At 72.5% G+C, this 55,782-nt stretch carries 54 protein-coding genes and 2 pseudogenes; 39 read left to right on the top strand and 17 right to left on the bottom strand.

The genetic code is table 11. The annotated features are described in order from the left end of the window. The 3 genes and pseudogenes from ADK65_RS28090 to ADK65_RS28100 all read right to left on the bottom strand — a co-directional run. A pseudogene (locus ADK65_RS28090) lies at positions 1-381 on the bottom strand (crotonyl-CoA carboxylase/reductase); the annotation flags it as partial. Between the two features lie 380 nt (positions 382-761). Continuing rightward, entirely contained in the window at positions 762-1,571 is an 810-nt protein-coding gene (locus ADK65_RS28095; RefSeq protein ID WP_053673841.1) for a TetR family transcriptional regulator, read from the bottom strand. Positions 1,572-1,731: 160 nt separating this feature from the next. Further along, a complete protein-coding gene (locus ADK65_RS28100) occupies positions 1,732-3,537 on the bottom strand; it encodes a 3-hydroxyacyl-CoA dehydrogenase family protein (protein WP_053673786.1) in 1,806 nt (601 codons plus the stop codon). Positions 3,538-3,932: 395 nt separating this feature from the next. Here ADK65_RS28100 and ADK65_RS28105 point away from each other — a divergent pair, with 395 nt between their 5' ends. Beyond that, positions 3,933-4,508, top strand: a complete 576-nt coding sequence (locus ADK65_RS28105) for an adenylosuccinate lyase (protein ID WP_053673787.1) — start codon at positions 3,933-3,935, stop codon at positions 4,506-4,508. A 2-nt stretch (positions 4,509-4,510) separates the two neighbouring features. On the opposite strand, the gene ADK65_RS28110 is transcribed toward ADK65_RS28105, so the two are convergent. From ADK65_RS28110 to ADK65_RS28120, 3 genes are all read right to left on the bottom strand, one after another. Then, positions 4,511-5,035, bottom strand: a complete 525-nt coding sequence (locus ADK65_RS28110) for a GNAT family N-acetyltransferase (RefSeq protein ID WP_053673788.1) — start codon at positions 5,033-5,035, stop codon at positions 4,511-4,513. Positions 5,036-5,176: 141 nt separating this feature from the next. Beyond that, positions 5,177-6,766 carry an alpha/beta hydrolase gene (locus ADK65_RS28115; protein WP_053673789.1) on the bottom strand — a complete coding sequence of 530 codons (1,590 nt, stop codon included), beginning with the start codon at positions 6,764-6,766 and terminating at the stop codon, positions 5,177-5,179. A gap of 134 nt (positions 6,767-6,900) precedes the next feature. Then, the gene (locus ADK65_RS28120) at positions 6,901-7,938 is read right to left on the bottom strand and encodes an Rv2578c family radical SAM protein (protein ID WP_053673790.1); all 1,038 of its coding nucleotides are present in this window, start codon (positions 7,936-7,938) and stop codon (positions 6,901-6,903) included. A 169-nt stretch (positions 7,939-8,107) separates the two neighbouring features. On the opposite strand from ADK65_RS28120, the gene ADK65_RS28125 reads away from it, so the two are divergent. The 11 genes from ADK65_RS28125 to ADK65_RS28175 all read left to right on the top strand — a co-directional run bounded on the left by ADK65_RS28125 (position 8,108) and on the right by ADK65_RS28175 (position 23,397). Beyond that, positions 8,108-8,551 carry an SRPBCC family protein gene (locus ADK65_RS28125; protein WP_053673791.1) on the top strand — a complete coding sequence of 148 codons (444 nt, stop codon included), beginning with the start codon at positions 8,108-8,110 and terminating at the stop codon, positions 8,549-8,551. 157 nt (positions 8,552-8,708) lie between these two features. Then, positions 8,709-11,093, top strand: a complete 2,385-nt coding sequence (locus ADK65_RS28130; RefSeq protein ID WP_053673792.1) for an MFS transporter — start codon at positions 8,709-8,711, stop codon at positions 11,091-11,093. A 166-nt stretch (positions 11,094-11,259) separates the two neighbouring features. Beyond that, positions 11,260-13,680, top strand: a complete 2,421-nt coding sequence (locus ADK65_RS28135; protein WP_053673793.1) for a SpoIIE family protein phosphatase — start codon at positions 11,260-11,262, stop codon at positions 13,678-13,680. A gap of 122 nt (positions 13,681-13,802) precedes the next feature. After that, positions 13,803-14,528 (top strand): class I SAM-dependent methyltransferase, encoded by a 726-nt coding sequence (locus ADK65_RS28140; protein ID WP_053673794.1) that lies wholly within the window; start codon positions 13,803-13,805, stop codon positions 14,526-14,528. A gap of 122 nt (positions 14,529-14,650) precedes the next feature. Continuing rightward, positions 14,651-15,742 carry an SGNH/GDSL hydrolase family protein gene (locus ADK65_RS28145; protein ID WP_234352979.1) on the top strand — a complete coding sequence of 364 codons (1,092 nt, stop codon included), beginning with the start codon at positions 14,651-14,653 and terminating at the stop codon, positions 15,740-15,742. 74 nt (positions 15,743-15,816) lie between these two features. After that, complete coding sequence (locus ADK65_RS28150) at positions 15,817-16,650, top strand: M55 family metallopeptidase (protein WP_053673796.1); 834 nt, start codon at positions 15,817-15,819, stop codon at positions 16,648-16,650. Beyond that, complete coding sequence (locus ADK65_RS28155; protein ID WP_053673797.1) at positions 16,643-17,956, top strand: M20/M25/M40 family metallo-hydrolase; 1,314 nt, start codon at positions 16,643-16,645, stop codon at positions 17,954-17,956. Before ADK65_RS28150 ends, ADK65_RS28155 begins: the two co-directional genes overlap by 8 nt. 64 nt (positions 17,957-18,020) lie before the next feature. Then, a complete protein-coding gene (locus tag ADK65_RS28160) occupies positions 18,021-19,925 on the top strand; it encodes a S9 family peptidase (protein ID WP_078956180.1) in 1,905 nt (634 codons plus the stop codon). Next, on the top strand, positions 19,922-20,854 hold the full coding sequence (locus ADK65_RS28165; RefSeq protein WP_107092402.1) for a S66 peptidase family protein: 933 nt from the start codon (positions 19,922-19,924) through the stop codon (positions 20,852-20,854). The genes ADK65_RS28160 and ADK65_RS28165 overlap by 4 nt, the downstream gene beginning before the upstream one ends. Positions 20,855-20,926: 72 nt before the next feature. Next, a complete protein-coding gene (locus tag ADK65_RS28170; protein WP_078956176.1) occupies positions 20,927-22,768 on the top strand; it encodes a CocE/NonD family hydrolase in 1,842 nt (613 codons plus the stop codon). A gap of 44 nt (positions 22,769-22,812) precedes the next feature. Then, positions 22,813-23,397, top strand: coding sequence for a GNAT family N-acetyltransferase (locus ADK65_RS28175; protein WP_053673799.1), 585 nt, complete (start codon positions 22,813-22,815; stop codon positions 23,395-23,397). On the opposite strand, the gene ADK65_RS28180 is transcribed toward ADK65_RS28175, so the two are convergent. Beyond that, positions 23,388-23,735 (bottom strand): VOC family protein, encoded by a 348-nt coding sequence (locus tag ADK65_RS28180; protein ID WP_053673800.1) that lies wholly within the window; start codon positions 23,733-23,735, stop codon positions 23,388-23,390. The two genes, ADK65_RS28175 and ADK65_RS28180, sit on opposite strands and share 10 nt — an antisense overlap. Before the next feature lie 101 nt (positions 23,736-23,836). Here ADK65_RS28180 and ADK65_RS28185 point away from each other — a divergent pair, with 101 nt between their 5' ends. From ADK65_RS28185 to ADK65_RS28200, 4 genes are all read left to right on the top strand, one after another. Further along, a complete protein-coding gene (locus ADK65_RS28185) occupies positions 23,837-24,307 on the top strand; it encodes a phage holin family protein (protein WP_053673801.1) in 471 nt (156 codons plus the stop codon). A gap of 6 nt (positions 24,308-24,313) precedes the next feature. Further along, positions 24,314-25,351: an SDR family oxidoreductase gene (locus tag ADK65_RS28190; protein ID WP_053673802.1), complete on the top strand. Its 1,038-nt coding sequence runs from the start codon at positions 24,314-24,316 to the stop codon at positions 25,349-25,351. Between the two features lie 184 nt (positions 25,352-25,535). Next, a complete protein-coding gene (locus ADK65_RS28195) occupies positions 25,536-25,913 on the top strand; it encodes a WhiB family transcriptional regulator (protein ID WP_078956177.1) in 378 nt (125 codons plus the stop codon). Between the two features lie 87 nt (positions 25,914-26,000). Continuing rightward, on the top strand, positions 26,001-26,666 hold the full coding sequence (locus ADK65_RS28200; protein WP_053673803.1) for a hypothetical protein: 666 nt from the start codon (positions 26,001-26,003) through the stop codon (positions 26,664-26,666). Between the two features lie 58 nt (positions 26,667-26,724). Here the strand turns inward: ADK65_RS28200 and ADK65_RS28205 are convergent, their stop codons facing one another. After that, positions 26,725-27,687, bottom strand: coding sequence for a TIGR03557 family F420-dependent LLM class oxidoreductase (locus ADK65_RS28205; protein ID WP_053673804.1), 963 nt, complete (start codon positions 27,685-27,687; stop codon positions 26,725-26,727). A gap of 171 nt (positions 27,688-27,858) precedes the next feature. On the opposite strand from ADK65_RS28205, the gene ADK65_RS28210 reads away from it, so the two are divergent. The 13 genes from ADK65_RS28210 (at position 27,859) to ADK65_RS28270 (ending at position 37,885) form a co-directional block, all read left to right on the top strand. After that, positions 27,859-29,739 (top strand): NAD(P)/FAD-dependent oxidoreductase, encoded by a 1,881-nt coding sequence (locus tag ADK65_RS28210; RefSeq protein ID WP_053673805.1) that lies wholly within the window; start codon positions 27,859-27,861, stop codon positions 29,737-29,739. After that, complete coding sequence (locus ADK65_RS28215) at positions 29,736-31,583, top strand: transketolase (protein ID WP_053673806.1); 1,848 nt, start codon at positions 29,736-29,738, stop codon at positions 31,581-31,583. Before ADK65_RS28210 ends, ADK65_RS28215 begins: the two co-directional genes overlap by 4 nt. Then, entirely contained in the window at positions 31,580-32,509 is a 930-nt protein-coding gene (gene ligD, locus ADK65_RS28220) for a non-homologous end-joining DNA ligase (protein ID WP_053673807.1), read from the top strand. Before ADK65_RS28215 ends, ligD begins: the two co-directional genes overlap by 4 nt. Positions 32,510-32,611: 102 nt before the next feature. After that, positions 32,612-32,983 carry a gas vesicle protein gene (locus ADK65_RS28225; protein WP_078956178.1) on the top strand — a complete coding sequence of 124 codons (372 nt, stop codon included), beginning with the start codon at positions 32,612-32,614 and terminating at the stop codon, positions 32,981-32,983. Positions 32,984-33,029: 46 nt separating this feature from the next. Then, entirely contained in the window at positions 33,030-33,455 is a 426-nt protein-coding gene (locus ADK65_RS28230; RefSeq protein WP_053673808.1) for a gas vesicle structural protein GvpA, read from the top strand. Further along, a complete protein-coding gene (locus ADK65_RS28235) occupies positions 33,452-34,225 on the top strand; it encodes a GvpL/GvpF family gas vesicle protein (protein WP_053673809.1) in 774 nt (257 codons plus the stop codon). The genes ADK65_RS28230 and ADK65_RS28235 overlap by 4 nt, the downstream gene beginning before the upstream one ends. Before the next feature lie 4 nt (positions 34,226-34,229). Then, positions 34,230-34,493, top strand: a complete 264-nt coding sequence (locus ADK65_RS28240) for a gas vesicle protein GvpG (RefSeq protein WP_053673810.1) — start codon at positions 34,230-34,232, stop codon at positions 34,491-34,493. Further along, positions 34,490-35,164 (top strand): hypothetical protein, encoded by a 675-nt coding sequence (locus ADK65_RS28245; RefSeq protein WP_053673811.1) that lies wholly within the window; start codon positions 34,490-34,492, stop codon positions 35,162-35,164. The genes ADK65_RS28240 and ADK65_RS28245 overlap by 4 nt, the downstream gene beginning before the upstream one ends. Then, entirely contained in the window at positions 35,161-36,297 is a 1,137-nt protein-coding gene (locus tag ADK65_RS28250; protein ID WP_053673812.1) for an SRPBCC family protein, read from the top strand. Before ADK65_RS28245 ends, ADK65_RS28250 begins: the two co-directional genes overlap by 4 nt. Beyond that, positions 36,294-36,632 carry a gas vesicle protein gene (locus ADK65_RS28255; RefSeq protein ID WP_053673813.1) on the top strand — a complete coding sequence of 113 codons (339 nt, stop codon included), beginning with the start codon at positions 36,294-36,296 and terminating at the stop codon, positions 36,630-36,632. Before ADK65_RS28250 ends, ADK65_RS28255 begins: the two co-directional genes overlap by 4 nt. Beyond that, positions 36,629-37,384 carry a GvpL/GvpF family gas vesicle protein gene (locus ADK65_RS28260; RefSeq protein ID WP_053673814.1) on the top strand — a complete coding sequence of 252 codons (756 nt, stop codon included), beginning with the start codon at positions 36,629-36,631 and terminating at the stop codon, positions 37,382-37,384. The genes ADK65_RS28255 and ADK65_RS28260 overlap by 4 nt, the downstream gene beginning before the upstream one ends. Positions 37,385-37,397: 13 nt before the next feature. Next, positions 37,398-37,586 (top strand): gas vesicle protein, encoded by a 189-nt coding sequence (locus tag ADK65_RS28265; RefSeq protein WP_003994122.1) that lies wholly within the window; start codon positions 37,398-37,400, stop codon positions 37,584-37,586. Positions 37,587-37,621: 35 nt separating this feature from the next. Further along, positions 37,622-37,885: a gas vesicle protein K gene (locus tag ADK65_RS28270; protein ID WP_031108664.1), complete on the top strand. Its 264-nt coding sequence runs from the start codon at positions 37,622-37,624 to the stop codon at positions 37,883-37,885. A gap of 67 nt (positions 37,886-37,952) precedes the next feature. Here the strand turns inward: ADK65_RS28270 and ADK65_RS28275 are convergent, their stop codons facing one another. Together ADK65_RS28275 and ADK65_RS28280 are read right to left on the bottom strand one after the other, a co-directional pair. After that, entirely contained in the window at positions 37,953-38,123 is a 171-nt protein-coding gene (locus ADK65_RS28275; protein ID WP_053673815.1) for a hypothetical protein, read from the bottom strand. A gap of 42 nt (positions 38,124-38,165) precedes the next feature. After that, on the bottom strand, positions 38,166-38,987 hold the full coding sequence (locus ADK65_RS28280) for a class I SAM-dependent methyltransferase (protein ID WP_053673816.1): 822 nt from the start codon (positions 38,985-38,987) through the stop codon (positions 38,166-38,168). 184 nt (positions 38,988-39,171) lie between these two features. Here ADK65_RS28280 and ADK65_RS28285 point away from each other — a divergent pair, with 184 nt between their 5' ends. Beyond that, positions 39,172-39,714 (top strand): MOSC domain-containing protein, encoded by a 543-nt coding sequence (locus ADK65_RS28285; protein ID WP_053673817.1) that lies wholly within the window; start codon positions 39,172-39,174, stop codon positions 39,712-39,714. Between the two features lie 61 nt (positions 39,715-39,775). After that, positions 39,776-41,395 carry an ATP-binding cassette domain-containing protein gene (locus ADK65_RS28290; RefSeq protein ID WP_053673818.1) on the top strand — a complete coding sequence of 540 codons (1,620 nt, stop codon included), beginning with the start codon at positions 39,776-39,778 and terminating at the stop codon, positions 41,393-41,395. 110 nt (positions 41,396-41,505) lie between these two features. Here ADK65_RS28290 and ADK65_RS28295 read toward each other — a convergent pair whose 3' ends face one another. Beyond that, positions 41,506-42,606 (bottom strand): Vms1/Ankzf1 family peptidyl-tRNA hydrolase, encoded by a 1,101-nt coding sequence (locus ADK65_RS28295; RefSeq protein WP_053673819.1) that lies wholly within the window; start codon positions 42,604-42,606, stop codon positions 41,506-41,508. 94 nt (positions 42,607-42,700) lie between these two features. On the opposite strand from ADK65_RS28295, the gene ADK65_RS28300 reads away from it, so the two are divergent. Next, positions 42,701-42,958 (top strand): DUF6158 family protein, encoded by a 258-nt coding sequence (locus tag ADK65_RS28300; protein WP_053673845.1) that lies wholly within the window; start codon positions 42,701-42,703, stop codon positions 42,956-42,958. A gap of 81 nt (positions 42,959-43,039) precedes the next feature. Here the strand turns inward: ADK65_RS28300 and ADK65_RS28305 are convergent, their stop codons facing one another. From ADK65_RS28305 to ADK65_RS39405, 4 genes and pseudogenes are all read right to left on the bottom strand, one after another. After that, positions 43,040-45,142 carry a catalase gene (locus tag ADK65_RS28305; protein WP_053673820.1) on the bottom strand — a complete coding sequence of 701 codons (2,103 nt, stop codon included), beginning with the start codon at positions 45,140-45,142 and terminating at the stop codon, positions 43,040-43,042. After that, on the bottom strand, positions 45,142-45,684 hold the full coding sequence (locus tag ADK65_RS28310) for a type 1 glutamine amidotransferase domain-containing protein (protein ID WP_053673821.1): 543 nt from the start codon (positions 45,682-45,684) through the stop codon (positions 45,142-45,144). Before ADK65_RS28310 ends, ADK65_RS28305 begins: the two co-directional genes overlap by 1 nt. A gap of 141 nt (positions 45,685-45,825) precedes the next feature. Beyond that, complete coding sequence (locus ADK65_RS28315) at positions 45,826-46,257, bottom strand: CBS domain-containing protein (RefSeq protein WP_053673846.1); 432 nt, start codon at positions 46,255-46,257, stop codon at positions 45,826-45,828. A gap of 111 nt (positions 46,258-46,368) precedes the next feature. Further along, positions 46,369-46,659, bottom strand: a pseudogene (locus tag ADK65_RS39405) (hypothetical protein); the annotation flags it as partial. Between the two features lie 159 nt (positions 46,660-46,818). Here ADK65_RS39405 and ADK65_RS28320 point away from each other — a divergent pair. From ADK65_RS28320 to ADK65_RS28340, 5 genes are all read left to right on the top strand, one after another. Beyond that, complete coding sequence (locus ADK65_RS28320) at positions 46,819-47,004, top strand: hypothetical protein (RefSeq protein WP_053673822.1); 186 nt, start codon at positions 46,819-46,821, stop codon at positions 47,002-47,004. Positions 47,005-47,279: 275 nt separating this feature from the next. After that, positions 47,280-48,074 (top strand): RNA polymerase sigma factor SigF, encoded by a 795-nt coding sequence (locus ADK65_RS28325; RefSeq protein ID WP_053673823.1) that lies wholly within the window; start codon positions 47,280-47,282, stop codon positions 48,072-48,074. Between the two features lie 216 nt (positions 48,075-48,290). Next, positions 48,291-48,968: a hypothetical protein gene (locus tag ADK65_RS28330; RefSeq protein ID WP_053673824.1), complete on the top strand. Its 678-nt coding sequence runs from the start codon at positions 48,291-48,293 to the stop codon at positions 48,966-48,968. Positions 48,969-49,193: 225 nt separating this feature from the next. Then, on the top strand, positions 49,194-50,441 hold the full coding sequence (locus tag ADK65_RS28335; protein ID WP_053673825.1) for an aminotransferase class I/II-fold pyridoxal phosphate-dependent enzyme: 1,248 nt from the start codon (positions 49,194-49,196) through the stop codon (positions 50,439-50,441). Continuing rightward, the gene (locus ADK65_RS28340; RefSeq protein WP_053673826.1) at positions 50,438-51,490 is read left to right on the top strand and encodes an MBL fold metallo-hydrolase; all 1,053 of its coding nucleotides are present in this window, start codon (positions 50,438-50,440) and stop codon (positions 51,488-51,490) included. Before ADK65_RS28335 ends, ADK65_RS28340 begins: the two co-directional genes overlap by 4 nt. Before the next feature lie 79 nt (positions 51,491-51,569). On the opposite strand, the gene ADK65_RS28345 is transcribed toward ADK65_RS28340, so the two are convergent. Further along, the gene (locus ADK65_RS28345) at positions 51,570-52,184 is read right to left on the bottom strand and encodes a DedA family protein (RefSeq protein ID WP_053673847.1); all 615 of its coding nucleotides are present in this window, start codon (positions 52,182-52,184) and stop codon (positions 51,570-51,572) included. Positions 52,185-52,213: 29 nt separating this feature from the next. Further along, positions 52,214-52,987: an MBL fold metallo-hydrolase gene (locus ADK65_RS28350; protein ID WP_053673827.1), complete on the bottom strand. Its 774-nt coding sequence runs from the start codon at positions 52,985-52,987 to the stop codon at positions 52,214-52,216. An 84-nt stretch (positions 52,988-53,071) separates the two neighbouring features. Between ADK65_RS28350 and ADK65_RS28355 the strand changes: the two genes are divergently transcribed. Beyond that, positions 53,072-53,473, top strand: coding sequence for a hypothetical protein (locus ADK65_RS28355; RefSeq protein ID WP_030843767.1), 402 nt, complete (start codon positions 53,072-53,074; stop codon positions 53,471-53,473). Positions 53,474-53,586: 113 nt separating this feature from the next. Further along, a complete protein-coding gene (locus ADK65_RS28360; protein WP_078956179.1) occupies positions 53,587-55,662 on the top strand; it encodes a phage holin family protein in 2,076 nt (691 codons plus the stop codon). Positions 55,663-55,782: the final 120 nt, after the last annotated feature.

Here is a 55,782-nt window from a genome sequence, read left to right on the forward strand (position 1 = left end):
CACCACTCCCGCGAGGTCGGAGCCGATGATGTGGTACGGCAGGTCATGGCGCTTGGCCAGGTCGCTGGTGCGGCCGTAGCGCTCCAGGAAGCCGAAGGTGGACAGCGGCTCGAAGATCGAGGTCCACACCGAGTTGTAGTTCACCGACGAGGCCATGACGGCCACCAGGGCCTCGCCCGGGCCGAGCTCGGGCAGCGGCACCTCGTCCAGGTGGATCGACTTGCGGGGGTCCTTGTCGCGGGTCTCGAGGCCCGCGAACATCTCCGTCTCGTCCTTGTGCACGGTGATCGCGCGGTACGACTCGGGGAGCGGGAGGGCGGCGAAGTCCTCCGACGTGGAGTCGGGCGACTGGATCGCGGCCAGGATGTCCTTAACGGTCACGGTGTTGCCTCCGGCGGTGAGCGCCCTGAGGGAGGGGCGCCGATGGGTTCGTCGGTGCTGCTGAGGGTTGAGGGTGTGCCGTCGGTTCGGCGGTGGTGCTGATCGGCAGCGCTGGGTGGCGCGGGAGGTTGCCTGTGACGCAGGCGCCGGGCGGACGAGCGGGTGAGCTCGCTGGGACGTCGTCCGGACTCCTTCAACGTATGACACCGCGTGTCACCCCGCAAGGCACTGAGTGCCAGAACTTGGCCTCAGATGAAATCTTTACGTAACAAATGAGCGATGATCGATCGAACAGGCTCGGCAAGGGCCTGCAAAACGGCCTCTGACATGCCAAAACGGCCACCCCGAAGGGTGGCCGTCATCACATGGCTGAAGGGGGCTCAGCGCTCCTTGAGTGCCTGCTCGATGGTCCGCATGACCTCGTCCAGCGGGGCGTCGGTGCGGGCGACCGTCACCAGCACCTCACCCTGCGCCGAGGCGGTGGCCACGGCCGGCTGCGGTTCCGTGGAACGCCCGGCCCCGATGCCCGTGCCGAACGTCTTGCGCACGATCGCGAACGCGTGGTCCAGCTGCGCCTCCACGTCGCCCTGGCCGCCCGCGCGCAGCCAGCGGCGCAGCACGTGGTTGTGGGCCGTGACGACCGCGGACGCGGCGACCTCCGCCAGCAGCGGGTCGTCGTTGGCGTCGTCGGCGTGCGCCCGCTCGTCGAAGTGGCCGAGGAGGTAGCGGGTGAACAGGCGCTCGTAGCGGGCCACCGACGCGATCTCCGCCTCGCGCAGGGTGGGCACCTCGCGCGTCAGCTTGTAGCGGGCGACCGAGATCTCCGGCCGCGCCGCGTACATCCGCATGACCTCCTTGATGCCACGGCACACCGTGTCGAGCGGATGCTCGTGCGCGGGCGCCGCGTTGAGCACCGCCTCGGCCCGGATCAGGGTGTCGTCGTGATCGGGGAAGATCGCCTCTTCCTTGGAGCGGAAGTGGCGGAAGAAGGTGCGGCGGGCGACGCCGGCCTGGGCCGCGATTTCGTCGACGGTGGTCGCCTCGTACCCCTTGGTCGCGAACAGCTCCATCGCGGCGGCCGCCAGTTCCCGGCGCATCTTGAGCCGCTGGGCGGCGGCGCGGGAGCCGGCGGCACTCTCCGGCGCGTCGGCCGTGGCCGGGGTACGTGAGGACTTGGCGGGCTGGGGCATGCCCTGAACGTACTGCATGTGCGCAGCTCGCCGCGCGTGGCCCGGTTCTTCCCCGGTGTCCGGGGACGGGCCGGGGGCGGCCCGCCCGGCCGGGTGGAACCGGTCCGGGCCGAGCAGGCCACCCCACTCCGCGCCGGACCGGAACCAGTCGCCGGGACGCTCAGCGCTTGGCATATTCGCGGAAGCCACGGCCGGTCTTGCGGCCGAGGCAGCCCGCGGCCACCAGGTGCTCCAGCAGCGGCGCCGGAGCGAGCCCCGGGTCGCGGAACTCGCGGTGCAGGACCTTCTCGATGGCGAGCGAGACGTCCAGTCCGACGACGTCCAGCAGCTCGAACGGACCCATCGGGTAACCGCCGCCGAGCTTCATCGCCGCGTCGATGTCGTCGAGCGAGGCGTAGTGCTCCTCCACCATCTTGATCGCGTTGTTGAGGTACGGGAAGAGCAGCGCGTTCACGATGAAACCGGCGCGGTCACCGCAGTCCACCGGGTGCTTCCTGATCCGGCCGCAGACCTCGCGGACCGTGGCGTGGACGTCGTCGGCGGTCAGCACCGTGCGCACGACCTCGACCAGCTTCATGGCCGGCGCCGGGTTGAAGAAGTGCATGCCGATCACGTCCTGCGGGCGCGAGGTGGCCCGGGCGCAGGCGACGACCGGCAGCGAGGAGGTCGTGGTGGCCAGGATCGCGCCCGGCTTGCAGACCTTGTCCAGGGCCGCGAACAGCTGCCGCTTGACCTCCAGGTCCTCGGCGACCGCCTCCACGGCCAGGTCGACGCCGGCGAAGTCCTCGTAGGTGCCGGTGGCCGTGATGCGGTCCAGGGCCCCGGCGGCCGCCTCGGCGGTCATCCGGCCCTTGTCGACCGAGCGGGACAGGGACTTGCCGATCCGGGCCTTCGCGGTCTGCGCCTTCTCCGCGCTGCGGGCGGCGAGGACCACCTCGTACCCGGCCTTGGCGAAGACCTCGGCGATACCGGAGGCCATGGTGCCCGAGCCCGCGACACCCACCGAGCGGATCTCCCGCCCGGGGACCAGGTCGCCGCCCTCCAGCGGGGTCAGCGCGTCCCGCACGACGGTCGCGCTGCCCGGCGCCTCGTAGGTGTAGAAGCCACGCCCCGCCTTGCGGCCGGTCAGACCCGCCTCGCTGAGCTGCTTGAGGATCGGGGCCGGCGCGTGCAGACGGTCGCGGGAGGCGGCGTACATGGCCTCCAGGACCGTGCGCGCGGTGTCGACGCCGATCAGGTCGAGCAGCGCCAGCGGGCCCATCGGTAGTCCGCAGCCCAGCCGCATCGCGGCGTCGATGTCCTCGCGGGAGGCGTACTTCGCCTCGTACATCGCGGCCGCCTGGTTGAGGTAGCCGAACAGCAGGCCGTCCGCGACGAAACCGGGGCGGTCGCCGACCGCGACGGGCTCCTTGCCCAGGTCGAGCGCGAGGTCGGTGACCGCCGTGACGGCGGCCGGCGCGGTCAGGACCGAGGAGACGACCTCCACCAGCTTCATGGCCGGGGCGGGGTTGAAGAAGTGCAGACCCAGCACCCGCTCGGGGCGGGAGGAGTCGGCGGCCAGCCGGGTCACGGACAGGGCGTTGGTGCCGGTCGCCAGGATCGTCTCGGGGCGCACGATCCCGTCCAGCTCCCGGAAGATCTGCTGCTTGATCTCGTACGATTCCGGGGCCACCTCGATGACCAGGTCGGCGTCGGCCGCGGTGCGCAGGTCACCGGAGGTGCGGACACGGCCGAGGATCTCGGCGCGCTCCTGCTCGGTCAGCCGGCCGCGCTCGACGCCGCGCGCGGTGGAGGCCTCCAGCGCGGCCACGCACTTCGCGGCCTGGGCCTCGCTGATGTCGATGCCGACGACCGTGCGGCCGGCCTTGGCGAGGACCTCGGCGATGCCGGTGCCCATCGTGCCGAGGCCGACGACGGCGACGGTCTGCAGCGTGGACTGGGACGGGTCGGAAAGGGGAGAGGCCATCGCGGGACTCCAGGATGAGGGTGACGACGGGGAACGCGCTCCGGGTGCGCCGAAGGGGGCCCGGCGGGAGCCGGACCACGGGCGCACCGGGTGCGTGATGAGTGCGGGTGCTGGCCGGGCTGCGAAGCGCACACGCCCGGTGCCGCCTCCACGGGCGTGCACACGCCCGGGATGAACGGTGATTCCGACCGGCCCTGTCCCGGGGCCGAGCCGTACTGCGGTACCTGAGGCACCGAACCGACTGCTCCCGCGACAGCCGCGTCACCAGACCGCCGCGAGGAAATGCGAGTGGGTAACTCGCTCGTCTGAGCTTAACCGGCGGGTAACGAGCGCGCCAGCCCCCGGGTTTGTGATGTACGTCCCGCCCGGCTCGCGACGCCCCTAACCTCTGAGGCATGGACGAAGAGTTGCGATCACTCACGGAGCGCTTACGGAAGGAGTCGGGGGCACCGCCGGCGTTCGAGCGGCTCGTGGCGACCGACGACCTCGACGCCCTGGCGGCGACGCTCACCGAGCCCGGGCAGCACCTGTGGGCGAGGGAGCTGGCGGCGTTCCGGCTGGGGCTCGCGCGGGACCGGCGGGCCTTCGAGGCCCTGGTGCTGTTGCTCAACCACCGCGACCCCCCGCGCTGTGCCTCCGCCGCCCACGCCCTCGCCCGGCTCGGCGACCCGCGCACCGCCCGCGCCGCCGCAGCCCTCGCCACCAACGAACTGCGCGTCGCCTACGCCCTGCACCCGGTGCGGCTCCTGGTCGAGCTGCGCGCCCCCGAGGCGGTGCCCGCGCTGATCACGACGCTCGAACGGCGGCTGCGCCCGCACGACCCGTACCGGCGGGTGGCCCTCGCCTGTGTGGACGGGCTCGGTGCGCTGGGTGACGTCCGGGCCGCACCCGTGTTGAACGAGGCCCTCGCGCATCCGGCACTGGCCGAGGCGGCGGTGCGGGCGCTCGGGCGGATCCCGAGGCAGAGGTGACGTCAGCGGTCCAGGGGCCTGGCGTACCGCACCTCGGGAACGGTGACCCCGTCCACCTCGAAGGGCTCCTCGGCGCCGTCCGCGCTGAAACCCGCCCGCTCGTAGAACCGGCGGGCCCGGTCGTTGTCCCTGAGCACCCACAGCAGGAGACGGCCGTGGCCCGCGGCGGAGCAGCGCGCGACGGACTCGGCGAGCAGCGCCCGCCCGGCCCCCCGGCCCACCTGATCCGGGTGGACGTAGATGGCGTACAACTCGGCGTCCTCCGTGAGGGCCTCGCCCTCTCGGTACGGCCCGTGGCAGGCCCAGCCGACGAGTTCGCCGCCGGGGTCCTCGGCGACCAGGTTCAGCACGCTGCCGTCACTGTGCGAGAGGTGCGCACGACGGCGCTCGGCGTCCTCCTCGACGCTGAGCCCGTCCAGGTACGACTGGGGGATCAGGCCCCGGTAGGCGCTGCGCCAGCCGCCGATGCGGATCTCCGCGACGCGGTCGCAGTCGGCGAGCGTCATCTCCCGTATCCGCACGCTCATGACGCGACCGGGGACGTGAAGCGGAAGCGGGCGGCTGCAGCGCAGCGGCCCGGGGCGGAAATGCTCGTCAGCTCACTCATGCGCCCATGGTGGACCATGGCTCCGACGGCGACCGCCCGCCCCCGACGGTGCGGCAGCGGCTCAGTGGCGGAAGCCGAGCAGGGCGTGCAGCACCGCGCCGTCGGAGGAGGCCGACGCCGCCCTGTCCGACGTCGTCGTGGGGGGCTTCGGTTCGGGCAGCGCGTCGCACACCGCGTCCGCCTCGCCGAGACCACGCGGCACCGTGCCGTCGGTCAGGTAGGCCGCCAGGTGCTTGTCCAGGCAGGCGTTGCCGCTCAGCGTGATGCCGTGGTTGCCGCCGCCCTGCTCGACCACCAGGCTGGAACCGGCCAGCAGGCGGTGCATGGTGACACCGCCCTCGTACGGCGTGGCCGCGTCGGCGGTCGCCTGGAACAGCAGCACCGGTGGCAGCTTGCCGTTCGCCACGTTCACCGGGCGCAGCGACTCCGTCGGCCAGAACGCGCACGGCGCGTTGTACCAGGCGTTGTTCCAGGTCATGAACGGCGCCTTCTCGTACGCCCCCCAGTTGTCCTTGCGCCACTGGTGCCAGTCACGCGGCCAGAAGGCGTCCCGGCACTGCACCGCCGCGTAGACGCTGTAGCTGTTGTCGTCGGCGGCGTCGATCGCGCCGAAGTCCTTGTAGGCCTCGACCAGCGGTTCGGCGTTCTTGCGGTTCACGTACGCCGCGAACGCCTCGGCCAGAGGGGGCCAGTACCCGTTGAAGTAGGCTCCCGGGAGGTAGGTGTCCTCGAGCTCCGCGGCGCCCACCCGGCCGCCCGCGGGCTTCCGGGCCAGAGTCGCCCGCATGGCGTACCAGGTGGCTTCGACCCGTTCCGGGTCGGTGCCGAGCCGGTACCGCGCGTCGTGCCTGGCGACCCAGGCCAGGAAGGCGCGGTGACGGTCGTTGAAGGCGTGGTCCTGGTTGAGGTTGGCGGTGTACCACACGTCGGTGGGGTCGGCGACCGAGTCCAGGGCCAGGCGCCTCACCCGCTGCGGGTACAGACCGGCGTAGACCGCGCCCAGGTAGGTGCCGTACGAGTAGCCGAAGTAGTTGATCTTCTGTGCGCCCAGGGCCTGCCGGATCGCCTCGATGTCGTGTGCGGCGCTGATCGTGTCGATGTACGGCAGCAGGTGCCCGTGTTTCCGGGTGCAGGCGGCCGCGAACGATTTGGCGCGTGCGAGATTGGCCCGCTCGGCCTCGGGTGTGCTCGGCACGGAGTCCGGGCGCACGGGGCCGAAGTAGCCGGGCTCGCAGTTCAGCGCCGGTCTGCTGGCACCCACTCCACGCGGGTCGAAGCCGATGACGTCGTACTGGGCCGCGACCTCCTTGGGCAGCGTGGCCGCGACGAAACCGGCGAGGGCGAGGCCGTCGCCGCCGGGGCCGCCGGGGTTGACCAGAAGCGGGCCCTGGAACCTCTCGGCGGTGTGCGGGACGCGGGACAGCGCGAGGGTGACCTGCCGGCCGTCCGGGTGCGCGTGGTCGAGCGGCACCTTGAGGGACGCGCACTGGAGCGACGGATACGCTGTGGTGCCGCACTTCCTCCAGCTGGGTTTCGCCGGGCGGGAGGTGCTTGCGGAGGGCGGTGCGCTCGCCTCGGCGGGCACGGCCGTGAGGCTCCCGGCCAGCGCGACGGCGGCGGCGCCGCACAGCACGGCTGCGCGTGTTCTCATGGCGGCCTTCCAGGACAAGGGGGCGTCGGACCGCGGCTCACAGTCCTCGCCGATTCGTCCCGGCATACGACGCCGGCGGAACGTGTTCCGTCCAGACTTGACCCGAATGGGTCGCGGGATGCGCTCGAACGCTCCTAAAGGAGCGACAGTTGGGTCGGCTCGGACGAGGGGGGCTCGGCCGGTCCGGGCGGCCGGGTCCGGCGCGGTATCTCCGCGCGCGTGGGACCGATGCCGTACTCCTCGGCGAGTTCGTGCACCTGGCGCGTGATCCGCCGCTGGTACCACTTCGGGGCGTAGGAGCCCTCCGCGTACATCCGCTCGTAACGGGCCACCAGGTGCGGGTGATGCTGCTCCAGCCAGGTCATGAACCACTCGCGGGCGCCGGGCCGCAGATGCAGCACCAGCGGTGTCACGGAGGTGGCACCGGAGGCCGCGATCGCCCGTACCGTGGCGCGCAGTTGTGCGGGGCTGTCGCTCAGGAACGGGATCACCGGTGCCATCAGCACTCCGCAGCCGATGCCGTGTTCGCCGAAGGCGCGCACGACCTCCAGGCGCCGCTCGGGCGCCGGTGTGCCCGGCTCCACGGTGCGCCACAGCTCCTGGTCGGTGAAGCCGACGGAGACGGAGATGCCGACGTCGGTCACCTGTGCCGCCTGTTCGATCAGCTCCAGGTCGCGCAGGATGAGGGTGCCCTTGGTCAGGATGGAGAAGGGGTTCGCGTGGTCGCGCAGGGCCGCGATGATGCCCGGCATCAGGCGGTAGCGGCCCTCGGCGCGCTGGTAGCAGTCGACGTTGGTGCCCATCGCGATGTGCTCGCCCTGCCACCGGCGCGAACCGAGCTGCCGGCGCAGCAGCTGCGGAGCGTTGACCTTGACCACGATCTGGCTGTCGAAGCCGAGGCCCGTGTCGAGGTCGAGGTAGCTGTGCGTCTTGCGTGCGAAGCAGTACACGCACGCGTGTGAGCAGCCGCGATAGGGATTGACCGTCCACTGGAACGACATCCGTGAGACCGCCGGCACCCTGTTGATGATCGAGCGGGCCCGGATCTCGTGGAAGGTGATCCCGCGGAACTCCGGCGTGTCGAAGGTACGCGTGACCACCGCGTCCGCGCCGAACAGCCCGGCATCGGCCCGGCTGTGTTCGGAGTCCACGGTGAGGTTCTCCCAGCGCATGACGCCTCCTCGGTAGCACTGACCACAGAATAGAACACATGTTCCCTTGATCGTGCGAGGGTGTTTTCCGAACGCGTCCGACCGGTTCGGCGACCCCGATTTGGGGGGCCGGGCGGCGGGGTGATTGGCTTGCCCCGACCCTCGAGCAACCAGGTCCTGGAGGAAAGCGATGGCGCAGGTCGAGGCCACTACGGAGCGGATCGTCGCGGCGGACGCGGAGACGGTGTTCGACGCCCTCGCCGACTACAGCGGCACCCGCGCGAAGCTGCTGCCCGAGCAGTTCAGCGAGTACGAGGTGCGCGAGGGCGGTGACGGCGAGGGCACCCTCGTCCACTGGAAGCTCCAGGCCACCAGCAAGCGGGTGCGCGACTGCCTCCTGGAGGTCACCGAACCCACCGACGGCGAGCTGGTCGAGAAGGACCGCAACTCCTCCATGGTCACCACCTGGCGGGTCACCCCGGCCGGGGAGGGCAAGTCCCGGGCCGTCGTGACCACGACCTGGACCGGCGCCGGCGGCATCGGCGGCTTCTTCGAGAAGACCTTCGCGCCCAAGGGCCTCGGCCGGATCTACGACGCGATGCTCGCCAGGCTCGCCGCCGAGGTCGAGAAGTAGTCCTCCCAAAAGGCGGACATCCGAGGGGTGTTGCCCGCCCCTCACCGGTTCGGGTGATCTCCGTGCGGTCCGCTCCTGTGCCGTAACTCGTCGCGCTTGCTCGTAGTTGTCGCTTTTACGCGGGAATTGCGCGGCAGCGCGACGAGGGGAGCGGTGAGTGGGCGGGATCACTCTGGCGCAGGACGAACCGGCGGTGGCACCTCCCGACACCCCCGTACCGCCGCCGGATCAGGACGGCGGACCCAGCCCGCGGCGGGTGCGGCTGATCTTCTTCGCGCTGATGCTCGCCCTGCTCCTGGCCGCCCTGGAGCAGATGATCGTCGCCACCGCGCTCCCGGAGATCGTCGGCGAGCTGCACGGCATGGACCGGATGTCCTGGGCGATCACCGCCTACCTGCTCACCGCCACCGTCGGCCTGCCGGTCTACGGCAAGCTCGGTGATCTCCTGGGCCGCAAGGGCGTGTTCCAGTTCGCGATCGTCGTCTTCGTCGCCGGCTCCGCGCTCGCGGGCCGGGCGCAGACGATGGACCAGCTGATCGCCTTCCGCGCCCTGCAGGGCGTCGGCGCGGGCGGCCTCATGACCGGTGTGCAGGCGATCATCGCGGACATCGTGCCGCCCCGGCGGCGCGGCAGCTACCTGGGCCTGATCGGCGCCGTCTTCGGTCTCGCCTCCGTGGCCGGACCGCTGCTCGGCGGCTACTTCACGGACCACCTCTCCTGGCGCTGGTGCTTCTACGTCAACGTTCCCGCCGGCCTGGTCACCCTCGCCGTCGTCGCCGTCGCGCTGAAGCTCCCCAAGCCGGCCGCGAGGGCCCGTTTCGACGTCGTCGGCGCACTGCTGCTGACCGCCGCCTCCACCTGCCTGGTCCTGCTGACCGGCTGGGGCGGTACCGAGTACGCCTGGGGCTCGCGGATCATCCTCGGGCTCGCGGCGGGTGCGGCGGTGTCCGCCGTCCTCTTCCTCGTCACCGAGCACTTCGCCGTCGAACCTCTCATCCCGCTGCGGCTGTTCAGGGACTCCGTCTTCAATGTCACCGGTCTGGTCGGTCTGGTGACCGGGGTCGGCCTGTTCGGCGCCGCCGGCTACCTGCCGACGTACCTGCAGATGGTCGAGGGCGCCTCCGCCACCGAGTCGGGACTGCTCATGCTGCCGATGATGGCCGGCATCGTCGGCGCCTCCATCGTCGTCGGCCGGCTCATCAGCCACACCGGCCGCTACAAGGCCTATCCGATCCTCGGCGCGGCCCTCTCCGTCGCCGGCACGGTACTGATGTCGCGGCTGGAGACCGGCACGCCCCGGCTGCACTACAGCATCTGGATGGCCGTCCTCGGGGCCGGCTTCGGCATGGTGATGCCGGTACTGATCCTCGCCGTGCAGAACTCCGTGCGCCCCGCCGACCTCGGCACCGCCACGAGCGCCAACAACTACTTCCGGCAGATCGGCGGCAGCGTCGGGGCCGCCGTCTTCGGCACCCTCTTCGCCGGCCGGCTCGCCGACGCCCTCGCCGAGCGCCTCCCCGCGGGCGGGGGCACCGCACTGCCGGACCCCGAGTCGCTCACCCCGCAGCTCGTGCACGCACTGCCCCCGGCCCTGCGCGACGACTACATCCGGGCGTACGCCGACGCCATGCCGCGGATCTTCCTCTACCTGGTGCCGGTGCTCGTCCTCGGACTGGTCATCGCCCTCTTCCTCAAGGAGAAACCCCTGGTGTCCCACCACACCTCCGTCACCGATCCGGCGCCGGGGACCGTCCCGGTACCGCAGGCCCGCGCCGCGTACGCCGCCGGTGTGCCCGTGTGCGGCTCGGTACAGCACCACGACGGAACCGTCGTGCCCCGCGCGGCGCTCACGCTCATCGACGTCACCGGGCAGCAGACCGGGCGCGGCGCGAGCGGCGAGGACGGGCGCTACGCGCTGGCCACCCCGGGCCCGGGGTCGTACGTGCTCATCGCCGCGGCCGGCGGCCACCAGCCGCAGGCGGTCACCGTGAGCGTCGGCGAGCGTCCCGTCGAGCTCGACATCGTCCTCGGCGGCGCCGGCAGCCTGATCGGCACCGTGGTCACCGCCGACGGCGCGCCCGTGCGGGACGCCACCGTCACCCTCACCAACGCCCACGGCGAGGTCGTGGCCACCACCCGCAGCGGCCGGGAGGGCGGCTACGTCATCACCGAGCTCGTCGCAGGCGAGTACACCCTCGCCGCCGGCGCCCCCGCCTTCCGCCCGGCCGCGCTCCCCGTCACCGTCCAGGCCGCCCGCGAGACCCGCCGCGACATCGAACTGGCCGGCGGCGCCGTGCTGCGCGGAACCGTCCGGGCGAGCGGCGGCCGGCCCGTGGAGGACGCGCGGGTGACGCTGCTCGACGTGGCGGGCAACGTCGTCGACACCCTCACCACCGGCGCCGACGGCACGTTCCGCTTCGTCGACCTGTCCTCCGGCGAGTACACGGTCATCGCGGCCGGCTACCCGCCCGTCGCCACCGTGCTCCAGGTCGCCGGAGGAGACCGCAGCGAGCGTGACCTCCAGCTGAGCCACGAGGACTGACCGTGTGCCGGGTCCGGGGAAGGAACGGCACCGGCGCGCGGGGGTCGTACGCCGGTGCGAGCCCCGCGCGGGCAATTCCCGCATTGCCTCACATGGCCGGCGGCGGTCGCCGTACGGTGGTGACGCCGGCACAGATCTTGCGTCCGTGGGGAGAGAGGGCCTGGCCATGGACCGTGGCATCGACAGGGCTGAGCAGGACGCGGGGAGGGAACCCGCCGAGCCCGGCCGCGTGCCCCTGGCCGTCGTCGTGGTCGACCGCGACGGCCTCGTCTCCCACTGGAGCCGCGGCGCGCGGCGCCTGTTCGGCGTCCCCAGGGAAGAGGCGATCGGACGCACCGCGCTCGACCTGCTCCCCGTCTCCGGCGCCCTGCCCGAACAGCAGGACTCCCTCGGACACGCCGCCGACGACGGCCCCGGCCCCGGTCTCGCGTCGTCCCTCGACAGCGGGCTCTCCTACCCGGCGGCGGGCCGCGCCCGGCTCACCGCCGCCGGGGACGCCCGGGTCGACGTCCTGTGGTGGGCCTACCCACTGGTCGGGCCCGGGCCCGAGCGGCTGCTCGTCCTGGTCGCCGGCACGGACGGTCTGGGCGCGGACGACGGGAGGTGCCGGCGGATCGCACCCGGCTTCGCCCTGCACACCGACTTTCCCGGGGCCCAGGAGCTCGCCCGCCGGCTCCCCGAGATCCTGCCCAGTATGAGCGTCGGGGAGAGCGCCCGGATCGTCGCGCAGGTCCTAGAACTCGGTTACCCGATCCTGGAGTTCAGCCAGAACGAACGGGTGCCCGTCACGCCCGACTGGGGTGTGGCCCGGCGCGCCGAGCGCCGGGCGCGCCGGGAACGGGCCGCGCTGGCCCTGGCGGCCGGTGAACCGCTGCCGCCGGAGCTGCGGGACGAGGGCGAGGACCTCGAGTACGCCGCCGTCCGTGAACGCCTGGAATTCCTCAACGAGGTCAGCGGACGCATCGGCACCTCTCTCGACCTGTCCCGCACCATCGTCGAGGTCAGCCGGGCCGTGGTACCCCGCTTCACCGACGTCGCCGGGACGTATCTGCGCGAACAGGTCGTCGCCGGCGAGGGGTTCGAGGACGGTGTGCCCGACACGACCACGATGTGGCACCGGGTCGCCCTGGAGCACACCGACGAACCGGGCCGCTGGGACGATGTCGTCCCCGTCGGCGAGGCCATGCCGTTCCCGGAGCACACGCCGTTCTTCCAGTGCATGACCAGCGGTGAACCCGTTCTCGTGCCGCGCATCAGCGAGGAGATGGGGCACGCCATCGCCGCGCAGTTCGACAAGCGCGACATCCGGCCCCTCATCACCGGCCGCTCGATGCTGGTCGTGCCCCTCAAGGCGCGTAACGTCGTGCTCGGCTTCATGATCCTGCTGCGGCACCCCGAGCGGCCCGTCTTCAACGACATGGACCGCGTCACCGGAGCGGAACTCGCCGCCCGCGCGGGCCTGGTGCTGGACAACGCCCGCATGTACACCTTCCAGGAGAACGTCGCCGAGACGCTCCAGGACAGCATGCTGCCGCACATCCCGCCCCGCATGGCCGGCTGCGACATCGCCACCCGCTACCTGCCGGGCACGCTGCTCGGACGGGTCGGCGGCGACTGGTTCGACGCGGTCAAACTGCACGGCGGCCGCACGGCGCTCGTCGTCGGCGACGTCATGGGCCACGGCCTGAACTCGGCGGCGATGATGGGCCAGTTGCGGACGGCCGTGCAGACCATGGCCGCGCTCGACCTGCCGCCCGCGCAGTTGCTGCGCAACCTCGACGACCTCGCCCAGCGCCTCGGCGACAGCTACCTGGCGACCTGCCTCTACGCCGTCTACGACCCCATCGCGGGCGAACTGCACCTCGCCAACGCCGGGCACATCCCGCCCGTTCTGGTCCGGGCCGCGGACGGCCGCAGCGAACTGCTGGACCTGCCCACCGGCGCGCCCATCGGCGTCGGGGGAGTGCCCTTCGAGGCGGTACGCGTGCGCGTCGAGCCCGGCGACCGGCTGGTGATGTGCACCGACGGGCTGGTCGAGGTGCGAGGCGAGGACATCGGCGTGGGTCTCGCGACGCTCTGCGAGTCGGCGGCGCACCCGGCCGCGTCCATGGACGACGCCTGCGACACCATCATCCGGGCGCTCAACACGAGGGGTGGCCGCAAGGACGACGTCGCCCTGCTGATGGCCCGTCTGGCCGGTATCGCGCCGGACGACGTGGCGGAATGGCGGCTCGCGCTGGACCCGGCCGAGGTGGGCCGGGCCCGCGCGGCGGTGCGCGAGCAACTGCACGACTGGGGTCTGGCGCAGCTGGCCGCACCGGCCGAGCTGATGGCCGGCGAACTCGTGACCAACGCCGTACGGCACTCCCGTGCCCGCCCTGTCGCACTGCGGCTGGTGCGCGGAGACACCCTGTTGTGCGAGGTGGACGACGACGACCACGAGCTGCCGACGCTGCTGCACGCGGGCCCGCTCGACGAGGCAGGACGCGGCCTGCGCGTCGTCAGCACGCTGTCCCGTGAGTGGGGGACCAGCCGGACCGAGGCCGGCAAGACGGTCTGGTTCGAGCTGACGCTGCCGCGCCGCTGAACACCTCCGGCCGAACGCGAAGCGACGCCGGGCGCCCGTGTTCTTGTGGCCGCGGCCCGGGCGCGGTACACCGTACTCGCCCGTCGCGTGGCGGGATCCGTTCGCACCCCGGGGAGTGGGCCATGAGCGTGACGCGTAGGTACCGGGAAGCCTGGGAGGAGTTCTGGAGCGAGGCGTCCGCCGAGCCCGGGGCGGTGTTCTGGGACGCCGAACCGGTCCTGACGGTGGGCCCGCACCTCGCGCTGTTCGAACCGTACCTGGCCGATCCCGCGCTGCCGCTGGTGGACCTCGGCTGCGGCAACGGTACGCAGACCCGTTACCTCGCCGACCGCTTCCCGCACGTCCTGGGCGTCGACCTGTCCGCCGCGGCCCTCGACCACGCCCGGCGGGCCGACCCGGCGGGGCAGGCGGCCTACCGGCAGCTGGACGCCGCCGCGAAGGAGGAGACGCAGGCGCTGCACGCGGAGCTCGGCGACACCAACGTCTACCTGCGGGGCGTCCTGCACCAGTGCGAGCCCGACGACCGGCAGTCCCTGGCCGACGGGATCGCCACGCTGGTCGGCGAGCGCGGCCGCGCCTGTCTGGTGGAGCTGTCCGGCGCCGCCAAGCCGGTGCTGGCGGGCCTGGCGGGCGGTCCCGACGGTCCGCCGCCCAAGCTCGCGCCGGTGTTCCGGCACGGCATCGCGCCCGCAGAGGTGTCGGACGAGGCCGTGCCCGAGTATCTGCGCTCAGCCGGTCTGACCGTGCTGGCCAGTGGCCGACTGCCCTTGACGACCACGGAGTACCGCCCCGACGGCACGCGCATCGAGCTGCCGTCCACCTGGCTGGTGGCGGGGCGTACGGCCTGAGACAGGGGGTCGGGAGAGCCGGGCGCGGCGATGCGGTCTTACGGGTGACGGATTTGTCGGTGTACGGTCACCCTGCCCGGGTCCGTACACCTGCCTCGTCCCCACGGAGGACAGTCATGCCGATGCCCTGGTTACGGATGCTCGCCGCCTCAGCGGTGTCGACGGTATTGATCGGCGCGAGTGCCGTCACGACCGTCGCCGCACCGGACCATCGCGGAGTACGCGACAGCGTGCACACCGCCGGACGCGTCAAAGCCGCCGGGGACCTGCTCCAGTACAGCTGGCCCGGCGTCTACTTCGAGGGCCGGATCCGGGGCACCGGCGTGGGCGTCGTGCTCGACGACGCAGCCGCCGACTACGACGTCCAGGTCGACGGGGCCACCGTCGCGACCCTCGTCACGCCGGGGAGGACCACCCACTGGGTCAGGGGCCTGCGCGACGGCGTGCACACCGTCCGGCTCGTCAAGCGCAACGACACCCCGTGGAGCACCAGCTCCTTCGGCGGCTTCGTCGCCGCACCCGGCGGCGCCGTCCTGGCCCGGCCGGCCGCACGCAGCCGCCAGATCGAGTTCATCGGCGACTCCCTCACCGTCGGCTACGGCAACCTCTCCACCTCCCGCGACTGCGACGGCGAGCAGCTCAGGCGCACCACCGACACAGACGTGAGCTACGGCGCCCTCACCGCCCGGGGACTGGGTGCCGACTACCAGATCAACGCCTACTCGGGCCAGGGAATGGTGCGCAACTACAACGGCGGCTCCCCGGAGGTGAACTACCGCAGCTTCTACGACCGTGCGCTGCTGAACACGCCCGGCGACGTCTGGCAGAACCCCGGCACCTGGCGGCCACAGCTCGTCGTGGTCCACCTCGGCACGAACGACTTCTCCACTCCGGTCAACCCGGGCGAGCCGTGGACCGAGGCGAGCCTCGCCGCCGCCTACCGCAGTGCCTACAGCGGCTTCCTCGCGAAACTGCGGCAGCGCTACGGGGCCGCCACCACCATCCTGGCCGTGGGTACGGGTCCCTTCGCCGGCCATGTCGAACACGTCGTCCGGGAACGCAACGGCGCGGGCGACCGCCGGGTCCACTCCTGGCCGCTCGACACCACCGGCCTGGACTACGCCGGCTGCCACTGGCACTACTCGGCCCGCGACCACCGGCTCCTGGCCGATCGCCTCACCGCGTTCCTCGCCCACCTGCCGATCCGCTGGTGACCGGTTCGTAGCCCGCTCCGCCCGTAGCGCGTAACGTGACGAACCATGAACATCTCCGCCCCGGACGGCTCGTCATGAGAATCCTCATCAGCGCCGACATGGAAGGCGCCACCGGCGTCACCTGGCCCGACGACGTGGTGCCGGGTGCCTCCCAGTGGGAGCGCTGCCGCTCCCTGTTCACCTCCGACGTCAACGCCGCCGTTCTGGGATTCCACGACGGCGGCGCCGACGAGGTGATCATCAACGAGGCGCACTGGTCGATGCGCAACCTGCTGCTGGAGCAGCTCGACGACCGGGCGCAGCTGCTCACCGGCCGGCACAAGACCCTGTCCATGGTGGAGGGCGTGCAGCACGGCGACGTCGACGGCATCGCGTTCGTCGGCTACCACGCGGGCGCCGGCATGGAGGGCGTCCTCGCGCACACCTACCTCGCCAACTCCATCACGGGCGTGTGGCTGAACGACGCTCGGGCGAGCGAGGGGCTGCTCAACGCCCATGTCGTCGCGGAGTACGGCGTGCCGGTCGTGCTGGTCACGGGGGACGACGTCGCCTGCGAGGACGCGCTCGGGTACGCGCCCGAGGCGCTGAAGGTCGCGGTCAAGGACCACGTGTCGCGGTACGCGGCGGTGTGCCGGACGCCCGCGAGGACGGCGGCGGACATCCGGGCCGCCGCCAAGGAGGCCGCCACGCTGGCGGTGCGTCACGAACCCGTGCGGGGCGGCCCGTTCACCGTGGCCGTGGAGTTCGACGCCGAGCACCTGGCGATGGCCGCCACCGTCGTCCCGGGTGTGGAACGGATCGGGGAGCGCAAGGTGGCGTACACGAGCGGGACCATGTACGAGGGCATCCGCGCCTTCAAGGCGGTCACCACGATCGTCTCGGCCGCGGTGGAGGAGCAGTATGGCTGAGCAGGTGGACGAGCAGGCGCTGGACGAGGTCGTGACGTACACGTCCGACCTCATCCGGATCGACACCACCAACCGGGGCGGGGGCGACTGCCGGGAGCGGCCCGCCGCCGAGTACGCCGCCGCCCGGCTCGCCGACGCCGGGATCGAACCGACCCTGCTGGAGCGCACCGAGGGGCGGACCAACGTCGTCGCCCGCATCGAGGGCACCGACCCCTCGGCCGGTGCCCTGCTGCTCCACGGCCATCTGGACGTCGTGCCCGCGGCGGCCGCCGACTGGAGCGTGCACCCCTTCTCCGGGGAGATCCGCGACGGGGTCGTCTGGGGACGCGGCGCCGTCGACATGAAGAACATGGACGCGATGATCCTTGCCGTCGTGCGCGGCTGGGCACGGCAGGGTTTCCGGCCCCGCCGGGACGTCGTCGTCGCTTTCACGGCCGACGAGGAGGCCAGCGCCGAGGACGGCTCCGGATTCCTCGCCGACGAGCACCCCGCGCTGTTCGAGGGCTGTACCGAGGGCATCAGCGAGTCGGGCGCCTTCACCTTCCACGACGGAAACGGACGGCAGATCTACCCGATCGCGGCCGGGGAACGCGGCACGGCCTGGCTGAAGCTCACCGCCCGCGGGCGCGCCGGGCACGGCTCCAAGGTCAACCGGGACAACGCCGTGACGCGCCTCGCGGGCGCGATCGCCCGGATCGGCGCGCACGAGTGGCCGCTCAGGCTGACCCCGACGGTACGAGCCGCCCTCACCGAACTCGCCGCGCTCTACGGCATCGAGACCGACCTCACCGATGTGGACGCGCTGCTGGAGAAGCTCGGACCGGCCGCCGCGCTCGTCGAGCCGACCCTGCGCAACAGCGCCAACCCGACCATGCTGGACGCCGGTTACAAGGTCAACGTCATCCCCGGCGAGGCCGTGGCCCACGTGGACGGCCGGTACCTGCCCGGAGGCGAGGAGGAGTTCCGCACCACCCTCGACCGGCTCACCGGGCCGGACGTGGACTGGGAGTTCCACCACCGCGAGGTCGCCCTCGAAGCACCGGTGGACTCGGCGACGTACGCGGGCATGCGCGCCGCCGTCGAGGAGTTCGCGCCCGAGGGCCACGTCGTGCCGTTCTGCATGTCCGGCGGCACCGACGCCAAGCAGTTCTCCCGCCTCGGTATCACCGGCTACGGCTTCACCCCGCTGAAGCTGCCGGACGGCTACGACTACGCGGCGATGTTCCACGGGGTCGACGAGCGGGTACCGGTCGAGGCGCTGCACTTCGGTGTCCGCGTACTCGACCGGTTCCTGCGGACGGCCTAGGAGAGCGGGGGAGACGGTGCGGACGCTGGCCTACGGGGCGTGGCCCTCGCCCATCGACGCGGCCATGACCGCCGCGCACGACGGGCACCCGGAGTACGTGGGCTTCGTCGGCGACGAGGTGTGGTGGACCGAGCCGCGCCCCGCCGAGGGCGGCCGGCGCACCCTGGTGCGGCGGCACGCCGACGGCCGCGAGGAGTCGCTGCTGCCCGCGCCCTGGAACGTGCGCAGCCGGGTCATCGAGTACGGCGGCCACCCCTGGGCCGCGCTCGAGGGTGACGCCGGGCCGCTGGTGGTGTTCGTGAACTTCGCGGACCAGCGGCTGTACCGCTGCGCGCCGGGCGGTGAACCCCGCCCCCTCACCCCTGTGTCCCCGGTGGGCGGGGGACTGCGCTGGGCCGAGCCGCTGCCGCTGCCCGAACGGGGTGAGGTGTGGTGCGTGCTGGAGGAGTTCACCGGCGACGGGCCCAGCGACGTGCGCCGCGTCCTGGCCGCCGTCCCGCTGGACGGATCCGCCGCCGAGGACCGGGGCGCCGTACGCGAACTCACCGACGGCCGGCACCGGTTCGTGACCGGGCCGAAGCTCTCGCCCGACGGGCTCCGTGCCGCCTGGCTCGCCTGGGACCATCCGCGCATGCCGTGGGACGGCACCGAACTGCTCCTCGCCGATGTCGCACCCGACGGCACCCTCAGCGGCGCCCGGGCCGTGGCCGGCGGGCCCGGTGAGTCGATCGCCCAGGCCGACTGGACCCGCGACGGCCGCCTGCTGCACGCGAGCGACCGCACCGGCTGGTGGAACCTCTACCTCGACGGGCAGCCGCTGTGCCCGCGCGAGGAGGAGTTCGGCGGTGCGCTGTGGAAGCTGGGTTCGAGATGGTTCACCCCGATGGAGAGCGGTCTGATCGCCGTCGTGCACGGCCGGGGCGCCACCGCCCTCGGCGTACTGGACCCCGAGACCGGCGAGGTCGTCGACGCCGCCGGACCCTGGACCGAGTTCGCCCCCACCCTCGCCGCCCACGGCGAACGGGTCGTCGCCGTCGGCGCCAGCCCGCGCAGCGCCTACGAGGTCGTCGAGCTGGACGCCCGCACCGGCCGGGCCCGGGTCGTCGGAGCCGAGCACGACGACGCCGTCGATCCCGCGTACTACCCCGAGCCGCAGATCCGCACCTTCACCGGCCCGGACGGGCGCGACATCCACGCGCACATCTACCCGCCGCACCACCCCGGCTGCGTCGCGCCCGGTGACGAACTGCCGCCCTACGTCGTCTGGGCGCACGGCGGGCCCACCGGCCGGGCGCCGCTCGTGCTCGACCTGGAGATCGCCTACTTCACCTCGCGCGGCATCGGCGTCGCCGAGGTGAACTACGGCGGCTCCACCGGATACGGCCGCCCCTACCGGGAGCGGCTGCGCGAGCAGTGGGGCGTGGTGGACGTCGAGGACTGCGCCGCGGTCGCCCTGGCCCTCGCCGGCGAGGGCACCGCCGACCGGGCCCGGCTCGCCGTGCGGGGCGGCAGCGCGGGCGGCTGGACCGCGGCCGCCTCGCTCACCACCACCGGCGTCTACGCCTGCGGCACCATCAAGTACCCCATCCTGGATCTGGCCGGCTGGGGGACGGGGGAGACCCACGATTTCGAGTCGCGGTACCTGGAGAGCCTGATCGGGCCGCTCGCCGACGTCCCCGCCCGGTACGCGGAGCGCTCGCCCGCCGCCCACGCCGACCGTCTCACCGTGCCGTTCCTGCTGCTCCAGGGTCTGGACGACGTGATCTGCCCGCCCGTGCAGTGCGAGCGGTTCCTGGCCCGGCTGACGGGCCGGAGGGTGCCGCACGCCTACCTCACCTTCGCGGGGGAGGGGCACGGATTCCGCAGGGCGGAGACCATGGTGCGCGCACTGGAGGCCGAACTCTCCCTCTACGCCCAGGTGTTCCGCCTGGACCCGCCCGGAGTCCCGACCCTGGAGCTCGCCGAGTGAACCCCCTGGTACGACCGCCCCGGCTCGCCCCCGGCGCCCGCGTCGCCGTCGTCGCGCCGAGCGGGCCCGTGCCCGAGGAGCGGCTCCAGGCCGGACTCGACATCCTGCGCGCCTGGGACCTCGACCCCGTGGTGGCACCCCACGCGCTCGCCCGGCACGCAGCGCTGGGCTACCTGGCCGGCACGGACGAGCAGCGTGCCGCCGACCTCCAGGACGCGTGGTGCGATCCGTCCGTGGCGGCCGTGCTGTGTGCCCGCGGCGGATACGGGGCGCAGCGCATGGTCGACCTGCTCGACTGGGAGGCGATGCGGGCGGCGGGCCCGAAGGTGTTCGCCGGGTTCAGTGACATCACCGTCCTGCACCAGGCGTTCGCCACCCGTCTGGGCCTGGCCACCCTGTACGGGCCCGCTGCCGCCGGCGTCGACTTCCTCAAGAGCGCCCGGGCCCAGGATCATCTGCGGGCCACCCTCTTCGAGCCGGAGGCCGTGCAGGTCATCACGGCCGTCCCCCCGGGCGGCACCGCACTCGTACCGGGCCGCGCCCGGGGCGTCACGCTCGGCGGCTGCCTCAGTCTGCTCGCGAGCGACCTCGGCACCCCCCACGCCCACCCCGGGGCACGGGGCGGGCTGCTGCTGATGGAGGACGTCGGCGAGAGCCCGTACCGCCTGGACCGCTACCTGACCCAACTCCTGCGCACCGGCTGGCTCGACGGCGTCGCCGGCATCGTCCTCGGTTCCTGGGCGGGATGCGGACCGTACGGGGAACTGCGCGCGGTCCTCGCCGACCGGCTCGGCGGTCTGGGTGTCCCGGTCCTGGAGGAGTTCGGGTTCGGGCACGGCGTGGGCGCGCTGACCATGCCCCTCGGGGTGAGGGCCGAACTGGACGCCACGTCGGGCACGTTGACGCTTCAGGAACCGGCCTGCAGCTGAGGGCAAGCGCTCCTGAAATACCGTCAAGAACCCTCGTTTCGGTGATTGACGGCTCCTGACACGTGTCACACCATGACACTCGGCCGGTACCTACTGGTCGGTATCCGGGTTGCCCTCACCGTGGAGGTCCGAGTGTTCCGACGCGTGCCCAGAACCCGCGCACCCCTCGCTCTCGCTCTGGGCGCCGCCCTGGCCGTGCCCCTCGCCCTCACCCCGCCGTCGGCCGCGGCCGACGCCTACACCGTCACGCCGCTGAACTTCACCGTGCGGGCGGGCGGCCGCGCCTGCACAATCGACGCCGACCTGTACCGTCCCGCCGGCGTGGACCGCGACCACCCGGCGCCCGCCGTGCTCGGCACGAACGGCTTCGGCGGCAGCAAGACGGACGGCTCGACGGACGCCGTCGGCAAGGCATTCGCCCGGCGCGGCTACGTCTCGCTCGTCTACTCCGGGCTCGGCTTCGGCCGCAGCGGGTGCCTCATCTCCCTCGACGACCCGGACATCGACGGCGCCGCCGCCTCGCGCCTGGTCGACTTCCTGGGCGGCACCCGCGCCGCCGACGACGGCACCACCGCCGACTTCGTCACCCGTGACGCACCCGGCGACCCACGCGTCGGCATGATCGGCGGCTCCTACGGCGGCGCCCTCCAGCTCGCGACGGCCGCCGTCGACCACCGCCTCGACGCGCTCGTCCCGATGATCACCTGGAACGACCTGGCGTACGCACTCGCCCCCAACAACGCCGTCGGCGGCCGGGACGTGCCCGGGGCCTTCAAGTGGCAGTGGACGAACGGCTTCTACCTCATCGGCGAGGGCCAGCCGCTGCTCCAGCCCGCTCTCGATCCCTCCCGCATCAACTCCCTGGCCTGCCTGCACTTCGTCACCGAGGCCTGCCGGACCGTCCACACACTCAACACCGGGCGCTACCCGGCCGGCCGGACCGCCGAGCTGCTCGCCTACGCGCGCCGCGTCTCCCCCGTGTCCTACCTCGACCGCGTCGACACGCCGACCCTGCTGGTCCAGGGGCAGGCCGACACCCTGTTCAACCTCAACGAGGCGACGGCGACGTACCGGACGCTGAAGGCCCGGGGCACACCCGTCAAGATGATCTGGCAGTCCTGGGGGCACAGCAGCGGTCGCAGCGGCCCGGACGCCGGAGAGCTCGACCTGACCAAGGGCAACCTGGAGACCAGCTACGTCGGCCGGCGCGTCCTCGCCTGGTTCGAGCGGCACCTGCGCAACCGCCCCGACGCCGACACGGGGCCGGCGTTCGCCTACCGCCGCGACTGGATCACCGACCCGGACCGCGCCTACGCCACGGCCGAGCACCTCCCGCCCCTCAGCAGCACGCTGTACCTCTCCGGCGACGGCAAGCTCGTCGACGAGCGCGGCAAGGTGGCCGGTGGCAGCCGCGGCTACACCAACCGGCTGATCCCCACCAGCCATTCGGACAGCTCGATCGCCGCGATCATCGGGTTGCCGGACGCACCGCCGAGCGACGCCGAAGGCACCTACCTCGGCTGGACGAGCGCGCCGCTGGAACGCCCCCTCGACGTCGTCGGCGCACCCCGGGCCACCCTCGAGGTCGTCTCCCCGAAGGCCGAGCGCACCCAGAACAGCTCCGACGCGGCCGACAAGCTCGTCCTGTTCGCCAAGCTCTACGACGTCGCCCCCGACGGCACCCAGACCCTGGTGCGCCGTCTGGTCTCACCCGTGCGCGTCCCGGACGTCACCCGGAGCTTCACCGTCACCCTGCCCGGCATCGTGCACCGGTACGACAGAGGGCACCGGCTGCGGTTCGTGATCGCCGCGAGCGACGACGCGTACTTCGGCAACCGGGGCGTCAAGCCGGTGACCGTGGTCAGCGGGCCGCGCGGCACCGGGGTGCTGCGGCTTCCGGTCGCCGGCTCCTGACGCTCCGACTGGGGACACCCGGGCAGCGCGGTTACTGTGGCGGGGTGCCGCACCACGCATCCCGCCACCTCGCCGAAGGCCCCCGGGTGGGCATACGCCCCTTCACCCACGAGGACGCCGCCGAGTTCACCGCACGCGCCCGGGAGAGCAAGGACCTGCACCACCCGTGGCTCTTCCCGCCCACCACGGCACAGGCGTACACCGCCTATGCGGGCCGGCTGATCGAGGACCCCACCAAGGCCGGCTTCCTGGTCTGCGAGACGAACGGCGGGGCCATCGGCGGCTTCATCAACATCAACAACATCGTCGAGGGCGGCTTCCAGTCCGGGGCGCTGGGCTACGGCGCCTTCGCGCACGCCGCCGGGCGGGGGCTGATGCGCGAAGGGCTGGACCTCGTCGTGGGTTACGCGTTCGGCCCGATGCGGCTGCACCGGCTGGAGATCAACGTCCAGCCGGGGAACGCCGCGTCGATCGCCCTGGCCCGTGGCTGCGGCTTCCGCCTGGAGGGCTTCTCGCCGAAGATGCTCTTCGTCGACGGGGCCTGGCGCGACCACGAACGCTGGGCGATCACCGCCGAGATGATCAGCGGGCCCGGCCGGCGCCGAGGCGCCGGTGGCGCTCAGACGTGACGGTCCACGTACTCGTAGACCGATCCGTCCGGATGCAGGGCGATCAGGTTGCGGCCCGCCGGTGAGGCGATCGGCCCCGCGACGATGTGAGCACCCAGCTCGGTCAGCACCTTGTGGGTCTCGTCCACGTCCGTCACAGCGATCGTCGCGGCGACCTTGCGCAGCACCTCCAGTTCGGCCGGGGGCCCGCTCATCAGCAGGAAGCAGCCGACCGCCGCGACCTGGACACCTCCCCGCTCGAAGCGCTGGGCTCTGCCGCCCGCCAGTCGCTCGTAGAAGGGGATCGCGGTCTCGAGGTCGTCGACGCAGACGCGCAGTGTGGCACCCAGAATCTCCATGCGGCTGAGCCTAGTGCCGTGGCAGGCAACGTTCGCACGGGGCGAACGTTGCCTGCCACGGCACTAGTTACGCGCAGGGGGCGGAGGGTACCCGGCCGGGTATGAAGCCGTTGGATCACCTGGAGCATCTGGACAAGCACCTCGTCGACGAGCTGGCACAGGTGGCGCGCGAGACGGTACGGGAGGAGCTGCGCGAGCAGACGCGCAAGCAGCGCCGCAAGGCCGCCCTGTACGCCGCGTCCGGCGCGCTCGCCCTGTACGCGGGTGCGGCCCTCGCGCTCGCCGTGGGGCTGGCCCTCGCCCTCGGCCTGCCCGACTGGGCCGCCGCGCTGATCACCGCCGTGATCCTGGGCGCCCTCGCCTATGTGCTGCGCGGTATGGCGCGGCCGTCCGGTCCGGGCGCGGGACACGCTGCCGGGGCGGCGCCGCGCCGGGACGGCGCCCGCCGGAGCGCGGCCGAAGCGGTCGGCGGTATGCCGTATCCGCCGGTGCCGCCCACCCCGCCCGCCGCCCCGGGCCCCGTGCCCCCGCGGCCGGCGGGCGACCCGGACGTACCCCACCGCGGGGTGTGATGCCGGGTGCGCACACCAGGAGCATCGCACCGGCGCGGCCGCGTGGTCGTGGTGACCGGAGCCAGCGGCGGTGTCGGCCGGGCCACGGTCCGGGCCTTCGCCGCACGCGGCGACAGGGTCGCCCTGCTCGCCCGCGGACGTGAGGGACTCGCCGCCGCGGCGGACGAGGTGGAACGCGCCGGGGGCGAGGCACTCGTCGTCCCGGTGGACGTCTCCGACGCCAAGGCCGTCGACGACGCCGCCCAGCAGGTCGTCGATGCCTACGGGCACATCGACGTCTGGGTCAACAACGCCTTCACCGGGGTGTTCGCATCGTTCACCGACATCGCCCCTGACGAGTTTCGGCGCGTGACCGAAGTGACGTACCTGGGCTACGTGTTCGGCACCCGTGCCGCTCTGCGCCACATGCTGCCGCGCGACCGCGGAACGATCGTGCAGGTCGGCTCCGCACTCGCCTACCGGGGCATCCCGCTGCAGTCGGCGTACTGCGGGGCCAAGCACGCGATCCAGGGGTTCAACGAGTCGCTGCGCTGCGAACTGCTGCACGCCCGCAGCGGGGTACGGACCACGATGGTGCAGCTGCCGGGGCTCAACACCCCCCAGTTCGACTGGGTCCTGAACCGGATGCCCGGGCGTGCCCGGCCGGTGGCGCCCGTGTACCAGCCGGAGGTCGCGGCCCGGGCCATCGTGCACGCGTCGTCGCACGCACGGCGCCGGGAGTACTGGGTGGGCGGCTCGACCGCGGCCACACTCCTGGCCAACGCGGTGGTCCCCGGGCTGCTCGACCGCTACCTGGCCCGCACCAACGTGGACGCGCAGCAGGAGGACGGCCCGTCCGAGGGGCCCGCGAACCTGTGGTCCCCGGCGGACGGGCCGCACGGGCGGGACTTCGGCGCGCACGGGCGCTTCGACGACGAGTCGACGGACGACAGCCCCCAGCAGTGGCTGTCGCGAAACCGGGGCTGGATGGGCGCGGCCCTCACCACGGCGGCGGCCGCCCTGGCCGTACGCAAGCTGGCCGACGGGGTTCGACGCCAGGCCTGACAGGCCCGTGTGGCTGCCTCGTCCGGCCGGGGGACTGGTGAACCCTTGCGTGAAAAACCGGGAGCCGCAGCGTTCCGGAGAAGGACACCGTCCCTTTAGCATGGTTTCGCGACCTCTGCCGGGCCTGCGGCAGCGTCATGCCGCAGCCACCTGCCGGCTCAGCCGGCACATGCGGAGGTGTGCCATGCCCGATGACCGCGAAATCCGTCACTGCGCCGTCGGCGCCGAGATCGCCGAGACCCTGGCCACCGCTCGGGTATGGCTGCGGGATGCCGCCTGCCTGGGAGAGGATCCGGAGCTCTTCTTCCCGCTGGTGGAGCGGGAGTCCGATGCCCAGGTCGCCCGGGCCCGCGCGGTGTGCCGTCGGTGCCGCGTCCTGCTCGCCTGTCGTGCCTGGGCCGTGGAGCAGGGCGAGGACGCCGGTATCTGGGGGGCGACCACAGCGCGGCAGCGGCGCGCCATCAGTCGTGAAAGCGCGGCGGCACCGGCAGATGATCGGCGTCGCAGGACGCCGCGAGAGCCGCATACGGTCACCAATTCGCAACAGACGGCGCGGAACTGAATGCGATCAGGCAACCGTGGCTGAATATGGTCTCTCATGCGGACGCGGCGTCATGACCGCTGCCACCACAACGGGGGACATATCGTGATGATCGAACGTCGCTACAGACCGATCGCGTTCCGGACGCTCGCTCTGGGCGCCTGCGTGGCCGGACTCGTGGCGCTCACCGGCTGCTCCCCGGCCTCCCGGAGCTCGGGCGGCACGGGTACGTCGGCCGTCACATCCTCGCCGGTCAAGGGCGAGAAGAATACCGACGGAACCGCATCCCCTCAGGCGCTGCCCGCCGACAAGGTCTCACCTTCGGCGGACGGCAAGGCGTCCCCACTCCCGGTACCGGCGGGGACGCCCGCTGCGCCGGCCTCCGGGCCGGGGGCATCCGCGGGCGCCGGTGGTGCGGACGACGGCTGCGATCACAAGATGCCGATCTCGCCCGACGAGATCGCCGTGTACCGGTACACACCCGAGGGCGGCTCCCTGAGTCTGATCTTCCGACACGGCAACTGGGGCTGCGGCAGCCCGGATTCCGACGGAGCGCCGTTCGAGACGGTCGGCAAGGAGACCTACCTGCCCATGGACCAGGCCGCGTACGTCACGGTCACCGACCCCATCGTGGCGAGCACCGAGAATCAGCCCATCGGCGTGCAGGAGTTTCTCGACTGGCTGGAAGCGCACCCCGACAGCGGCCTGGTCTTCCACTACCACCTGGGTACGGACGGAGCCATCGACCGTCTCGAGCAGGTCTTCACCCCCTGAGCCCACGCGGGCGCACCTCTCCGCCGCGAGCGCCTCCACCCGTCGCCGCCAAGCCGGGTCAGACGGTCTGCTGGAGCTGCGGCAGCACCTTCGTGCGGTAGAAGTCGAAGAAGCCGCGCAGGTCCGGGCCGATCTGGTTGACGTAGACCCGGTCGAAGCCCGCGTCGGCGAACTGCTTCAGCTCCGCCACGTGCTCGTCCACGTCGTCACCGCACACCCGGTTCTCCCGCACCATGTCCTCCGTGACGAGCTGCTGCGCCTGCTCGAAGTGCTTGGGAGAGGGCAGCACCTGGCCCAGTTCGCCCGGCAGCTGCTCGTTCGCCCAGAGCCGGTGGACGGTTCGGACGGCCTCCTCCTTGTCCGTGCCGTAGCAGACCTTGGTGCCGCCGCTGACCAGCTTTCCACCGCCCCCGCCCTTGCGGTACTGCTCCACCATCGTCTCGTCCGGCATGACCGAGATGTAGCCGTCGCCGACGCGGGAGGCGAGCTGGGTCGCGGCGGGACCGAAGCCGGAGATGTCGATCGGGATCGGCTCGTCCGGGACGGTGTACAGGCGGGCGTTCTCGACGGTGTAGTGCGGACCGTGGTGGTTGACCTCCTCGCCGGTGAACAGGCGGCGCATCACCTGGATGGCCTCCTCCAGCATGTCCAGCCGGACGTGCGCCGGGGGCCAGTGGTCACCCAGGATGTGTTCGTTGAGCGCCTCACCGGAGCCGACCCCGAGCCGGAAGCGGTTGTTCGTCATCACCGCGCTGGTCGCCGCGGCGTGCGCCACCACCGCCGGGTGCATACGAACGGTCGGGCAGGTCACCGCCGTCTCGATCGGCAGGGACACCGCCTCGGACAGCGCGCCGATCACCGACCACACGAACGGGCTCTGGCCCTGCTCGTCGTTCCAGGGGTGGTAGTGGTCGGAGATCCACAGCGCCTGGAACCCGGCCTGCTCGGCCATCCGCGCCTGCTCGATCAGCTCGGCGGGTCCGTACTGCTCGCACGAGAGGAAGTATCCGTACTCGGGCATAAGGAGGTGCCTCCGCAACGTCGGCGGTCCGTATCCCGCACCGGGTTACCCGAGCCGGGGGCCGGAAACCGGCGTCGTCCGGGCGGGCGGGCCCCGCCGACGTTTGGGTGCCCTGGCCAGGGGGACGCGGAAGGCTCCCGAGCTACGCGACAGCGCCGGAGGCGAGCGACCGTGAGTCGACCCCGCATCCTGATCGTCGGTGCCGGCTTCGCCGGGTACCGCACGGCCCGCACCCTGTCCCGGCTCACCCGGGGCCGGGCCCACATCACCCTGCTCAACCCGACCGACTACTTCCTGTACCTGCCCCTGCTGCCCCAGGTCGCCGCCGGTGTCCTGGAGCCGCGCCGGGTGACGGTCTCCCTCTCCGACTCGCTGCCGCACGTACGGCTGGTGCTGGGCGAGGCCGACCGCATCGACCTCGACGACCGCACGCTGCACTACACCGGCCCCGAGGGGGAGGGCGGCACCCTCGCCTACGACCGGCTGGTGCTCGCCGCGGGCAGTGTCAACAAGCTGCTGCCCGTTCCCGGCGTCGCCGAGCACGCGCACGGCTTCCGGGGGCTGCCCGAGGCGCTGTACCTGCGCGACCACGTGACGCGGCAGGTGGAGCTCGCTGCCTCCTCCGACGAACCGGAGACCTGCGCCGCCCGATGCACCTTCGTCGTGGTCGGAGCGGGGTACACCGGCACCGAGGTCGCCGCGCACGGGCAGATGTTCACCGACGCGCAGGTGCGCAAGCACCCGCTGCGGCAGGGCATGCGACCGCGCTGGATGCTGCTGGACGTGGCGCCGCGGGTACTGCCCGAGATGGACGGGAAGCTGTCCGCCACCGCCGACCGGGTGCTGCGGCAGCGGGGCGTGGACGTGCGGATGGGGACGTCCGTGAAGGAGGCCACGCACGACGGGGTCCTGCTGACCGACGGCGAGTTCGTCGCGACCCGGACGCTGGTGTGGTGCGTGGGCGTACGCCCCGACCCGCTGGTCGAGTCCCTGGGGCTTCCGATGGAGAAGGGGCGGCTGCTGGTCGACCCGCACCTGCGGGTGCCCGGGCGGCCGGAGTTGTTCGCGTGCGGTGACGTGGCCGCGGTACCCGATCCGGAGAACCCGGGGAGCTACACGCCGATGACAGCGCAGCACGCCTGGCGGCACGGGAAGGTCGCGGCGGAGAACGTCGCCGCATCGCTCGGTCTCGGCGGTGCGCGCAAGCCCTATCGCCATCGTGACCTGGGCTTCGTCGTCGACCTGGGCGGGGCGAAGGCCGCCGCCAATCCGCTCGGCGTGCCCCTGTCCGGCGTACCGGCGGGCGCGGTGACACGGGGCTACCATCTCGCCGCGATGCCCGGAAACCGCGTCCGGGTCGCGGCGGACTGGCTGCTGGACGCCGTACTGCCGCGCCAGGCCGTGCAGTTGGGCCTCGTACGGTCCTGGTCGGTGCCGCTCGACACCTCCTCGCCCGAAGTGGCCCGGGTGGCGGGCGGGCCCGGGCAGCGGCAGGAGGCGAGCGCCCGGTCCGGGCCGGGGGCGGCGCTCGCGGCCGACATGGACGACGGGGGGAGCGGCCAGGGCCGGTACCGGCCCCCCGAAGAGCCCGCGAAGGGGCAGCCCGGATCCGGGGCGACGCAGGTACGGCCCGGATCCGGGGCCGCGCGGCCGAACGCCCAGCCGCGCTTCGAGTCGGAGACGGCGAAGGGCCGCCCGACCGTGGACGGCCCCGGCCCAGGGCACGCTCGGCCGCTCACCGAACCCGAGACGGCCAAGGGCCGCCCGGCTGCGCGGGCACCGCGGGCCGCCGGTGAGCCCGCGAAGAACCAGCCGGGCGGTGAGCCCGCGAAGAACCAGCCGGGCGGCGAGCCCGCGAGGAACCAGCCGGGTGGTGAGCCCGCGAGGAACCAGCCGGGCGGTGAGCCCGCGAGGAACCAGCCGGGCGGCGAGCCCGCGAGGAACCAGCCCGAACCGGGGCAGCCACCTCCGGCTCCCCACCCCGCACCCGGCCCGGTCAAGCGAACCGACGTCCCGGACGACCCGGACGACTCCACGAAAGGAGACTCATGAACACCGGTGAACTCACCGACCTCGGACAGCAGCTGCGGGTGGACAGTGTCCGTGCCGCCGCCGCGGCGGGCTCCGGGCACCCGACGTCCTCGATGTCCGCGGCCGACCTGATGGCCGTCCTGCTCGCGCACCACCTCCGCTACGACTTCGACCGCCCCGCCCACCCTGGCAACGACCGCTTCGTCCTCTCCAAGGGCCACGCCTCCCCGCTGCTGTACTCCGCGTACAAGGCGGCCGGAGCCATCGACGACGAAGAACTGCTCACCTTCCGCAAGCTGGGCAGCCGCCTCGAAGGGCACCCCACCCCGCAGCGCCTGCCCTGGGTCGAGACGGCCACCGGCTCGCTCGGGCAGGGCCTGCCCGTCGGGGTCGGCATCGCGCTGGCCGGCAAGCGGCTCGACCGCACCGGCTACCGCACCTGGGTGCTGTGCGGTGACAGCGAGCTGGCCGAGGGCTCCGTGTGGGAGGCCGCCGAGCACGCCGGGTACGAGCACCTGGACAACCTCACCGTGATCGTCGACGTCAACCGGCTCGGCCAGCGCGGCCCCACCCGGCACGGCCACGATCTGGACGCCTACGCCCGGCGTTTCCAGGCCTTCGACTGGCACACCATCGAGGTCGACGGCCACGACGTGGACGCCGTCGACCGGGCCTACGCCGAGGCCGCCTCCACCAGGGGCCAGCCCACCGCGATCCTCGCCCGCACCCTCAAGGGCAAGGGTGTCGAGGGCGTCCAGGACCGCGAGGGCCTGCACGGCAAGCCGCTTCCGGAGGCAGAGGATGCGATCACCGAGCTCGGCGGCCCGCGCGACATCCGCGTCCGGGTGCAGGAGCCGCCCGCCGCCCGCATGCTGCACTCCGTGCACACCGGCGACGTCGAACTCCCGAGGTGGGACAAGGGCGAGGAGGTCGCCACCCGCAACGCCTTCGGTGAGGCGCTCGCCGCCCTCGGCACCGGCCGCGGTGACATCGTCGCCCTGGACGGCGAGGTCGGCGACTCCACCCGCGCCGAGTTCTTCGCCAAGGAGCACCCCGACCGTTACTTCGAGTGCTACATCGCCGAGCAGCAGCTGGTCGCCTCGGCCGTCGGCCTCGCCTCCCGCGGCTGGGTGCCGTACGCCGCCACCTTCGCGGCCTTCCTCACCCGCGCGTACGACTTCATCAGGATGGCGTCCGTCAGCGGCTCCGGCATCAATCTCGTCGGCTCCCACGCGGGCGTCGCGATCGGCCAGGACGGCCCCAGCCAGATGGGCCTGGAGGACCTGGCGATGATGCGGGCGGTGCACGGCTCGACCGTGCTGTACCCGTGCGACGCCAACCAGACCGCACGGCTCGTCGGCGCGATGGCCGGCCTGGAGGGCGTCCGCTACCTGCGCACCTCGCGCGGCGAGAGCCCGGTGATCTACGGCCCGGACGAGGATTTCCCGGTCGGCGGCAGCAAGGTGCTGCGTTCCTCCGCCCAGGACCGGCTGACCCTCGTCGCGGCGGGCGTCACCGTGCACGAGGCGCTGGCCGCCGCCGAGGCCCTGGAGCAGGAGGGGATCGCCGTGCGGGTGATCGACCTGTACTCCGTGAAGCCCGTCGACCGGGCCACCCTGCGCCGGGCCGCCGAGGAGACCGGCTGCCTGGTGACCGTGGAGGACCACCACCCCGAGGGCGGCCTCGGGGACGCGGTCCTCGACGCCTTCACCGACGGGCGCCCCGTGCCGCGCCTGGTGCGGCTCGGCGTACGCACCATGCCCGGCTCGGCCTCCCCGGAGGAGCAGCTGCGCGCCTCGGGCATCGACGCGGAGTCCATCGCGGCGGCCGGGCGGCTGCTGGTGGAGGAGGCGGTCGTGCGGTGAGCGGCGCCGACGGCACGCGCAGGGTGCGGGCGGGCCGCCGCACGGTGGAGGTGCACCGGCCGGACAAGGTGCTCTTCCCGGGCGGCGGCGACGCCAAGGAGTACACCAAGGGCGACCTGGTGGACTACCACCGGGCCGTCGCGCCCTTCATGCTGCCGCACCTGCGCGGGCGCCCCCTGATGCTGGAGCGGCACCCGGACGGCATCGACGGCCCGACGTTCATGCAGAAGAACACCCCGGAGCACTACCCGGAGTGGATCCCCCGGACCGAGGTGGCCAAGGAGGGCGGCACCGTCCGCCACGCCGTCTGCGACGACACGGCCACCCTGCTGTACCTGGCCGACCAGGCGAGCATCACCCTGCACCGCTGGCTGTCCCGCGCCGACGCCGTCGACCACCCCGACCGGCTGGTCTTCGACCTCGACCCCTCAGGGGACGACTTCGAGGCCGTACGCGAAGCCGCCCGGCTGCTCGGTGAGCTGCTGGACGAGCTGGAACTGCCCTCGGCCCTGATGACCACCGGCTCGCGTGGGCTGCACGTCATCGTGGCGCTGAACGGCCGGCACGACTTCGACGAGGTGCGCGCCTTCGCCCGGGACGTCGCCGGCACCCTCGCGGACGCGCACCCCGACCGGCTCACCACCGCGGCCCGCAAGAAGGAACGCGGCGAGCGGCTCTACCTCGACATCCAGCGCAACGCCTACGCCCAGACCGCCGTCGCGCCCTACACGGTCCGGCCCCGCCCGGGCGCGCCGGTGGCCACCCCCATCACCTGGGACCAGCTGGACGACCCGGAGCTGCACGCCCGCCGCTGGACCATCGCCGACGCCGTCGAGCAGGCCCGCACCGACCCCTGGTCAGGCCTGCTGAACCGCGGCCGGGCGCTCGGACCGGCCCGACGGCGACTGGACGCCCTGCGCCGCTGAGGCCCCCGGGAACGTCCCGGCGATCTCCCGGTGGGTGTCAGATGCATGCGCCTGTAGAGGTTTGGCGAACACTCTTGCGGCCACACGGAGGGGGAGGTGGCCATGTCGAACACAAAGAACACGCAAGAGTCACAGGGTTCACAGAAGTCTCAGGACTCCCAGAATTCCGGCAAGACGAACGACAACCGCAAGGCGGACAGCCGGCCGAAGCCCATGGAGGTGCTGCGTCAGGCGCGCGGCCAGCTCGCGGAGCTCACCGGCATGGAGGCCGAGTCCGTGTCGTCCTTCGAGCAGACGGAGGAGGGCTGGGCGCTGGAGGTCGAGGTCCTCGAACTCGAGCGCGTACCCGACACGATGAGCCTGATGGCGAGCTACCAGGTGGAGCTCGACGCAGAGGGGCAGCTCACGGGCTACCGGCGTGTCCGCCGCTACGAACGAGGTCGGTCCGACGCGCGCAGGCCCGGCGGCCGCTAGGCCGCCCGAGCGGACCCGCACCCACACACGAGGAGGAACATCCGGCATGACTGTCGTACCGGCACAGCAGTCCGGCGGCGGAGGCGGCAGCAGCGGTCTCTACGACGTGCTCGAACTCGTCCTGGACAGGGGGCTCGTGATCGACGCGTTCGTCCGTGTGTCCCTGGTCGGCATCGAGATTCTCAAGATCGACGTACGCGTCGTCGTCGCCAGCGTCGACACCTATCTGCGCTTCGCCGAGGCGTGCAACCGGCTCGACCTGGAGGCCGGGCCGCGCAAGGACCCGGGGCTGCCCGACCTGGTCGGCGAGATCACCGAGTCCGGTGCCCGCGGCAAGTCCAAGGGGGCGCTGTCCGGCGCCGCCGAGACGATCTCCGACGCCTTCAAGCAGGCGCGCAGCGAGAGCGAGACCGAGTCGCGTCCGCGGGCCCGCAAGAGCACGTCGTCCCGCCGTAAGGAGGAGCAGGAGTGAGCACCTACGTCTACGGCATCGCGGCGAGCTCCCACCCCGCCCTGCCCCAGGGCATGGGCGGCGTCGGCGACCCGCCCCGCGAGGTGCGCATCCTGCGGGAGGGCGACCTGGCGGCCGTCGTCAGCGAGGCGCCCGAGGGGCTGCGGCCCAAGCGCAAGGACCTGCTCGCCCACCAGAACGTGCTCAGTGAAGCCGGGGCGGCCGGTTGTGTGCTGCCCATGAGGTTCGGCAGCGTCGCCCCGGACGACAACGCCATCACGGCGGTGCTGGCCGAGCGCGCCGAGCACTACAAGGAGCGGCTGCAGGCCCTGGACAACCGGGTCGAGTACAACGTCAAGGCCAATCACGTCGAAGAGGCCGTCCTGCATCAGGTGATGGCCGAGAGCCCCGACATCCGCGGGCTCGCGGAGGCCAACCGGCAGGCGGGCGGCGGTAGTTACGACGACAAGATCAGGCTCGGCGAGCTGGTCGCCGCGGCGGTCAAGGCCAAGGAGGCCGACGACGGCGCGGCGGTGCAGCGCGCGCTGGAGCCGGCCGCCGACGACGTGAGCACGGGCCCCGAGTCGACCGGCTGGCTGGCGAACGTGTCGTTCCTGGTGAACCGGGAGTCGGCGGATGCCTTCCTGGCCGCGGTCGAGCAGCTCCGCAAGGACATGCCGCACCTGGAGGTGCGGGTCAACGGACCGCTGCCGCCGTACAGCTTCGTCGAGCCCGGCCCGGCCGAGCCCGCGGGCACCGCGGTGAGTGGCACGGACACCGGAGCGGGGTGACGACGTGGGCCTGATCTCGGAGGTGCTGCTGCTGCCGCTCGCACCGGCACGCGGCAGCGCCTGGGCCATCAGACAGGTACTCCAGGAGGCGGAGCGTATCTACTACGACCCGGCCACGGTACGCGCCGAACTGGGCCGCTTGGAGGAGCAGCTGGAGGCCGGAGAGATCACGGAAGAGGAGTTCGACCGCCTCGAGGACGAACTCCTCGACCGGCTGGAGATCGCTTCGCGCAGGAGCGCGGGAACAGGCAACGGGACATCACAATGAACCGAATGGGACTGGGCCTCGCGGTGGGGGCCGGATATCTCCTGGGACGTACCAAGAAGCTGAAGATGGCGGTCGCCGTCGGTGGCCTGGTCGCCGGGAAGAAGCTGAATCTGAGTCCGCGCATGGTCGCCGAGCTTCTCCAGCAGCAGCTGCGGAACAACCCGCAGTTCAAGGAGATCGGGGACCAGCTGCGCGAGGACCTGCGCGGCGTGGGCAAGGCTGCCTCCGGCGCCATGGTCGAACGGCAGCTCGACGCCCTGTCCGACCGGCTGCACGGCCGGACCGCCCAGATGCGCGACCAGCTGACGGGCGCGGTGCCCGGCGGCCGTGAGGACGACGAGGCGGACGACGAGTACGAGGACGAGGAGCCCGAGGGCGACGAGGCGGACGAGTCCGGCGAGCCCAGGGACGAGGAGGGAGCCGAGGACTCAGGGCCGCAGGAGGACGAGGAGCCGGAGCCGGCAGCGAAGAAGGCCCCGGCCAAGAGGCCGTCCGCGAAGAAGACGGCCAAGAAGACCGCGAAGAAGGCCCCCGCCAAGAAGGCCGCCGCCAAGAAGGCGCCCGCGAAGAAGACGGCGGCCAAGAAGACCACGGCCGCCAGGAAGGCGACCTCCGGGAGCAGGGGCGGCAGCGCCCGGTCCCGGCTGCCGAAGGGAGGCGGTGAGGGATGAGCGAGACACTCGGATCGGCGAAGTCCGCCGCCAACGGAGCGGCGAAGAACCCGCTCACCGACCTGGCCCACAGCGAGGCCGCGGACCGGCTCAAGGCCGAGCTGCAGGAGTACCTCGCCGCCCAGGCCACCCGCATGCTGACGGGTGTCGGCCGCAAGCTCGGCGAGACCACCGGCAAGCTGAACGACATCGCCGAGGGCAACAGCCCCGGCTTCGCCAAACTCGCCCTGGACGGCGGTCGCAAGATGGCCGAGGGCAAGGGGCCGCTGCGCTCGGCGGTCGAAATGGGCGGCTCACGCCTCAAGGACAAGGTCACCGGCGCCGTCAAGAACCTGGGCGGCGGCGGCAAGGGCAAGAAGGGCAAGGGCCGTTCCGGCAACAAGCCCACGGTCATCATCGAGCACATCGACGTCGGCGTGCCGCTGCGCACGGCGTACGACCAGTGGACGAAGTACCAGGACTTCAGCACCTTCGCGAAGGGTGTCAAGAGCGCGAGCCGCGACGACGACACCCACTCCGACTGGCAGGCGAAGATCTGGTGGTCCAATCGCAGCTGGAAGGCGAAGACGACCGAGCAGATCCCCGACGACCGCATCGCCTGGACCTCCGAGGGAGCCAAGGGCACCACGAAGGGCGTCGTCTCCTTCCACCGGCTCACCGACAACCTCACCCGCGTCCTGCTCGTCATCGAGTACTACCCCTCCGGTTTCTTCGAGAAGACCGGCAACATCTGGCGTGCCCAGGGCCGCCGGGCCCGGCTCGACCTCAAGAACTTCGTCCGCTTCATCACGATCAAGGGCGAGGCGGAGGACGGCTGGCGCGGCGAGATCCGCGACGGCGAGGTCGTCACCAGCCATGAGGACGCCCTCGCCGAGGAGGAGTCCGAGGAGGGCTCCGAGGAGGAGCGCCCCGAGGACGAGGACGAGGACGCCGAGGCCGAGTACGACGAAGAGGAGCCGGAAGAGGAGGACGAGGAGGGAGAGCCGGAAGGCGAGTACGAGGACGACTCCGAGGCCGAGTACGACGATGAGGACGAGGAGGAGCCCGAGGGCGAGGAGGAGCCCGAAGGGGAGTACGAGGACGACGAGTACGAGGACGAGGACGAGGAAGTCGAGGCGGGGAGCCGGCGATGACGACGCCCAGCAGGATGCCCGAGCCCTACGGTCAGGGAAGCAGTGCCAACCTCGCCGACATCCTCGAACGGGTGCTGGACAAGGGCATCGTCATTGCGGGCGACATCCGGATCAATCTGCTCGACATCGAACTCCTCACCATCAAACTGCGGTTGATCGTCGCCTCGGTCGACAAGGCGAAGGAGATGGGCATCGACTGGTGGGAGACCGACCCGGCTCTGAGCTCACGGGCCCGCCGGGACGAACTGACCCGTGAGAACGCCGAGTTGCGCGAGAGGCTGGCCCGGCTGGAGGAACTGGAGCCCGGCCGCGCGGAGAAGAAGGAGGCACCGTGACCGGACTGCGGTACGTCTACGCCGTCTGCCGCCCCTTCGGCACACCCCTCCAGGCCCAGCTGACCGGGGTCGCGGGTGATCCACCCAGAGCACTCACTCACCACGGCCTGGTGGCCGTGGTGAGCCACGTGCCGGAGCGGGACTTCGCCGAAGAGCCGCTCCGGCGCCATCTGGAGGACCTGGACTGGCTCACCGAGACGGCCCGCGCCCACCAGGGCGTCATCGACGCGCTCACCACCGTCACCACCCCGCTGCCGCTGCGTCTCGGCACCGTCTTCCACGACGACAGCGGCGTGCGGATGATGATCGAGGCCCGCGAGGAGGACTTCCGGCGCACCCTGGACCGGCTGGAAGGCCGTGTGGAGTGGGGCGTCAAGGTCTACGCGGAGTCCGAGCCGCAGGAAGGCGCCCGGTCCTCGCAGAAGCCCGCGTCGGGCCGGGACTATCTGCGGCAGCGGCGCATGCAGACCAGGTCCCACGAAGAAATGTGGCAGAAAGCCGAGGCCTTCTCCACCCGGCTGCACGAGGAGCTCTCCGCATTCGCGGAGGATTCCCGGATGCATCCCCCGCAGAACGCCGCGCTTTCCAAGGCGACCGGGCGGAACGTGCTGAACGCCGCCTATCTCGTTCCGCGAGCGCATTCCGAGGAATTCGTGGAACTGGTGGACCGCACGAAGGGGGAGGTGCCCGGAATGCGCATCGAACTCACCGGCCCCTGGGCGGCCTATTCGTTCGCCGGGGAGGCCACATGAACGGGGAGAATCCGTGACCGTAGTGGAACGCCGTGAGGTCGCCCTCGTGGACCTGCTCGACCGGCTGCTCGCCGGCGGCGTCGTGATCACGGGGGACATCACGCTGCGCATCGCCGACGTCGATCTCGTCCGCATCGACCTCAACGCGCTCATCAGCTCGGTGAACGCCCAGGTTCCCTCACCGTTCGAGGAGTTGCTGTGACCGCCCCCAAGGACCCCCGGCCGCGCTCGAAGCACATGGATCTGGAGCCCGACACCGTCGAGCGCGACCTGGTCAAACTCGTGCTGACGGTGGTGGAGCTGCTGCGCCAGCTCATGGAGCGCCAGGCGCTGCGCCGGTTCGACGTGGGGGACCTGAGCGAGGAGCAGGAGGAGCGGATCGGGCTCACGCTCATGCTGCTCGACGAGCGGATGACGGAACTGCGCGAGCGCTACGGACTGCGGCCCGAGGACCTCAACCTGGACCTCGGGCCGCTCGGACCGCTGCTTCCGCGGGACTGACGGTCGCGCCCCTTTCCCCGGACCTGGGTCAGGTCCGGGGAAAGGGGCGCTCATCAGGGGCGCTCGTTCACCACCTGTACCAACGGCCCCTGCCGCCGGTTGCCGACGTGCTGCGGACGAAGAATCCCAGCAGCCACAGCACGAGAACCGCGAGTGCGATCCACCAAAGAATCTTTACTGCAAATCCGGCGCCGAACAGAACCAAAGCCAGAAGCAGCACCAGCAGGATGGGAACCATAATTCGAACCTCCTGCTTTCCGGATGTCCCCGAAACGGTGTTTCAGGCTTCCTTGCGGCAGAGAATTTCTCCGTGCAGCACGCTGAACCATCCGTCGTCCCGTGTGCCCCACTCCCGCCAGGCCTCGGCCACCGCCCGCAGTTCCCGGTCGTCGGCGTGCCCGCCCAGCCGGGCCCGGTCCGCGTACGCCGAGGCCAGCGTGCGGTCCGCCCACAGCCCGCTCCACCAGGCCCGCTCCTCGGGCATGGCGAAGGTCCAGGTGCCGGAGGTCGCCGTGATGTCCGTGAACCCGGCCTGCCGCGCCCAGGCCTTCAGCCGGCGTCCGGCGTCCGGCTCGCCGCCGTTGGCCCGGGCGACCCGCCGGTAGAGGTCCAGCCAGGCGTCGAGCCCGTCGGACGCCGGGTACCAGGCCATGGCCGCGTAGTCCGCGTCGCGTACGGCGACGATCCCGCCGGGCCTGACGACCCGCTTCATCTCGCGCAGCGCCCGCACCGGGTCGCCCACGTGCTGGAGCACCTGGTGGGCGTGGACCACGCAGAACGTGTCGTCCGGGTAGTTCAGTGCGTGCACGTCGGCGACCGCGAAGTCGATGTTGGTCAGTCCGCGCCCGGCCGCTGTGGCGCGTGCCCGGCCGAGGATCTCGGGGACCCGGTCGACGCCGGTGACCTGGCCGTCGGGCACGAGCTCCGCCAGGTCGGCGGTGATCGTGCCCGGTCCGCAGCCGATGTCGAGGATCCTCATGTGAGGCCTGAGCGACGGCACCAGATAGGCGGCGGAGTTGGCGGCGGTCCGCCAGGTGTGCGAGCGCAGGACGGACTCGTGGTGCCCGTGGGTGTAGACGGCGGTGTCCCGGGGTTCCGGCATGACGGATCCCACCCCTTCCGGTCGGGTCGGCAGGAGATCACCGTACGCGCCGTGGCCGCATGGTGAGACCCTGTATCTCGCTATATGGACTGACTGTGTGTCGGTTCAGGAAGGCTGGACACACCGGCGTCCACGGGGCAGGCTCGGGCTGATCACCACCGGCGACGCAGGGGGAGACCGAGAGATGAACGCGCACGTCACAGCCGTCAGCAGCAACGGGGAGTACTCCTTCACCAAGCCGAACCGGGAGAGCATCACGCTGCTCACCGGGCTCGGGGTGGAGGGGGACGTGCACGCCGGGGTGACGGTCAAGCACCGCTCACGTGTCGCACAGGACCCCACCCAGCCGAACCTGCGCCAGGTCCACCTCATGCACGAGGAACTCTTCGCGGAGGTGGGTGAGGACGGTTTCGAGGTGGCGCCCGGCGAACTCGGCGAGAACATCACCACCCGGGGCATCGACCTGCTCGGACTACCGACCGGCACGCTGCTGCGCATCGGCCACGGCGTGGTCCTCGAGGTCACCGGGCTGCGCAACCCCTGCCTGCAGATCGATCATTTCCAGGACGGTCTGCTCAAGCAGGTCGTCGGACGCGACGAGGCGGGGAACATCGTGCACAAGGCGGGGATCATGAGCGTGGTGCGGGAGGGGGGCGTGGTGCGCCCCGGAGACCCGATCGAGGTGGAGCTTCCGAGCGAGCCGCACCGGCCGCTGGAACGCGTCTGACCGGCACCCCGCGCCGAAACCCGTTTGCCCCACAGGCCCGGGCCCGCCCAGAATCGCGCCCATGGGACACCTCGAAGCCGCGCACCTGGAGTACTACCTGCCCGACGGAAGGGCGCTGCTGGGCGATGTCTCGTTCCGGGTGGGGGAGGGGGCCGTCGTGGCCCTCGTCGGGCCCAACGGCGCCGGCAAGACGACCCTGCTGCGGATGCTCGCCGGTGAGCTCAAGCCGCACGGCGGCTCGGTGGTCGTCGGCGGCGGGCTCGGCGTCATGCGGCAGTTCGTGGGCTCCGTACGCGACGAGACCACCGTGCGGGACCTGCTCGTGTCCGTCGCCACGCCCCGCATCCGTGAGGCGGCGAAGGCCGTCGACAAGGCCGAGCACGCCATCATGACCGTCGACGACGAGGCGGCCCAGCTGGCGTACGCGCAGGCCCTCGCCGACTGGGCGGAGGCCCGCGGCTACGAGGCCGAGACACTGTGGGACATGTGCACCACGGCCGCGCTCGGGGTGCCGTACGACAAGGCGCAGTTCCGGGAGGTCCGCACCCTCTCCGGCGGCGAGCAGAAGCGGCTCGTCCTGGAGGCGCTGCTGCGCGGCACGGACGAGGTGCTGCTCCTCGACGAGCCCGACAACTACCTCGACGTCCCCGGCAAGCGGTGGCTGGAGGAACGGCTGAAGGAGACCCGCAAGACGGTTCTCTTCGTCTCCCACGACCGTGAACTCCTCGCCCGCGCGGCCCAGCGGATCATCTCCCTGGAGCCCGGTCCCGCCGGGGCCGACGCCTGGGTGCACGGCGGCGGTTTCGCCACCTTCCACGAGGCCCGGCGCGAGCGCTTCGCCCGCTTCGAGGAGTTGCGCAGGCGCTGGGACGAGAAGCACGCACAGCTGAAGAAGCTCGTGCTGACGCTGCGTCAGGCAGCGGCGGTCAGCCACGAGATGGCCTCCCGCTACGCGGCCGCGCAGACCCGGCTGCGCAAGTTCGAGGAGGCCGGCCCGCCGCCGGAGCCGCCGCGCGAGCAGGACATCAGGATGCGCATCAAGGGCGGCCGTACCGGCGTCCGGGCGGTCACGTGCGCGGACCTGGAGCTCACCGGCCTGATGAAGCCCTTCGACCTGGAGGTCTTCTACGGCGAACGCGTCGCCGTCCTCGGCTCCAACGGCTCCGGCAAGTCCCACTTCCTGCGCCTGCTCGCCGGTGACGACGTGGCGCACACGGGAGACTGGAAGCTGGGCGCCCGGGTCGTCCCCGGCCACTTCGCGCAGACGCACGCGCACCCGGAACTGGAGGGCCGCACGCTCCTCGACATCCTGTGGAAGGAACACGCACAAGACCGCGGTGCCGCGTCATCCCGCCTGCGCCGCTACGAGCTCACCCAGCAGGCGGAGCAGACGTTCGAACGCCTCTCCGGAGGCCAGCAGGCCCGCTTCCAGATCCTGCTGCTGGAGCTCCAGGGCGTGACGGCGCTGCTGCTGGACGAGCCGACCGACAACCTGGACCTGGAGTCCGCCGAGGCGCTCCAGGAGGGCCTGGAGGCCTTCGACGGCACGGTCCTCGCCGTCACCCACGACCGCTGGTTCGCCCGCTCCTTCGACCGCTTCCTGGTCTTCGGCAGCGACGGCCGGGTCCGGGAGACCCCGGACCCGGTCTGGGACGAACGCCGGGTGGAACGGGCCCGCTAGGCTCCCCCGCGCTCCTCAGGGGCGCGGGAGAGCTGCGCGACCGGCCACGACGTTCCCGCACACGCGATGGGGGAGCACCGCCACGGAGGCTGGGCGCACAGGCACCCGGCTCACTTCCAGCGCAGCAGTGCCCCGAGACCCCCGACCGGCACCTCCTCCTGGGAAACGGCCAGCGCCGGCGCGTCCGTGGCCACCGCGGAGCGGATCAGCGCGTCGTCGGCGCGGGCCGGCCACGAGTGCTGCTCGCCGAGGACCTTCAGCTCCGTGCGGCGCACCGCGAGCTGGTCGGGGTCCTCCCCGATCCACACCTCGCGGTGCGCGTCGGGCCCGTCCACCCTGACCAGCAGCTCGTCGATACGGTGCTCCCGCGCCGCCTCGACCAGCGCCGGCACGCCTTCGACGGCTCCGGCCCGGCCCTCGTCGTCCGGGGTGCGGGAGGCGCGGAAGCGCTCCAGTTCCGCCTCGGCCCGCCGCCCCACGTGCTCCGCCCGGGCCCGCTCCACGTCCTCGTCGAGCAGCCGGCTGCCGGCGCCGTGCGGCGCCTCCGCCACCAGGCCGTGCAGCCGCTTGGGCAGCCGCTCGTGCACGGACCGCCGCTCACGGTCCTCGCCGACGAGAATCAGCAGGTCGGCCCTGGTCTCCTCCTGGCACACCGCGAGCGCGTCGGCGATCTCCGCCGCGTTGTGCTCCCAGGTGTTCTCCACCCGCAGCTGGAAGTGCCGCTCGGACCAGTCCGCGGAGCTCGTCCGGTGCACCGGCCACTGCCGCCCGGTGACGCTCCCGGCGTCCTCCCGGCCCAGCGCGTCGCGCAGCTCGAAGTCCGCGCCCTTGCGGTCGACGTACGCCACCACGCACACCGGGTCCTCCCCGGCCAGCTCCAGCAGCGGGGCGACCCGCGGCAGCGGCGCCCATTCGGCCCAGTCACCGCCCTGCGGGGGACGGACCAGCGGCGGGTCGAGAACGACCTCGCCGGCGCGGGCGAAGAAGGCCCGGCCGTGCGGCTCGGAGGAGTGCTTCAGATCCTCGATCGCGCTGCGCACGGCCTGGCACGTCGCCTCGTCCGCTCCCTGTTCGGCCAGCTGCCCGGCCATCGCCTGGGCGGTCAGCTCGCGCTCGTGGGCAGTGCCCTCCGTGTGCCGTGAGGTGTCGACGTACACGGAGGCCCAAGGCCCGGGGTGTTCGTACAGTGGGTGCAGAAAGGCGAGATCCATGGTTCCTCCCGGATGCCGCTCGGGGGTAGTGCTCAGTTGCTCCGGGGGCGGGTACCCGGACCGCGGAGACGAACACGACGAGCGGGGCGAGACGATGACCGGAGTGGAACCCGACCGGCTGGACGACCAGCAGCTCATGAAAGAGCTGGAGACCATCCACCGCACACGCCACGACACACTGCTCTACGGCTCGAACGACGCGCTGCGCGCCCACAACGAGCGCATGGCGCAGCTCGAGGGCGAGTACCTGCGCCGCAACCCGAGCCGCCCGGTGGCCGCGGGCCGCACACGCGAAGGGGCCCGGGAGCGGGGGAGCGGGGAGTCGACGACTCCCACGACCCCCGGCACCTGAGCCCCTCCGAGGGAACGACCGGGAACAGGACCGGCACGGACGCCCGGGCCGGGGTGGAGACCACCGGCCCGAGCCCGCGGCTCAGCGCCGCATCGGTGGCCTCTCCCAGTGGCGATGTCCCGCGACCGCAGCCACGAACGCGTCCCGGAACTCCTCGCTCGCCGGCCCGGGCGACGTGTCCGTCACGACGCCCCGGTCCGCGACCACCCGCTGGAACTCCGTCGACAGACCGAGTCCGTCGGGCTCCAGCCCCGCAAGGATCCCCACGCCCGAACCGAGCGCGCCCACCGGCTTGCCGTGCCGGTAGGCGTCCGTCACGAACCGCAGCATGTCGGGGTCGGCCGCCGTCGGCGGGGTTCCGACGGGGCCGCCGGGCAGCAGCACGGCGTCGTACAGGACGGACGCCACGGTCGGCAGCGCACGGTCGACGGCGTACGTCTCACCGTCGGCCCCGGTGACCGTCCCGTCCGTGGCGGCCAGCGCCTCGACGTTCGCCCCCTCGGCGGTCAGCCGCTCCCGCACGGAGGTCACCTGCTCGGCGTCCACCCCGTCGGTGACGAGCACGGCGATCTGCCGGGTCCTGATCGAACCGTCTCCGCGCAGCGACTCGAGACTGAGCGCGGGGGAGGCCTGCCGGGACGGAGTCTGCGCACCGGACGGCTCCGGTACCCCGACGCCCCTCGCCACCCGAGCCGCCAGCTCGCCGTCGACCCTGGCCAGGTGCTCCACCGTCCGGGCCCGCACGGTCAGCGCGCCGACCTTGCCGAGCTCGAACCGGAACGCCTCCACGATGTGCTGCCGCTCCCAGTCCGCCATGCTGTTCCAGAACATCGCGGTCTGGCTGTAATGGTCCTGGAAGCTGGGACTGCGGCGCCGGATCTTGTGGCCGTCCACGCGCTCGGCGTGGTGCGTGTAGGCGCTGCCGCCCGCGCCCGCGTGGGCCGGGCAGCCCCCGCCGAGCGAGTTCGGGAAGTAGTTCGTCCCGGAGTGGATCGCGCTCTGGTGGTAGCCGTCGCGCTGGTTGTTGCGCACCGGCGCGACCGGACGGTTCACCGGCAGCTGCGAGAAGTTCGGCCCGCCGAGGCGGATCAGCTGGGTGTCCAGGTAGGAGAAGTTCCGGGCCTGCAGCAGCGGATCGTTGGTGAAGTCGATGCCGGGCACCACGTTCGCCGTGTGGAAGGCCACCTGCTCGGTCTCCGCGAAGAAATTCTCCGGGTTGCGGTCCAGCACCATCCGGCCGATCGGCCGCACCGGCACCTGCTCCTCCGGGATGATCTTCGTCGGGTCGAGCAGATCGAAGTCGAAGGCGAACTCGTCCTCCTCCGGCACGAGTTGCACGCCCAGCTCCCACTCGGGGTACTCGCCCGCCTCGATCGCGTCCCACAGGTCGCGCCGGTTGAAGTCCGGGTCCCGGCCCTGGCACTCCTGCGCCTCGTCCCACACCAGCGAGTGCACACCCAGCTTCGGCTTCCAGTGGAACTTCACGAACGTGCCGCGGCCCTCGGCGTTCACGAACCGGAAGGTGTGCACGCCGAAGCCCTGCATCATGCGGTAGCTGCGCGGGATCGCCCGGTCCGACATCAGCCACATGATCGCGTGGAGCGTCTCGGGCTGGAGCGACACGAAGTCCCAGAGCGTGTCGTGAGCCGAGGCACCCGTCGGGATGTCGTTGTGCGGCTCCGGCTTCACCGCGTGCACGAAGTCCGGGAACTTGATGCCGTCCTGGATGAAGAAGACCGGGAAGTTGTTCCCGACCAGGTCGTAGTTGCCCTCCGACGTGTAGAACTTGGTGGCGAAGCCGCGCACGTCCCGCACGGTGTCCGCCGAGCCCTTCGGGCCCTGCACGGTCGAGAACCGCACGAAGACGGGAGTCCGCACGGACGGGTCCTGGAGGAACGCCGCGCGGGTGAACTCCGCGCAGGACTCGTACGGTTCGAAGTAGCCGTACGCACCCGCGCCCCGCGCGTGCACCACCCTTTCCGGAATCCGCTCGTGGTCGAACCGGGTGAGTTTCTCCCGGAAGTGGAAGTCCTCCATCAGCGTCGGCCCGCGCTCGCCCGCCGCCAGGGAGTCGTCGGTGTGGTCCACCTCGACGCCCTGGTCGGTGGTGAGCGGACCGGCGGTGGGATCGTCCGCCCGGGACGCCTCGCGCTGGGCCTGTTTGCGGTCGGCGGGGGACGCCATCAGGCGGCCTCCCGCGCGAAGACGTCCAGGAAGGTCTCACAGAACGCCTTCAGATCGTCCGGCTTGCGGCTGGTGATCAGCTTGTTCGCCCCGTGGTCGCAGACCTGCACCTGCTGGTCGACCCAGGTGCCGCCCGCGTTGCGGATGTCCGTCTGCAGACTCGGCCAGGAGGTGAGGACCCGGCCGCGCACCACGTCCGCCTCGACCAGCGTCCACGGCGCGTGGCAGATCGCGGCCACGGGGCGGCCGTGCTCGAAGAAGTCCCGGACGAAAGCGACGGCCTTGTCGTCCATCCTCAGGAAGTCCGGGTTGGCCACACCACCCGGCAGCACGAGGGCAGCGAACGAGTCCGGTGCGGCATCGCCCACGACCTCGTCCACGGGGAACGTGTCCGCCTTGTCGAGGTGGTTGAAGGCCTGGATCTCACCCTGCTGCGTGGACACCAGCACGGGCTCGTGACCGGCGTCCTTCACGGCCTGCCACGGATCGGTCAGCTCGACCTGCTCGACGCCCTCGGGCGCTACCAGAAACGCGATACGCATGATGTCAGCGTCCTTTCCCGGAGCGGACGGCGCTCCGGCGCGCCGCACGGCTCCCTGCTCGGTTCTCGTGGTTCTCGTGGTTCTCGTGGTTCTCGTTCTTCGTGTCGCCGGTGGCGCCGATCCGCTCGGCCCGGTCCGGGCTCACGCATCGCCCCGGGCGTCCGGGGCCGCCCGGCTGATGTCGGCGAGCGCCGACGCCGGGTCCTCGGCCTCGGCCACGTCGCCCAGGCTCACGATCCCGACCGGCAGCCCGTGCTCCACCACGGGCAGCCGACGTACCGCGTGCTCGCGCATCAGCTCCACCGCGGTCGTCACCCGGTCGTCCGGCGTCACCGTCACCGGATTGCCGGTGCACACGGTCCGCGCGCTGACCGTCATCGGATCGGCGCCGTCCGCGACGGCCCGTACGGTGATGTCACGGTCGGTCAGTACGCCGATCACGTCCTGCCCCTCGGCCACCACCACGTCGCCGATGTTCTGCGTCCGCATCAGCTGCGCCGCCTCGACGAGCGAGGCGTCCGGGCGCACGGCGACCACACCCGCTGTCATCACGTCCTTGACGTACTCGGCCATCACTCGGGCCTTCCCTCCGTTTCCCAGCCCGGCGGGGGGGACCCCCGCCCCCCCCCCGGGCCCCCCCCCCCCCGCCCCCCCCCCCCCCCCCCCCCCCCCCCCCCCCCCCCGGGCGTCGGGCGCCTGGTGGCCGCGCAGCTCGCGTGCCAGCTCCCGCGGGCTCGCGGGGAACGCCTTGCGGCCCAGCATCCGCGCCAGTTCCAGCCGCACCGACTCCAGTGACGTCGGCGCACGGCCCGGCGTCACCGGCCCGTGGGCGACCTCGGGGTCGTCCTCGGCGGCCGGCTCCGGGTCGTGCCACTCCTCACTGCGTGTGGGGTGCCCGGACCTGAGCAGACCCTGCAGTTCGTGTTTCATCTCGTCGTCCCGGTGGACGCTCAGCCGGTCGCTGCCTCGCTGCATGTCTCCCTCCAGACGTTCGGGGGCCCGCACCGCGTACCCGAACACCGGAGGGCGACACGGATTCCGCCGACTCGATCGCCGCCGTCCGCACGGGTTTGCGCCACGCCCCGCGGGAGACCCGGTTCGTCCCCCCCACACCTCCCTGGGGAAGGACACGCCATGGCGTTGCTCGCTGTGCTCATCCCGGTGCTGATGCTCGGAGTCCTGCTGGTGCTGGGCCGTTACGAGGAGCTGCTGCTGCCGCAGGACGACGCCGACCGGCGTGAACCGGCCGCCGCTCCGCCCGCCGCCGCGGCGGTCGCTTCTTCTCCCGCCCCGTCGACGACTCCGGCACCCGCGCCGTGAAGCCCTGCCTGACCGTCGGCTTCCCCTCCGCGGCACCCCAGGCGACGAGGCGGCGGACGGCAACGAGAACCGGCGGCGGGAGTCACCCTGCGCGACGGCCGAAAAGCACTCCGGGTTTGCGGGTGGAGGCCGGGGGCAGGCGCCCTTGAGTGCTTCGGACAGGAGGCACGCCCGTGGGAGCGGCGTCGCGCCGCACCCGAGGCCCTGTCCCACAGCGGATGCGCTTCCACGGTGACCGTCCGGCCCACTGCACTTTCAAGGGATTGCGACGCATCATGCCGACCCGAATCCGCGCCCAGAAGCACCCCCACGACGACGCCCCCGACACCGCCGAGGCCTTCCGCAGGCTCACCTCGATGCCCGCCGGCCCGGAGCGCGACGCCCTCCGCGACGAGATCGTCGAGGCCTGGCTGCCCATGGCCGACCGTCTCGCCGGACGCTTCCGCAGCCGCGGCGAGAACTACGAGGACCTGCGCCAGGTAGCGGCCCTCGGCCTGGTCAAGGCCGTCGACCGGTACGACCCCGACCGCGGCCACGCCTTCGAGAGCTACGCCGTACCGACCATCACCGGAGAGATCAAGCGGCACTTCAGGGACCACATGTGGACCCTGCACGTGCCCCGCCGCGTCCAGGATCTGCGCAACCGGGTGCGGGCCGCCGGCCAGGACCTGTCCCAGAGCATCGCCGGCCGGCAGCCCACCGTGGCCGAGCTCGCCGCACACGCCGGCATGAGCGAGGAGGACGTCCGGGCCGGCCTGGAGGCGCTGGAGAGCTTCTCTGCGCTGTCCCTGGACGCGGAGCTGCCCGGCAGCGAGGACGGGTACTCCCTGAGTGACGCGCTGGGCTCCACCGACCCCGCCCTGGACACGGTCGTCGACCGCGAGTCCGTCAGGGCGCGGCTGGCCGCCCTGCCCGAGCGGGAGAGGGCGATCCTGTACATGCGGTTCTTCGACGACATGACGCAGAGCCGGATCGCCGAGGAGCTGGGGATCTCGCAGATGCATGTCTCACGGCTGATCAGCCGGTGCTGCGGGCGGGTGCGGGAGCAGGTCATGCGGGACGTCGCCTAGCGCCGCCGGGGTGATGTGGTCGCGCGGGTGCGGAGCCGGGGTGGCTCGGCGCGCCGACGCGGCGGAGCCGCACACGCCACCGTCCCGCGTCCCCGCGGCGCTCCGCGTTCACCCGTTTGAATGGCACTGTCCCGCCAATGGGGCCTCGCCGCGCGCAACGCCACCAAGGCCTGGCTGTCATGGCAGAGGGGTAACACCACCGAAGGAGTCCCCTCGATGCGCCGCAGCCTGTACGCCCTGTCCGTTTCCGTCCTGGCGGGCTCAGCCCTCGTGGGCTTCGCGCCGGCCGAATTCTCCGAACCGGCCGCCGAGGTCAGTCCCGCCACCGTCCAGCCCGGAGGCACGCTCACCGTCTCGGTCAGCTGCGACCCGACCGAAGGGCCGCCGCCCGACAGCATCGACGCCACCTCGCAGGCCTTCGAGGAGGGCACGGTGCCGCTGCAGCTCGTCACCGGCAACGACGACGAGGTGTCCGGCCCGGCCTACCGCGGCACGGCCCTGATCTCCTCGGCGGAAAGCTTCGAGGGTGACCCGGACGCGCAGGGGGAGGACTCGGCGTGGACCGTCGACGGCACCTGCCCGGCCGCCCCCGGCGGCGAGGGCACACCGTGGAGCGCGACGTTCACCGTGACCCACGGCTCCCCACCCCACAAGCCGTCGCACCGGCCCGCGGACCCACCCGCCCACAAGCCCTGCCCCGAGCCCCCGCACGGCCACGAACCGCAGCACACCGACTGCGAACCGGCGGCTGTCCAGCGTGGGGTACGGGCCGGTGACGGCGGCGCCTTCAACGACTCCGTGCCGGCCCTGGCGGCGGGCGGGGTTCTGATCGCGGGCGCGTTCGGCGCCGCCGTGCACCGGCTGCGCAACCGGGAGAGCGACCCCCACCGCTGACCTCCCGGGCCCGGTCCGCCGCCCCGGACGGGAGCGGCTTCCCCGGCCGGGCCCGCTCATGCTGTGACCCTCACGACCCGGCTGGTGCCCATGAGGCGGCGGCACGCGGGGTACTCGGTGGCCGAGGGGACGAGCCGCGCCGTACGGACCACCCGGCAGCGCACGGCGCACGCGCCGGGGCGGCACGACACGGCGGCACCAGGCACTGGCACTGCGGAGGTACGGATGCGGCGGACGGCCCCCGAAGGTCACGGCCCCGTCCGGTTCGGGCCCCCGCTCCCCGACGACGGGCTGCCGGTCCTGCCGGAGCTGTCCGCGGTGCTCGCCGCCGCGGCGTCCCGGGGCAGCCACGAGCCGGTCGGCGGCAACCGGACTCTGCGCGAGGCCGCCTGCGGTTACTGGGACCGGCGCGGACTGCGCTGCGACCCGGACCGGGTGGCGTCCGCACCCGGCGCGCCCGCCCTGCTGCTCGCCCTGACCGCCGCCCTCGGCGGCGACGTCCTCGTGCCGAGACCCTGCGCCGCCTGGTGGGCGCCGTACGCACGTCTGCTGGGGCGCCCCGCGTTCCACGTGCCGACCCCGCCGGAGAGCGGCGGGGTACCCGACCCGTACGCCCTGCTGGAGACCGTGCGCCGGGTCCGCGCCGAGGGCGGCGACCCGCGACTGCTGGTGCTGTCCGTCGCCGACGATCCCACCGCGACCGTCGCCCCTCCCGAACTGCTCCACGAGACCGTCGAGGCCGCACAGGGGGAGGGCCTGCACCTGGTCAGCGACGAGACCTGGCGCGACACCCTGCACGATCGGCACGAGACGGTGCTGCTCAGCCCCGCCGAGATGGTGCCCGACCGGGTCACCGTCGTCACCGACCTGGCCGGAGCCCTGCTCCCGGCCGGCTGGCCCGCCGCCGTGGCGCGCTTCCCGGCCGGGGAGAACGGAGCCGGCCTCCACGCACGCGTCCTCGACGTCCTCACCGCCCTCGACGCCCGCGTCGCCGCACCCGTCGCCGCGGCGGCCGGGTACGCCCTCGGGGAGCCGGACGCGGTCACGGCGCGCGTGACGGCCGCCGTGCGCCTGCACGCGCTCCTGGCCGCCGCGGCGCACACCGCCGTCGTCGCCGCGGGTGCCCTCGCCCGGCCCCCGCGGTCGGGCCGCCACCTGTACGTGGACCTGGCCCCGCTGAGCCCCGCGCTGACCGCGCACGGCATCGGTGACGCACAGGAACTGGAAGACTTCCTCTCCGCACGCCTCGCCATGCCCGCCCCGGGCGGGCACCGCTTCGGCGACGACCTCGAAGCGCCGCGCGTGCGGCTTGCCACCGGCGCACTGCTGGCCGGTTCCGACAGGGAACGCGCGGAATGCCTCACCTCACCCACACCGTTGGAACTGCCGCACGTGCACCACGCGTTGATCCGACTCAGGTCGGTCTTCGACGATCTCCGCGACGACGCTGAGCGATGGGAGCCTCCCCGATGACGCAGCAGTCCGAGTCGACCGCCAGCGCGACCCCCCGGGCAGCCGACGAGCCCGTGCTCCCGTCGCCCCTCGCACCCCCGTATCCGCCCCTGGCCGAACCCCGGCCCCTGGCCGAGCGGCGGGTGTGGCCGCGCACCTTCCACGACCGGCTGACCGCGCCGCTCCCGGGGCTGAAGGCCATGGCCCGCTTTGCCCGCGAGGGCGCGGTGAGACCCGGCCCGCAGGGCCTGGCCGACATCCCCCGGCTCCCCTACGCCCCGGCTCCGCTGCCCCGCGTCGACGCCCGCACCGTCGCCGTCACCTGGGCGGGCCACGCCAGTTGGGTGCTGCGCATCGGCGGCCTGACGGTCCTCACCGACCCGGTCTGGTCCCGCCGCATCCTCGGCACGCCCGCGCGCATCACCCCCGTCGGCGTCCCCTGGGAGGACCTGCCGCGCATCGACGCAGTCGTCATCAGCCACAACCACTACGACCACCTCGACGCCCCCACCCTGCGCCGACTGCCGCGCGACACCCCGGTGTTCGTCCCGGCCGGGCTCGCCCGCTGGTTCCACCGCCGCCGCTTCACACGCGTGACGGAGCTCGACTGGTGGGAGGCGGCCGAACTGGACGGCGTACGCTTCGACTTCGTTCCGTCCCACCACTGGTCCAAGCGCAGCCTCACCGACACCTGCCACAGCCTGTGGGGCGGCTGGGTCCTCACCGACCGGGACGGCCAACGCGTCTACTTCGCGGGCGACACGGGCTACGGCCACTGGTTCTCCCGCATCGGCCGCCGCTACCCCGGAATCGACCTGGCCCTCCTGCCCATCGGCGCCTACGACCCCCGCTGGTGGCTCCGTGACGTCCACTGCGACCCGGAGGAGGCGGTCCGCGCGGCCCAGGACCTGGGCGCGGCCCGGATGGCCCCCATGCACTGGGCGACGTTCGTCCTGTCGGCCGAGCCGGTCATGGAGCCCCTGACGCGGGTGCGGGCGGCCTGGGAGAAGGCGGGCCTGCCCCGGGAGAACCTCTGGGACATGCCGGTCGGCGCGTCAAAGGTGCTGTAGATGTGCAAGGGGCGCGGGGAACTGCGCGGACAGCCACCACGCACCCGCACCCCGAAGGGCAACCGCAACCCTTACGGCGCTACCGAACCCGCCGCACCACGGCCGGCACCGCACTGATCACCAACGTCAGCCCGATCGCCGCCACCACACCCTCCCACGGCTCGTCGAACAGCGACCCCCCGAGAATCCCGATCAACTGATACGTCACGGTCCACGCCAGACACGCCGGGAAGTTCCCCCGGGAGAACCTCCGCAGCGGCCACTCCGCCAGCAGACACGCCAGCATCACCGGAATCCGCCCGGCCGGCACCAGCCGGGACAACACCAGCACGGCGACCCCGTGCGCGGCCAGTTTCTCCTGTGCCTGCTCCAGCCGGTCCTCCGGCGCCCGCGACCGGATCGCCTCCAGCCACCGCGACCCGTTCTTCGAATTCAGTCCGCGCCGCCCCAGCCAGTACAGCGCCGCATCACCCAGGAACGCCGCCAGCGACGCCGTCACGAACACCATCGCCAGCGAGAACGGCGCCGTCCGGTGCACGGCGACCACCGCCGCCGAACTCACCAGCGCGCCGGTAGGGATCACCGGCACCAGCGCCCCGGCCAGCACCAGCACGAAGAGCGTCGGATAGCCGATCGCCTGCTGTGTGGACGCCGGGACCACGGACGCCGGGGTGACAGCCGAGACCGCGAGCAGGGGCGTGAGCGCCGCGGGCGCGGACCAGTTCACCGCGCGGCCTCGAGGCGCACGCTCTCCCCGTGCCCGAGCCGGTGCACCGAAACCGCCGGCGCGTGCCGGGCCGCGAGCCGGACGAACTCGTCCCCGGGCGCGTGGAACTCGTGGGGGCGCACGGCGTCCATGCCGATCGGCCAGTACGTGCCGTAGTGCACCGGCACCGCACTGCGCGGCGCCAGCCGTGCCAGCGCCTGCGCCGCCCGGCCCGCGTCCAGGTGCCCCTCGCCCAGGTACGGTCCCCAGCCGCCCACCGGCAGCAACGCCACCTCGACCGGCCCGACCTCCTTCGCCATGTCGTCGAACAGGCCCGTGTCCCCGGCGAAGTACGTCCGGGCCTCGCCGGATATGACATAGCCGAGCGCGGGGGAGCGGTGCGGCCCGAACGGCAGCCGCCGCCCGTCGTGCCGCGCGGGCACGGCCCGTACGACGATGTCGCCGACCGGCGTCTCCTCGCCGGGCGCCACCTCGCTCACCCGCAGGTGCGTGAGCCGGCGCAGACCCGGCACAGCCCGGCGCGCACCCCGGGGCACGAGCAGGCGCGTGCCCTCGGCGAGCCGCATCAGCGACGGCACGTGCAGGTGGTCGGCGTGCAGATGCGACACCAGCGCCACGTCCGCGTGCGGGGCGCCCGGGGGCGGCAGCGCGCCGCGCCGGCGCCGCAGGTGTGCGAGCCGGCGTGCGAACAGGGGATCCGTGAGCACGCGCACATTCGAATCCTCGACGGTGCAAGTGGCGTGACCCCACCAGGTGATCTCCACCGGCACTTCTTTGCCTCCTTCGCGCGACTCCCCCGAAGCCTACGTGCAGGAGTAGGGTCGGCGGCGAAACCGGAGGTGAGGGGGGACGCCATGGTGCCGGTGCGGGTCACGGCGATCGCGAGTCTGACGCCGCTGGAGGAGCTGGACGACGATCCGTTCCTCGTCGACTCCCGCAGTCAGCACGCCATGTGCGCCCGCTGGGCCGCCGAGCGGGGCTACGTGGTCAGCCGGGAGTTACTGGTCCGGGGGCTGCGGCCCGACCACGGCGCCTTGTGGGACGGCGTCCGGCCCGGCCTCGACCTGTTCGTCGCGCCCAGCCGGCGGGTCCTGGAGAGCGCGCTCGCCTCCGTCGAGGAATTCACCGCCGAATGCGCCCGGCGCGGTGTACGGGTGGAGACGGTGGGGCATGCGGAGCCTGCGTACGACGCGGCGATGAAGGCGTGCGTGCACCGGCGGCTGTCGATGCCGACGGCCGGCTACGACGGGCGCTGACGCCGTCCCCTCACCGGTGTGCGGCCCGGGGACGAAACCGCCCGGCCGGGCGTTGAGACACTGTGGGGGAGGGCCCGCCGCGGCTGCGGGCCAGGGACGTGAGGTGGCTGGGCGTGCGGGGCGTGCGATGGCGGCGGGCCGCCAGTCAGGTGGGGCGGAGCGTCGCCGTGTGGGCGGTCTCCACCGTCACCATGCTCGTACTCGCCGGGATCCTCCCCGACTTCCGGCTCCGCTCGGAGAACGGCGACAGCGCGACCGACATAGCCGTCACCGCGGCCTTCGGGGCCGGTGCCTTCGGTCTGCTGTCGGCCCTGGTCTGGCCGCTGCTCGTCCGGCTGCTGCTGCTCGTACCGGCGCTCGTACTCGGGCTGCTGGTCTTCTTCCTCAACGGCGCCCTGCTGCTGCTCGCCCTGCACCTGAACCCGGCCGAGCGCGGTGCCGCAGCGCCGGAGACCGCCGTCGTGGTCGCCGCCGTGATGTCCGCGGTGGCGTCCGCGACCGGCGCGGCCCTGGCCGTGCGGGACGACGACGCCTACCGCCGCAGGCTCTACCGCCTCTCCGACCGCCGCCGCCGGTCCGGCCCGCCCTCACCGGCCGGCCCCGGCACGGTCTTCGTGCAGCTAGACGGCGTCGGCCACGACACCCTGTTCGACGCCGTCGGCAAGGGCCTGATGCCCACGGTCGCCCGCTGGCTCGACGACGACGGTCTCGGCCGCCCCACCCACCGGCTCACTCCCTGGCGCACCGACTGGTCCAGCCAGACCGGCGCCAGCCAGCTCGGCATCCTGCACGGCAGCAACCACGACGTCCCCGCCTTCCGCTGGTACGAGAAGGACACCGGCGAGGTGGTCGTCTGCAACCGCCCGACCAGCGCCGCCGAACTCCAGCGCCGCGCCGTCGAGCACGCGGGGCACGGCGGGCTGCTCACCGTCGACGGTGCCAGCCGCGGCAACCTGTTCAGCGGCGGCGCCGAACAGCAGGCCCTCGTGCTGTCCATAGCGGCCCGCCGCCGCAGCCGGGAGAACCGTTCCCGGGCGGGCTACTTCGCCTACTTCTGCGATCCTGCCAACGCCGTGCGCACCGCGCTGTCCTTCATCGCCGAGGTCGGCCGTGAGATCGGCCAGTCCACCCGCGCGAGCCTGCGCAAGCAACGTCCTCGCGTCTCCCGCGGCGGCCTCTACCCCCTCGTCCGGGCCTTCGCGACGGTCGTCGAGCGGGACGTCGTCGTGGCCGCCGTGACCGGCGACATGCTCGTCGGCCGCACGGCCGTCTTCGCCGACCTGGTGGCCTACGACGAGGTCGCCCACCACTCCGGTCCCGCGAGCCGGGACGCGCAGAAGGTCCTCGAACGCCTCGACCGCTCGCTGGCCCTGATCGAGAACGTGGCCGAGCACGCCCCGCGTCCGTACCGGATCGTCGTGCTGTCCGACCACGGCCAGAGCCCGGGCGAGACCTTCCGCGCCCGATACGGCCTCACGCTCGGCGACCTGGTGCGGGCCGGCTGCGGCATGCCCGTACCGCGCAAGGCCGAGCGCACCCGCAGCGGCGCGGAGGCCCGCGCCGCCGTGCGCGCCGCCCTGCGCTTCCCCGTCGCGGAGGCAGGCGAGCAGCACCGGCCCGCGCGGGACTCCGAGCCGATCGTGCTGGCCTCCGGCAATCTCGGCCTGGTCTCCTTCCCGGACGTCCCGCACCGGATGAGCAAGGAGGAGATCGACGCCCGCCACCCCGCGCTGCTGCCGACCCTCGCCAACCATCCCGGCATCGGCTTCCTGCTGGTCCGCAGCGAGGAGCACGGCGGCGTCGTCCTCGGAGCGTACGGCGCGGAGATCCCGCTGGCCGACCTCGACGACGACCCCGGGCCGCTGGCCCCCTTCGGCCCGGGCGCGGCCGACGCGATACGCCGCACGCACTCCTTCCCGCACACCGCCGACATCATGGTCAACTCCTTCCACGACCCCGCCGACGGCGAAGTCCTCGCCTTCGAGGAGCAGATCGGCTCCCACGGCGGCCTCGGCGGCGCCCAGGGCAGACCCTTCCTGCTGTCCCCGCTCGGCGTCTCCGCACCGGTCGGCGAGGGCGAGGAGCTCGTCGGCGCCGAGCACGTGCACCGGGTCCTGCGGCGCTGGCTGCGCGAGGCGAACGGACCGCAGGTGCCGCTGGAGGCCACCGAGGAGGAGCACGCCGCCTGACACCCGGCAGCGCATCCCGGGCCGCGCACACCGCCAGAGGGCAGGTCCTCCGCGTGAGTTGAGCCGTAGTGTGATCGGATGGGGGACACGGGGCCCGGCGACGGGCCCGCACGCGAGTCC

This window comes from Streptomyces sp. NRRL B-1140 (assembly GCF_001280065.1).
Lineage (GTDB): Bacteria > Actinomycetota > Actinomycetes > Streptomycetales > Streptomycetaceae > Streptomyces.

Coding starts and splice junctions, on each gene's coding strand:
- ADK65_RS28305 (WP_053673820.1), bottom strand. CDS start 45,142: ATGGCGTCCCCCGCCGACCGCAAACAGGCCCAGCGCGAGGCGTCCCGG.
- ADK65_RS28145 (WP_234352979.1), top strand. CDS start 14,651: ATGCCCTGGTTACGGATGCTCGCCGCCTCAGCGGTGTCGACGGTATTG.
- ADK65_RS28195 (WP_078956177.1), top strand. CDS start 25,536: ATGCCCGATGACCGCGAAATCCGTCACTGCGCCGTCGGCGCCGAGATC.
- ADK65_RS28140 (WP_053673794.1), top strand. CDS start 13,803: ATGAGCGTGACGCGTAGGTACCGGGAAGCCTGGGAGGAGTTCTGGAGC.
- ADK65_RS28150 (WP_053673796.1), top strand. CDS start 15,817: ATGAGAATCCTCATCAGCGCCGACATGGAAGGCGCCACCGGCGTCACC.
- ADK65_RS28115 (WP_053673789.1), bottom strand. CDS start 6,766: ATGAGAACACGCGCAGCCGTGCTGTGCGGCGCCGCCGCCGTCGCGCTG.
- ADK65_RS28355 (WP_030843767.1), top strand. CDS start 53,072: ATGGTGCCGGTGCGGGTCACGGCGATCGCGAGTCTGACGCCGCTGGAG.
- ADK65_RS28100 (WP_053673786.1), bottom strand. CDS start 3,537: ATGGCCTCTCCCCTTTCCGACCCGTCCCAGTCCACGCTGCAGACCGTC.
- ADK65_RS28340 (WP_053673826.1), top strand. CDS start 50,438: ATGACGCAGCAGTCCGAGTCGACCGCCAGCGCGACCCCCCGGGCAGCC.
- ADK65_RS28155 (WP_053673797.1), top strand. CDS start 16,643: ATGGCTGAGCAGGTGGACGAGCAGGCGCTGGACGAGGTCGTGACGTAC.
- ADK65_RS28320 (WP_053673822.1), top strand. CDS start 46,819: ATGGCGTTGCTCGCTGTGCTCATCCCGGTGCTGATGCTCGGAGTCCTG.
- ADK65_RS28135 (WP_053673793.1), top strand. CDS start 11,260: ATGGACCGTGGCATCGACAGGGCTGAGCAGGACGCGGGGAGGGAACCC.
- ADK65_RS28125 (WP_053673791.1), top strand. CDS start 8,108: ATGGCGCAGGTCGAGGCCACTACGGAGCGGATCGTCGCGGCGGACGCG.
- ADK65_RS28170 (WP_078956176.1), top strand. CDS start 20,927: ATGACACTCGGCCGGTACCTACTGGTCGGTATCCGGGTTGCCCTCACC.
- ADK65_RS28180 (WP_053673800.1), bottom strand. CDS start 23,735: ATGGAGATTCTGGGTGCCACACTGCGCGTCTGCGTCGACGACCTCGAG.
- ADK65_RS28230 (WP_053673808.1), top strand. CDS start 33,030: ATGACTGTCGTACCGGCACAGCAGTCCGGCGGCGGAGGCGGCAGCAGC.
- ADK65_RS28105 (WP_053673787.1), top strand. CDS start 3,933: ATGGACGAAGAGTTGCGATCACTCACGGAGCGCTTACGGAAGGAGTCG.
- ADK65_RS28245 (WP_053673811.1), top strand. CDS start 34,490: ATGAACCGAATGGGACTGGGCCTCGCGGTGGGGGCCGGATATCTCCTG.
- ADK65_RS28225 (WP_078956178.1), top strand. CDS start 32,612: ATGTCGAACACAAAGAACACGCAAGAGTCACAGGGTTCACAGAAGTCT.
- ADK65_RS28315 (WP_053673846.1), bottom strand. CDS start 46,257: ATGGCCGAGTACGTCAAGGACGTGATGACAGCGGGTGTGGTCGCCGTG.
- ADK65_RS28255 (WP_053673813.1), top strand. CDS start 36,294: ATGACGACGCCCAGCAGGATGCCCGAGCCCTACGGTCAGGGAAGCAGT.
- ADK65_RS28110 (WP_053673788.1), bottom strand. CDS start 5,035: ATGAGCGTGCGGATACGGGAGATGACGCTCGCCGACTGCGACCGCGTC.
- ADK65_RS28330 (WP_053673824.1), top strand. CDS start 48,291: ATGCGCCGCAGCCTGTACGCCCTGTCCGTTTCCGTCCTGGCGGGCTCA.
- ADK65_RS28200 (WP_053673803.1), top strand. CDS start 26,001: ATGATCGAACGTCGCTACAGACCGATCGCGTTCCGGACGCTCGCTCTG.
- ADK65_RS28310 (WP_053673821.1), bottom strand. CDS start 45,684: ATGCGTATCGCGTTTCTGGTAGCGCCCGAGGGCGTCGAGCAGGTCGAG.
- ADK65_RS28285 (WP_053673817.1), top strand. CDS start 39,172: ATGAACGCGCACGTCACAGCCGTCAGCAGCAACGGGGAGTACTCCTTC.
- ADK65_RS28250 (WP_053673812.1), top strand. CDS start 35,161: ATGAGCGAGACACTCGGATCGGCGAAGTCCGCCGCCAACGGAGCGGCG.
- ADK65_RS28275 (WP_053673815.1), bottom strand. CDS start 38,123: ATGGTTCCCATCCTGCTGGTGCTGCTTCTGGCTTTGGTTCTGTTCGGC.
- ADK65_RS28300 (WP_053673845.1), top strand. CDS start 42,701: ATGACCGGAGTGGAACCCGACCGGCTGGACGACCAGCAGCTCATGAAA.
- ADK65_RS28325 (WP_053673823.1), top strand. CDS start 47,280: ATGCCGACCCGAATCCGCGCCCAGAAGCACCCCCACGACGACGCCCCC.
- ADK65_RS28205 (WP_053673804.1), bottom strand. CDS start 27,687: ATGCCCGAGTACGGATACTTCCTCTCGTGCGAGCAGTACGGACCCGCC.
- ADK65_RS28185 (WP_053673801.1), top strand. CDS start 23,837: ATGAAGCCGTTGGATCACCTGGAGCATCTGGACAAGCACCTCGTCGAC.
- ADK65_RS28120 (WP_053673790.1), bottom strand. CDS start 7,938: ATGCGCTGGGAGAACCTCACCGTGGACTCCGAACACAGCCGGGCCGAT.
- ADK65_RS28280 (WP_053673816.1), bottom strand. CDS start 38,987: ATGCCGGAACCCCGGGACACCGCCGTCTACACCCACGGGCACCACGAG.
- ADK65_RS28295 (WP_053673819.1), bottom strand. CDS start 42,606: ATGGATCTCGCCTTTCTGCACCCACTGTACGAACACCCCGGGCCTTGG.
- ADK65_RS28335 (WP_053673825.1), top strand. CDS start 49,194: ATGCGGCGGACGGCCCCCGAAGGTCACGGCCCCGTCCGGTTCGGGCCC.
- ADK65_RS28215 (WP_053673806.1), top strand. CDS start 29,736: ATGAACACCGGTGAACTCACCGACCTCGGACAGCAGCTGCGGGTGGAC.
- ADK65_RS28160 (WP_078956180.1), top strand. CDS start 18,021: ATGACCGCCGCGCACGACGGGCACCCGGAGTACGTGGGCTTCGTCGGC.
- ADK65_RS28095 (WP_053673841.1), bottom strand. CDS start 1,571: ATGCCCCAGCCCGCCAAGTCCTCACGTACCCCGGCCACGGCCGACGCG.
- ADK65_RS28290 (WP_053673818.1), top strand. CDS start 39,776: ATGGGACACCTCGAAGCCGCGCACCTGGAGTACTACCTGCCCGACGGA.
- ADK65_RS28270 (WP_031108664.1), top strand. CDS start 37,622: ATGGATCTGGAGCCCGACACCGTCGAGCGCGACCTGGTCAAACTCGTG.